Annotated in this window: 57 protein-coding genes (2 of these 57 running past the window's edge); 30 read left to right on the top strand and 27 right to left on the bottom strand. The window is 66.4% G+C overall.

What is annotated here, in order from left to right:
- The 4 genes from Q9Q95_RS05430 to Q9Q95_RS05415 all read left to right on the top strand — a co-directional run.
- Positions 1 to 1064 carry the 3' portion of an acyl-CoA dehydrogenase family protein gene (locus tag Q9Q95_RS05430; protein ID WP_306094662.1) on the top strand. The gene continues 97 nt to the left of window position 1, outside the view, so only the last 1064 of its 1161 coding nucleotides appear in the window; its start codon lies beyond the left edge, outside the window; the stop codon is at positions 1062 to 1064.
- Positions 1065 to 1180: 116 nt separating this feature from the next.
- Positions 1181 to 2287, top strand: a complete 1107-nt coding sequence (locus Q9Q95_RS05425) for an acyl-CoA dehydrogenase family protein (RefSeq protein WP_306094660.1) — start codon at positions 1181 to 1183, stop codon at positions 2285 to 2287.
- A 103-nt stretch (positions 2288 to 2390) separates the two neighbouring features.
- Complete coding sequence (locus Q9Q95_RS05420) at positions 2391 to 3287, top strand: acyl-CoA thioesterase II (RefSeq protein WP_306094658.1); 897 nt, start codon at positions 2391 to 2393, stop codon at positions 3285 to 3287.
- A gap of 17 nt (positions 3288 to 3304) precedes the next feature.
- Positions 3305 to 4198, top strand: coding sequence for a PhzF family phenazine biosynthesis protein (locus Q9Q95_RS05415; protein WP_306094657.1), 894 nt, complete (start codon positions 3305 to 3307; stop codon positions 4196 to 4198).
- Here Q9Q95_RS05415 and Q9Q95_RS05410 read toward each other — a convergent pair.
- The 5 genes from Q9Q95_RS05410 to Q9Q95_RS05390 form a co-directional block, all read right to left on the bottom strand.
- A complete protein-coding gene (locus Q9Q95_RS05410) occupies positions 4195 to 4992 on the bottom strand; it encodes an SDR family NAD(P)-dependent oxidoreductase (protein ID WP_306094655.1) in 798 nt (265 codons plus the stop codon). The two genes, Q9Q95_RS05415 and Q9Q95_RS05410, sit on opposite strands and share 4 nt — an antisense overlap.
- Before the next feature lie 43 nt (positions 4993 to 5035).
- Positions 5036 to 5803 carry an SDR family oxidoreductase gene (locus Q9Q95_RS05405; RefSeq protein ID WP_306094654.1) on the bottom strand — a complete coding sequence of 256 codons (768 nt, stop codon included), beginning with the start codon at positions 5801 to 5803 and terminating at the stop codon, positions 5036 to 5038.
- A 138-nt stretch (positions 5804 to 5941) separates the two neighbouring features.
- Complete coding sequence (locus Q9Q95_RS05400) at positions 5942 to 6958, bottom strand: phosphotransferase family protein (protein WP_306094652.1); 1017 nt, start codon at positions 6956 to 6958, stop codon at positions 5942 to 5944.
- Positions 6955 to 8040 carry a Zn-dependent alcohol dehydrogenase gene (locus tag Q9Q95_RS05395; protein ID WP_306094649.1) on the bottom strand — a complete coding sequence of 362 codons (1086 nt, stop codon included), beginning with the start codon at positions 8038 to 8040 and terminating at the stop codon, positions 6955 to 6957. The genes Q9Q95_RS05400 and Q9Q95_RS05395 overlap by 4 nt, the downstream gene beginning before the upstream one ends.
- A gap of 96 nt (positions 8041 to 8136) precedes the next feature.
- Positions 8137 to 9420, bottom strand: coding sequence for an acyl-CoA dehydrogenase family protein (locus Q9Q95_RS05390; RefSeq protein ID WP_306094647.1), 1284 nt, complete (start codon positions 9418 to 9420; stop codon positions 8137 to 8139).
- Between the two features lie 143 nt (positions 9421 to 9563).
- Here Q9Q95_RS05390 and Q9Q95_RS05385 point away from each other — a divergent pair, with 143 nt between their 5' ends.
- Both Q9Q95_RS05385 and Q9Q95_RS05380 read left to right on the top strand, forming a co-directional pair.
- Complete coding sequence (locus Q9Q95_RS05385; RefSeq protein WP_306094645.1) at positions 9564 to 10802, top strand: TetR/AcrR family transcriptional regulator; 1239 nt, start codon at positions 9564 to 9566, stop codon at positions 10800 to 10802.
- 122 nt (positions 10803 to 10924) lie between these two features.
- Positions 10925 to 12244 carry a methyl-accepting chemotaxis protein gene (locus tag Q9Q95_RS05380; protein WP_306094643.1) on the top strand — a complete coding sequence of 440 codons (1320 nt, stop codon included), beginning with the start codon at positions 10925 to 10927 and terminating at the stop codon, positions 12242 to 12244.
- Between the two features lie 4 nt (positions 12245 to 12248).
- On the opposite strand, the gene Q9Q95_RS05375 is transcribed toward Q9Q95_RS05380, so the two are convergent.
- The 4 genes from Q9Q95_RS05375 to Q9Q95_RS05360 form a co-directional block, all read right to left on the bottom strand.
- On the bottom strand, positions 12249 to 13532 hold the full coding sequence (locus Q9Q95_RS05375; RefSeq protein WP_306094641.1) for an MFS transporter: 1284 nt from the start codon (positions 13530 to 13532) through the stop codon (positions 12249 to 12251).
- Between the two features lie 53 nt (positions 13533 to 13585).
- Entirely contained in the window at positions 13586 to 16321 is a 2736-nt protein-coding gene (locus tag Q9Q95_RS05370; protein WP_306094699.1) for a TonB-dependent receptor, read from the bottom strand.
- A 227-nt stretch (positions 16322 to 16548) separates the two neighbouring features.
- A complete protein-coding gene (locus Q9Q95_RS05365) occupies positions 16549 to 17619 on the bottom strand; it encodes an acyl-CoA dehydrogenase family protein (protein ID WP_306094640.1) in 1071 nt (356 codons plus the stop codon).
- Between the two features lie 47 nt (positions 17620 to 17666).
- A complete protein-coding gene (locus Q9Q95_RS05360) occupies positions 17667 to 18884 on the bottom strand; it encodes an acyl-CoA dehydrogenase family protein (RefSeq protein ID WP_306094638.1) in 1218 nt (405 codons plus the stop codon).
- Between the two features lie 187 nt (positions 18885 to 19071).
- Between Q9Q95_RS05360 and Q9Q95_RS05355 the strand changes: the two genes are divergently transcribed.
- Complete coding sequence (locus Q9Q95_RS05355; RefSeq protein WP_306094636.1) at positions 19072 to 20286, top strand: MFS transporter; 1215 nt, start codon at positions 19072 to 19074, stop codon at positions 20284 to 20286.
- A gap of 45 nt (positions 20287 to 20331) precedes the next feature.
- A complete protein-coding gene (locus Q9Q95_RS05350) occupies positions 20332 to 21039 on the top strand; it encodes a glutathione binding-like protein (RefSeq protein ID WP_306094634.1) in 708 nt (235 codons plus the stop codon).
- A 1-nt stretch (position 21040) separates the two neighbouring features.
- Here Q9Q95_RS05350 and Q9Q95_RS05345 read toward each other — a convergent pair whose 3' ends face one another.
- A complete protein-coding gene (locus Q9Q95_RS05345; protein ID WP_306094632.1) occupies positions 21041 to 21373 on the bottom strand; it encodes a hypothetical protein in 333 nt (110 codons plus the stop codon).
- A gap of 12 nt (positions 21374 to 21385) precedes the next feature.
- Positions 21386 to 21874, bottom strand: coding sequence for a hypothetical protein (locus tag Q9Q95_RS05340; RefSeq protein WP_306094627.1), 489 nt, complete (start codon positions 21872 to 21874; stop codon positions 21386 to 21388).
- Positions 21875 to 22026: 152 nt separating this feature from the next.
- Between Q9Q95_RS05340 and Q9Q95_RS05335 the strand changes: the two genes are divergently transcribed.
- The 5 genes from Q9Q95_RS05335 to Q9Q95_RS05315 all read left to right on the top strand — a co-directional run bounded on the left by Q9Q95_RS05335 (position 22027) and on the right by Q9Q95_RS05315 (position 26987).
- Positions 22027 to 23505, top strand: a complete 1479-nt coding sequence (locus tag Q9Q95_RS05335) for a class I adenylate-forming enzyme family protein (protein WP_306094626.1) — start codon at positions 22027 to 22029, stop codon at positions 23503 to 23505.
- Entirely contained in the window at positions 23502 to 24275 is a 774-nt protein-coding gene (locus Q9Q95_RS05330; protein ID WP_306094624.1) for a thioesterase family protein, read from the top strand. Before Q9Q95_RS05335 ends, Q9Q95_RS05330 begins: the two co-directional genes overlap by 4 nt.
- Positions 24276 to 24396: 121 nt before the next feature.
- Positions 24397 to 24810, top strand: a complete 414-nt coding sequence (locus tag Q9Q95_RS05325; protein WP_306094621.1) for an EF-hand domain-containing protein — start codon at positions 24397 to 24399, stop codon at positions 24808 to 24810.
- Between the two features lie 76 nt (positions 24811 to 24886).
- Positions 24887 to 25606: a response regulator gene (locus Q9Q95_RS05320; protein ID WP_306094619.1), complete on the top strand. Its 720-nt coding sequence runs from the start codon at positions 24887 to 24889 to the stop codon at positions 25604 to 25606.
- Between the two features lie 100 nt (positions 25607 to 25706).
- Positions 25707 to 26987 carry an ATP-binding protein gene (locus Q9Q95_RS05315; RefSeq protein ID WP_306094617.1) on the top strand — a complete coding sequence of 427 codons (1281 nt, stop codon included), beginning with the start codon at positions 25707 to 25709 and terminating at the stop codon, positions 26985 to 26987.
- 6 nt (positions 26988 to 26993) lie between these two features.
- Here the strand turns inward: Q9Q95_RS05315 and Q9Q95_RS05310 are convergent, their stop codons facing one another.
- From Q9Q95_RS05310 to Q9Q95_RS05295, 4 genes are all read right to left on the bottom strand, one after another.
- On the bottom strand, positions 26994 to 27287 hold the full coding sequence (locus Q9Q95_RS05310) for a hypothetical protein (RefSeq protein ID WP_306094615.1): 294 nt from the start codon (positions 27285 to 27287) through the stop codon (positions 26994 to 26996).
- An 81-nt stretch (positions 27288 to 27368) separates the two neighbouring features.
- Complete coding sequence (gene ndk / locus Q9Q95_RS05305; RefSeq protein WP_306094613.1) at positions 27369 to 27791, bottom strand: nucleoside-diphosphate kinase; 423 nt, start codon at positions 27789 to 27791, stop codon at positions 27369 to 27371.
- 133 nt (positions 27792 to 27924) lie between these two features.
- On the bottom strand, positions 27925 to 28266 hold the full coding sequence (locus Q9Q95_RS05300) for a hypothetical protein (protein ID WP_306094612.1): 342 nt from the start codon (positions 28264 to 28266) through the stop codon (positions 27925 to 27927).
- Between the two features lie 72 nt (positions 28267 to 28338).
- Positions 28339 to 28779 (bottom strand): DNA polymerase III subunit chi, encoded by a 441-nt coding sequence (locus Q9Q95_RS05295; RefSeq protein WP_306094610.1) that lies wholly within the window; start codon positions 28777 to 28779, stop codon positions 28339 to 28341.
- Positions 28780 to 28887: 108 nt separating this feature from the next.
- On the opposite strand from Q9Q95_RS05295, the gene Q9Q95_RS05290 reads away from it, so the two are divergent.
- The 4 genes from Q9Q95_RS05290 to rsmA all read left to right on the top strand — a co-directional run bounded on the left by Q9Q95_RS05290 (position 28888) and on the right by rsmA (position 34505).
- Positions 28888 to 31212: an LPS-assembly protein LptD gene (locus Q9Q95_RS05290; RefSeq protein WP_306094608.1), complete on the top strand. Its 2325-nt coding sequence runs from the start codon at positions 28888 to 28890 to the stop codon at positions 31210 to 31212.
- 113 nt (positions 31213 to 31325) lie between these two features.
- The gene (locus tag Q9Q95_RS05285; RefSeq protein WP_306094697.1) at positions 31326 to 32675 is read left to right on the top strand and encodes a peptidylprolyl isomerase; all 1350 of its coding nucleotides are present in this window, start codon (positions 31326 to 31328) and stop codon (positions 32673 to 32675) included.
- A gap of 16 nt (positions 32676 to 32691) precedes the next feature.
- The gene (gene pdxA, locus Q9Q95_RS05280; protein WP_306094606.1) at positions 32692 to 33693 is read left to right on the top strand and encodes a 4-hydroxythreonine-4-phosphate dehydrogenase PdxA; all 1002 of its coding nucleotides are present in this window, start codon (positions 32692 to 32694) and stop codon (positions 33691 to 33693) included.
- Complete coding sequence (rsmA, locus tag Q9Q95_RS05275) at positions 33690 to 34505, top strand: 16S rRNA (adenine(1518)-N(6)/adenine(1519)-N(6))-dimethyltransferase RsmA (RefSeq protein WP_306094604.1); 816 nt, start codon at positions 33690 to 33692, stop codon at positions 34503 to 34505. The genes pdxA and rsmA overlap by 4 nt, the downstream gene beginning before the upstream one ends.
- On the opposite strand, the gene Q9Q95_RS05270 is transcribed toward rsmA, so the two are convergent.
- The 5 genes from Q9Q95_RS05270 to Q9Q95_RS05250 form a co-directional block, all read right to left on the bottom strand.
- Positions 34502 to 35008, bottom strand: coding sequence for a tetratricopeptide repeat protein (locus tag Q9Q95_RS05270; protein WP_306094602.1), 507 nt, complete (start codon positions 35006 to 35008; stop codon positions 34502 to 34504). The genes rsmA and Q9Q95_RS05270 overlap by 4 nt on opposite strands.
- Positions 35009 to 35037: 29 nt before the next feature.
- Positions 35038 to 36225, bottom strand: a complete 1188-nt coding sequence (locus Q9Q95_RS05265) for an RsmB/NOP family class I SAM-dependent RNA methyltransferase (protein WP_306094600.1) — start codon at positions 36223 to 36225, stop codon at positions 35038 to 35040.
- Between the two features lie 3 nt (positions 36226 to 36228).
- The gene (guaB, locus tag Q9Q95_RS05260) at positions 36229 to 37686 is read right to left on the bottom strand and encodes an IMP dehydrogenase (protein ID WP_306094598.1); all 1458 of its coding nucleotides are present in this window, start codon (positions 37684 to 37686) and stop codon (positions 36229 to 36231) included.
- A gap of 81 nt (positions 37687 to 37767) precedes the next feature.
- A complete protein-coding gene (locus tag Q9Q95_RS05255; RefSeq protein WP_306094596.1) occupies positions 37768 to 38166 on the bottom strand; it encodes a hypothetical protein in 399 nt (132 codons plus the stop codon).
- Between the two features lie 80 nt (positions 38167 to 38246).
- Positions 38247 to 39059 (bottom strand): CoA ester lyase, encoded by an 813-nt coding sequence (locus Q9Q95_RS05250; RefSeq protein ID WP_306094594.1) that lies wholly within the window; start codon positions 39057 to 39059, stop codon positions 38247 to 38249.
- 50 nt (positions 39060 to 39109) lie between these two features.
- Here Q9Q95_RS05250 and Q9Q95_RS05245 point away from each other — a divergent pair, with 50 nt between their 5' ends.
- The 4 genes from Q9Q95_RS05245 to Q9Q95_RS05230 are packed head-to-tail and all read left to right on the top strand — an operon-like array spanning position 39110 to position 42700.
- On the top strand, positions 39110 to 40096 hold the full coding sequence (locus Q9Q95_RS05245) for an SPFH domain-containing protein (RefSeq protein WP_306094592.1): 987 nt from the start codon (positions 39110 to 39112) through the stop codon (positions 40094 to 40096).
- 3 nt (positions 40097 to 40099) lie between these two features.
- Positions 40100 to 40549, top strand: a complete 450-nt coding sequence (locus Q9Q95_RS05240) for an NfeD family protein (RefSeq protein WP_306094590.1) — start codon at positions 40100 to 40102, stop codon at positions 40547 to 40549.
- A 16-nt stretch (positions 40550 to 40565) separates the two neighbouring features.
- On the top strand, positions 40566 to 42386 hold the full coding sequence (locus Q9Q95_RS05235; protein WP_306094588.1) for a DUF885 family protein: 1821 nt from the start codon (positions 40566 to 40568) through the stop codon (positions 42384 to 42386).
- Positions 42383 to 42700, top strand: coding sequence for a hypothetical protein (locus Q9Q95_RS05230; RefSeq protein ID WP_306094587.1), 318 nt, complete (start codon positions 42383 to 42385; stop codon positions 42698 to 42700). The genes Q9Q95_RS05235 and Q9Q95_RS05230 overlap by 4 nt, the downstream gene beginning before the upstream one ends.
- Positions 42701 to 42738: 38 nt before the next feature.
- On the opposite strand, the gene Q9Q95_RS05225 is transcribed toward Q9Q95_RS05230, so the two are convergent.
- From Q9Q95_RS05225 to Q9Q95_RS05210, 4 genes are all read right to left on the bottom strand, one after another.
- Positions 42739 to 42933 (bottom strand): hypothetical protein, encoded by a 195-nt coding sequence (locus tag Q9Q95_RS05225; protein WP_306094585.1) that lies wholly within the window; start codon positions 42931 to 42933, stop codon positions 42739 to 42741.
- Between the two features lie 91 nt (positions 42934 to 43024).
- Positions 43025 to 43336 (bottom strand): hypothetical protein, encoded by a 312-nt coding sequence (locus tag Q9Q95_RS05220; protein ID WP_306094583.1) that lies wholly within the window; start codon positions 43334 to 43336, stop codon positions 43025 to 43027.
- A 37-nt stretch (positions 43337 to 43373) separates the two neighbouring features.
- The gene (locus Q9Q95_RS05215) at positions 43374 to 43826 is read right to left on the bottom strand and encodes a hypothetical protein (RefSeq protein ID WP_306094581.1); all 453 of its coding nucleotides are present in this window, start codon (positions 43824 to 43826) and stop codon (positions 43374 to 43376) included.
- A gap of 116 nt (positions 43827 to 43942) precedes the next feature.
- Complete coding sequence (locus Q9Q95_RS05210) at positions 43943 to 45559, bottom strand: phosphoenolpyruvate carboxykinase (RefSeq protein ID WP_306094580.1); 1617 nt, start codon at positions 45557 to 45559, stop codon at positions 43943 to 43945.
- A gap of 178 nt (positions 45560 to 45737) precedes the next feature.
- On the opposite strand from Q9Q95_RS05210, the gene Q9Q95_RS05205 reads away from it, so the two are divergent.
- From Q9Q95_RS05205 to Q9Q95_RS05170, 8 genes are all read left to right on the top strand, one after another.
- Complete coding sequence (locus Q9Q95_RS05205; RefSeq protein ID WP_306094578.1) at positions 45738 to 46445, top strand: response regulator transcription factor; 708 nt, start codon at positions 45738 to 45740, stop codon at positions 46443 to 46445.
- Positions 46414 to 47988, top strand: a complete 1575-nt coding sequence (locus Q9Q95_RS05200; protein WP_306094576.1) for a stimulus-sensing domain-containing protein — start codon at positions 46414 to 46416, stop codon at positions 47986 to 47988. The genes Q9Q95_RS05205 and Q9Q95_RS05200 overlap by 32 nt, the downstream gene beginning before the upstream one ends.
- A complete protein-coding gene (locus Q9Q95_RS05195; RefSeq protein ID WP_306094574.1) occupies positions 47988 to 48431 on the top strand; it encodes an HPr kinase/phosphorylase in 444 nt (147 codons plus the stop codon). The genes Q9Q95_RS05200 and Q9Q95_RS05195 overlap by 1 nt, the downstream gene beginning before the upstream one ends.
- Positions 48428 to 49366 (top strand): RNase adapter RapZ, encoded by a 939-nt coding sequence (gene rapZ, locus Q9Q95_RS05190; RefSeq protein WP_306094572.1) that lies wholly within the window; start codon positions 48428 to 48430, stop codon positions 49364 to 49366. The genes Q9Q95_RS05195 and rapZ overlap by 4 nt, the downstream gene beginning before the upstream one ends.
- Position 49367: 1 nt before the next feature.
- Positions 49368 to 49775, top strand: a complete 408-nt coding sequence (locus Q9Q95_RS05185; RefSeq protein WP_306094570.1) for a PTS sugar transporter subunit IIA — start codon at positions 49368 to 49370, stop codon at positions 49773 to 49775.
- Positions 49772 to 50044 carry an HPr family phosphocarrier protein gene (locus Q9Q95_RS05180; RefSeq protein WP_306094569.1) on the top strand — a complete coding sequence of 91 codons (273 nt, stop codon included), beginning with the start codon at positions 49772 to 49774 and terminating at the stop codon, positions 50042 to 50044. The genes Q9Q95_RS05185 and Q9Q95_RS05180 overlap by 4 nt, the downstream gene beginning before the upstream one ends.
- Before the next feature lie 112 nt (positions 50045 to 50156).
- Positions 50157 to 50960 carry an RNA methyltransferase gene (locus Q9Q95_RS05175; protein WP_306094567.1) on the top strand — a complete coding sequence of 268 codons (804 nt, stop codon included), beginning with the start codon at positions 50157 to 50159 and terminating at the stop codon, positions 50958 to 50960.
- 217 nt (positions 50961 to 51177) lie between these two features.
- Positions 51178 to 51876 (top strand): META domain-containing protein, encoded by a 699-nt coding sequence (locus tag Q9Q95_RS05170; RefSeq protein ID WP_306094565.1) that lies wholly within the window; start codon positions 51178 to 51180, stop codon positions 51874 to 51876.
- Positions 51877 to 51950: 74 nt separating this feature from the next.
- Here Q9Q95_RS05170 and rmuC read toward each other — a convergent pair whose 3' ends face one another.
- From rmuC to recR, 3 genes are all read right to left on the bottom strand, one after another.
- Positions 51951 to 53348 carry a DNA recombination protein RmuC gene (rmuC, locus tag Q9Q95_RS05165; protein WP_306094563.1) on the bottom strand — a complete coding sequence of 466 codons (1398 nt, stop codon included), beginning with the start codon at positions 53346 to 53348 and terminating at the stop codon, positions 51951 to 51953.
- A 178-nt stretch (positions 53349 to 53526) separates the two neighbouring features.
- Entirely contained in the window at positions 53527 to 54054 is a 528-nt protein-coding gene (gene def, locus Q9Q95_RS05160; RefSeq protein ID WP_306094561.1) for a peptide deformylase, read from the bottom strand.
- Positions 54055 to 54306: 252 nt separating this feature from the next.
- Positions 54307 to 54903: a recombination mediator RecR gene (gene recR / locus Q9Q95_RS05155; protein WP_306094559.1), complete on the bottom strand. Its 597-nt coding sequence runs from the start codon at positions 54901 to 54903 to the stop codon at positions 54307 to 54309.
- A 136-nt stretch (positions 54904 to 55039) separates the two neighbouring features.
- Between recR and fmt the strand changes: the two genes are divergently transcribed.
- Positions 55040 to 55270: the 5' portion of a methionyl-tRNA formyltransferase gene (fmt, locus tag Q9Q95_RS05150; RefSeq protein WP_306094558.1), read on the top strand. Its footprint extends 672 nt past the window's final position; the window shows 231 of its 903 coding nt (coding positions 1–231); its start codon is at positions 55040 to 55042; its stop codon lies beyond the right edge, outside the window.

Here is a 55270-nt window from a genome sequence, read left to right as displayed (position 1 = left end):
AGGACGCGACCTGGGGCGGCCGCAACCCCGTCTACGCCCACCCCGACCAGAAGCTCTGGATGGACCGGATGGGCGCACGCGGCTGGACGGTGCCCGACTGGCCGAGCGAATATGGCGGCGGCGGGCTCGGCCCGGCCGAGACCAAGATCCTTCGCGAGGAAATGGCGCGGCTCAAATGCCGCAACCCGCTCAACAGCTTCGGCATCTCGATGCTCGGGCCGGCGCTGCTGAAATACGGCACCGAAGCGCAGAAACTCGAGCATCTGCCGAAGATCGCGCGCGGCGAGATCCGCTGGTGCCAAGGCTATAGCGAGCCCAATGCCGGCTCCGACCTTGCCGGGCTCGCCACCTCCGCCGACGATGCCGGCGACCATTATGTCGTCAACGGCCAGAAGGTGTGGACCAGCTATGCCGATCAGGCCGACTGGATCTTCTGCCTCGTCCGCACCGACAAGACCAGCAAGCAGGGCGGGATCAGCTTCGTTCTGTTCGACATGGCCAGCGAAGGCGTGTCGACCAGGCCGATCCTGCTGATCAGCGGATATTCGCCGTTCTGCGAGACGTTTTTCGACAATGTGAAAGTCCCCAAGGCCAATCGCGTTCATGACGAGAACAAGGGCTGGGACGTCGCCAAATATCTGCTCGGGCACGAGCGCGAGATGATCTCGGGAATGGGGCTCGCCAGCCGCGGCGAAGACCCCTTGATCGAAGCGGCGCGCAAGGGCGTCGACCCGATCCTGCGCGCGCAGATCGCGTTGTTCCAGGTCCGCTCGCAGGCGTTCAAGGCGATGTCCGAGCGGTTCATCGACGAGCTCAAGGCCGGCAAGGCGCACCCCGCCCAGCCCTCGATGATGAAATATTACGGTACCGAGCTGAACAAGGCGCGCCACGAATTGCAGATGGCCACGGGCGGCAGCGACGCGCTCGAATGGGAGAGCGAGGCCTCGAACCACGGCGCCGCGCCGCGCGCTTGGCTGCGCACCAAGGCCAATTCGATCGAAGGCGGCACCAGCGAGATCCAGCTCAACATCATCGCCAAGCGGATATTGGATTTGCCGAGCTAACTCCCTCTCCCCTTCAGGGAAGAGGGCCGAGGAGAGGGGCAAGTGCAGTGCCTTCTCGATAGCCCCCTCTCCCCGACCCTCTCCCCGCAAGCGGAGAGAGAGAAAGAAAGAAGCCCATGCCCCTCTACCTCACCGACGAACAGCAAATGCTCCGCGACACCGCGAAAGACTTCGTCGCCGAGCACGCGCCGGTCAGCCATATGCGGGCCTTGCGCGATGCGAACGACGCCACCGGCTTCAGCCGCGACCTGTGGAAGTCCTTCGCCGAGCTCGGCCTGACCGGGATCCTGATCCCGGAGAGCGAAAACGGCCTCGGGCTCGGCCAGGTCGAGGCGGGGGTGGTGCTCGAGGAGATCGGCCGCAACCTCTCGCCCTCGCCGTTCCTCATCACCGCCGTCGCCGCGGTCGAGGCGCTCAAGGGCACCCCGCATGCCGCGTGCTGGTTCCCCGGCATCCTCGCCGGCGACACCGTCGCCGCGATCGCGATCGACGAGCACGCCAAGCATGACGGCAAGATCGCGATGCAGGCCGAGCGTTCGGGCAATGGCTTCCGCCTCACCGGCGCCAAGCAGTTCGTCGCGCACGGCCATGTCGCCGACCTGCTCCTCGTCGCCGCGGCGACCGATCACGGCACCACCTTGTTCGCCGTCCCCACCGACGCCAAAGGGCTCACCGCCGATCCGCAGCGCCTCGCCGATGCCAGCCTCGCGGCGCGCCTGACCTTCGACGGCGTCGAGGTGGATGCCGACGCAGTGGTCGGTGAAGTCGATCAGGGCGATGGCCCCCTCGCCCGCTTGCTCTCGGCCGGCCGCACCGGCGCTTCGGCCGAATTGCTCGGGGTCGGCGGCGGCGCGATGGACAGGACCGTCGCCTATCTCAAGGAGCGCAAGCAGTTCGGCCAGCTTATCGGCAGCTTCCAGGCGCTCCAGCACCGCGCCGCGCACCTCTATAGCGAGATGGAAGTCGCCCGTGCCGCAGTGCTCAAGGCGCAGCAATTGCTCGACGCCGGCGAGGATGCTTCGAACGCAGTTTCGGTCGCCAAGGCGATGACCGGACTCGCCGCCACGCTGGCGGTGCAGGAGGGCATCCAGATGCACGGCGGCATCGGCATGACCGACGAATATGATATCGGCTTCTACATGAAGCGCGCACGAGTCCTCGCCGAATTGTTCGGCGACAGCAATTTTCACGCCGATGCGCTGGCGCAGGGGGCAGGATATTGATGCGCGCCGCGTCACCCCGGCGAACGCCGGGGCCTCAGGCCGTGCGCACCATGCCTGAGGCACGCGGTCCCGGCGTTCGCCGGGATGACGGAAGGTAGAATGCATGGCTGAACCCACGCCCACAGAGCTCGTCGCCCAGCTCACCACCTTGCTCGACGTCGAGGAGATCGATACCGATCTCTATCGCGGTCCCCGGCTTCCCGGCGGTGTCGGCCGCGTCTTCGGCGGGCAGGTCATCGCGCAGGCGCTCCAGGCCGCACAGCGCTCGGTGAGCGGCGCCGAGGGCGGCGACAAGATCGCGCACTCGCTCCACGCCTATTTCATGCGTCCCGGCGACGAGAACCACCCGATCATCTATCGCATCGTCCGCGATTTCGAGGGCCGCAGCTTCGCCACCCGCCGGATCATCGCGATGCAGAAGGGCCGGCCGATCCTCAACATGGCGGCCTCGTTCCAGCTGCCCGCCGAAGGGCTCCACCATCAGGACGCGATGCCCGACGTTCCCGATCCCGATGCGCTCCGTTCGGAGCGCGAATTGCGCGAGCAGATCCGCGATCAGGTTCCCGAGAAATTCCGCCGTTTCTTCCTGCGCGCCCGCCCGATCGAGATCCGCCCGGTCAATCCGCGCAACTGGTTCGCGCCCGACGAGATCGAACCCGTGCAGCACAGCTGGTTCCGCGTCGTCGCGCCGCTCCCCGACGATCTCGCGCTCCACCGCGCGATGCTCGCTTATGCCAGCGACATGACTCTGCTCGGCACCTGCCTGCTCCCCCATGGAGTCAGCTGGATGACCGGCGAGGTCCAGACCGCGAGCCTCGACCACGCAATCTGGCTGCACGAGCCGTTCCGCTTCGATGAATGGCTGCTCTACACCACCGACAGCCCGTGGGCCGGCCATGCGCGGGGCTTCAACCGCGGCAAGATCTATGCGCGCGACGGCCGGCTGGTGGCGAGCGTCGCGCAGGAAGGGCTGATCCGCTTGCGTAACGACCGCGAATAGCTGCTAAAGAGTGGCGCATGACGACGCGCCGCTTCCCCTATGTCACGCTCGATGTGTTCACCGACACCCGATTCGGCGGCAATCCGCTCGCGGTGTTCACCACCGCCGAAGGGCTGAGCGACGTCGAGATGCAGGCACTCGCCGCCGAGATGAATTACAGCGAGACGACCTTCGTCCTGCCGCCGGCCGACCCGGCCAACACCGCCCGCGTGCGCATCTTCCATCGCACCGCCGAGATGCCCTTCGCCGGGCATCCCAATGTCGGCACCGGCTATGTCCTCGCCGGCCTGCGCCCGGAGGCCGGCGACGTGCTCCGCTTCGAGGAGATTGCCGGCCTCGTCGAGATCCGCATCGAACGCGATACCGAGGGCCGTCCCACCGGCGCCGAGATCGACGCGCCACAGCCGCTCCAGATCCTCGGCACGTTGCCGGCCGAGGCGATCGCGTCGTGCATCGGCCTCGCCGCTGCCGACCTCGTGGCCAATTCGCACCTACCCACTCGCGCCAGCGTCGGCGTCGATTTCACGCTGGTCGAAGTCACCGCAGAGGCGCTGTCCCTCGCGCTCCCGGACATCGCCACGTATCGCAGCGTCGCCGAGGCGCATCTCGGCGCCGGCGACCGCCTCTCGATCTTCCTCTATGCCCGCGACGGCCGTCATATCCGTGCGCGCATGTTTTCGCCGCTGTCGGGCACATGGGAGGATCCGGCGACTGGCAGCGCCAATGCGGCCCTCGCCGCCCTGCTGCTGTCGATCCACGGCGGCGACGAAGCCCGTTTCGACGTCATCCAGGGCGTGGAGATGGGCCGACCCAGCAATTTGCACCTCCGCGCGTGGCGCACCGCGGAAGGCATCCGCGCCAGCGTCGGCGGACGATGCGTCCCCGTGCTGCGCGGCGAGGCTCTGCTCTAGAAAGCGGGCTTGCCGAATTCCTGCCGCGTCACCGGGTGGCTCGACGACAATCCGCCATCGACCACCCAGGCCTGGCCGTTGACATAGCTCGCCGCATCGCTGGCGAGGAACAGCGCCACGCGCGCGATTTCCTCGGGCACGCCGGCGCGGCGCAGCGGATTGAGCCGGCCGAGCTTGTCCTCCTTGCCGACCTCGCGGGCATATTCGAACGCGCGCGCGGTCATCCCGGTCTCGATCAGACCGGGGCAGATCGCATTGACTCGAACGTTCGAAGTCGCAAGTTGCTGCGCCGCGGTGTGGACGAGGTTGATCACCCCTGCCTTGCTCGCCGAATAAGCCGGCCCGCCCGCGCCCGAACGCAGCCCCGCCACGCTCGCGGTGCACAGTATCGCCCCGCCACCGGTCACCTTGGCCCGCTCGACGATCTTCGGGCCGGCATGCTTGATCGCCAGCGCCGGGCCGATCAGGTTCACCCGCAGCACTTCGGTCCAGAGCTCGACGGTCGAGTCGAAGATGCCCGAAGCGCCGCCCGAGATCCCGGCATTGGCGAAGAACACGTCCAGCCCGCCGAAGCGATCGCACGCCGTGGCGACCAGCCGCTCGACATCGCCTTCGTCGCCCGCGTCGACCTCCAAGGCGAGCGCGCCGCCCAGGCCGGCGACCGTGTCGTGCACCGCTTCGCTCAGATCGGCGGCGACGACCCGCGCGCCCTCTTCGGCGAACAGGCGCGCAGTGGCGCGGCCGATCCCCGATCCCGCCCCGGTGACGATGACGACCTTGTCGTTGAAGCGCATAAACCCTCTTTTTTCCGTGCCCCTCGCGCAAGCGGGAGGGGAATTAGATCGTCACGCCGCCGTCGATCACCAGCGCCTGCCCGGTCATGAACGCGCTCGCGTCGCTCGCCAGATAGACGACCGCGCCGGCGATGTCCTCCGGCTCGCCAATGCGGCGGAGCGGCGTGGTCGCATTGCTCGCCTTGATCCGCTCGGGATCCTCCCACAAGGCGCGGGCGAAGTCGGTCTTGATCAGCCCCGGCGCGATGCAATTGACCCGCACATTGTCCGGCCCGAACTCCACCGCATAGTTGCGCGCGAGCTGGAAGTCGGCGGCCTTGGAGACGTTGTACGCGCCGATCACCGGCGATCCGCGCAGGCCGCCAATCGACGAAACGATGACGATAGATCCGGCTTTGCGCGCCCGCATCTCGGGCGCGACCATCTGGATCAGCCAGTGATTGGAGAGAATGTTGTTGTCGAGGGTCTTACGGAACTGATCGTCGGCGATGCCTTCGAGCGGGCCGTAATAGGGATTCGACGCGGCGTTGCAGACGAGAATGTCGACCCGCCCGAACACGCGCCGCGTTTCGCTGACGAGATGCGCCAGCGCCGCCTTGTCCGAGATGCTTGCCGCCACCGCCAGCGCGGTGCCTTCGCCGAAGCGCGCGTCGATCTCCGCGGCGACTTCGTCGCAGGCGTCCTGCTTGCGGCTGGAGATCACCACCTTCGCGCCGTGGGCCGCGAGCGCCTCGGCTGATGCGCGGCCGATCCCGCGGGTCGATCCGGTGACGATCGCTATTTTGCCGGTCAGGTCGAACAATCCGCTCATCTCACCCACCAAATCATCACCCCGGCCTTGTGCCGGGGTCCACTATGCGCGCCAGCTGACCTCCAGCCTCTTGCTTCTTCTCTCGCCTCCCGGTGGCCCCCGGCACAAGGCCGGGGTGACGCAGGGAGACTGCGAAAGCTAGGCCCCCGCCTCGCGCGCGAAATGCCAGGCCGATGCCGCGAGCCCGGGCAGCCGCTCGACGGTCTTCGCCGCCTGGTCGCTCGACGCATTGCCGTCGATGATCCTTTTCTTGATCCCCTGAACGATCCCGGTGAGCCGGAAGAGATTATACGCGAAATACCAGTTGAGGTCGGGCACGCCATCGCGCCCGGTCGCCGCGCAATAGCGTTGCACCATCGCCTCCAGCGTCGGGATGCCGGTCTCGGGCCCGGTCAGCCCCTGCACCCCAGACCGCCCCTCGGGCGCGGTCACCCAGCTCATCAGGAAATAGGAGAAATCGGCCAGCGGATCGCCGAGCGTCGAGAGCTCCCAGTCCAGCACCGCCAGCACCCGGGGCTCGGCAGCTGCGAAGATCATGTTGTCGATGCGGAAATCGCCATGGACGATCGACGTGCGGGTCTGCGCCGGCACGGTGCGAGGCAGCCACTCGATCAGCCGCTCGACCTCGGGCATGTCGTCGGTCTGGCTCATCCGGTATTGCTTCGACCAGCGCGCCACCTGCCGCTCGAAATAATTGCCCGGTTTGCCATATTCGCCGAGCCCGACCGCTTCGTAATCGATCGAATGCAGCGCCGCGAGCGTATCGACGATCACCTCATAGATCACGGTGCGCTCGCCCGAGGCCATATCGGGCAGCGCGCCGTCCCAGAAGGTCCGCCCTTCGACCATTTCCATGATGTAGAAAGGCGCGCCGATCACTTGCGCGTCCTCGCAAAGGCCATAGGGCCGTGCGACCGGGAAGCCGGTGGGATGCAGCGCCGCAATCAGCTGATGCTCGCGCTCGACGGCATGTGCAGAGGGCAGGATCGGCCCGAATGGCTTGCGGCGCAGCACATAGGATCCGCTTGCCGCATCAATGCGATAGGTCGGGTTGCTCTGCCCGCCTGCGAACTTCTCGACCGCGAACGGCCCGGCGAAGCCCGCGACGTTTGCGTCCAGCCATGCGCCGAGGCGCGCTTCGTCGAGATCGCTCATGCGAACTCGATCACCGAGCGCACGCTGTGGCCGTCGCGCAGTTTTTCGAGCGCGTCGTTCACATCGCTCAGCTTGATCCGCTCGGCGACCATCGTGTCGAGATCGAGCAGTCCGTCGAGATACATCTGGACCAGCCGCGGCATGTCGATCGGGAAGCGCGTGCTGCCCAGCAGCGATCCCTGAATCTTCTTGCCGGTCAGAAAGGTCGGCCCGGCCAGGCTGACATTGCCCCCCGGCGCGATCATCCCGAGGATCGTCGCGGTGCCGCCGCGGCGGAGGATATTCCATGCGAGCTCGGCGGTATTGGGCCGGCCGACTGCCTCGATCGCATAATGGACGCCGCCATTGGTGCGCTTGAGCACGTCCTTGACGATCGTCTCCGAATTGGGATCGAGCGTGCCGGTGGCGCCGAGCTTCATCGCCAGTTCGCGCTTCTCGGGCATCGGATCGATCGCGAGGATCTGGCCCGCTCCGGCGATCCTCGCGGCGTTGATCGCGGCGAGCCCGATCCCGCCCGCGCCGATCACCGCGACGCTCTCGCCGGGGCGCACCCGGCTGTCGTTGAAGATCGCCCCCGCCCCGGTGATCACTGCGCAGCCCAGCAGCGCGGCACGATCGAGCGGCATCTCCTTGCTGATCGCGACGCAGGCGTTTTCGTGCACCAGCATCATCTCGGCAAAGGCGGAGAGGTTGAGGAACGGCGCCAGCGGCGTGCCGCCGGCAAGCTTCAGGCGCGGCTCGGCATCGGCGGGGCGCCGGGTCGAGGGATCGATGCACAGCGATGGTCGGCCGGAGACGCACATCTCGCACGAGCCGCAGAAGACGGTGAAAAAAGTGATGACGTGATCCCCGGGCCTCAGATGCGCGACGTCGCTGCCGACCGCCTCGATCACGCCGGCGGCTTCGTGCCCCGGCACCGTCGGCACCGGATGCGGAAAGGCGCCGTCGACGAAATGCAGGTCCGAGCGGCAGACGCCGCACGCCACGGTGCGGATCAGCACCTCGCGCGGACCGGGCTTCGAGACTGCGACGTCCTCGATCTGGAGCGGCTTCCCGGCTTCGAAAAGTACGGCTGCTTTCACTTCATCCCCTTCCCGTGTTCCTGCGAAAGCAGGAACCCAGAGTTACAAAGGCCGTCGCGCGATCATCCTGGGCTCCTGCTTTCGCAAGAGCACGGATCAACGGCTCACCCCCACCTCCCCCGACGAAACCCGATCGGCCTTGAAGTCCCCGTACTTCCCGAACTCGGCCCGCGCGATCGCGCGATTATGGACCTCGTCGGGGCCGTCGGCGAGCCGCAGGGTGCGGATCCCCGCCCAATCGTGCGCCAGCCCGAAATCGCCGGACACGCCTGCGCCGCCATGCGCCTGGATCGCATCGTCGATGATCTGCAACGCCATGGTCGGCGCCTGCACCTTGATCATCGCGATCTCGAGCTGGGCGGCCTTGTTGCCGGCCTTGTCCATCATGTCCGCCGCCTTGAGGCAGAGCAGGCGAGTCATCTCGATGTCGATTCGGGCGCGGGCGATGCGCTGCTCCCATACGCTATGATCGGACAGCCTTTTGCCGAACGCCACTCGGCTGACCAGCCGCTTCGCCATTGCCACGATCGCTTCCTCGGCGACACCGATCGTCCGCATGCAATGATGGATTCGCCCCGGCCCGAGCCGGCCCTGCGCAATCTCGAACCCGCGGCCTTCGCCGAGCAGGACATTCTCGACCGGCACGCGGACATTTTCGAGCACGACTTCGCCATGCCCGTGCGGCGCATGATCATACCCGAAAACCGAAAGCATCCGTTCGATCTTCACGCCGGGAGCATCGAGCGGCACCAGAATCTGGCTTTGCTGGGCGTGGCGCGAGGCCTCGGGACTGGTCTTGCCCATGACGATCGCGATCTTGCAGCGCGGATCGCCCACGCCCGAAGACCACCATTTCCGCCCGTTGATCACATAATGGTCGCCGTCCCGCTCCATCCGCGTCTCGATATTGGTGGCGTCGGACGAAGCGACCGCGGGCTCGGTCATCAGGAAGGCCGAGCGGATGTCGCCATGCATCAGCGGCTTGAGCCACGCGTCCTTCTGGTCGCGCGTGCCGTAGCGGTGGAGCACTTCCATATTGCCGGTGTCGGGCGCCGAACAATTGAAGCATTCCGAGGCCCAGCCGAGCCGCCCCATCTCCTCGGCGCACAGCGCATATTCGAGATTGCTGAGCTGGGTGCCCTCGAAGGCGAAGCTGTCGTCGACATGGCTCTGACCCGAATGCGGGGGCATGAAGAAGTTCCACAGCCCCGCCGCCCTGGCCTTCGCCTTCATCTCCTCGATCACCGGGAGCACCTTCCAGCGATCGCCCTCCTTTTGCTGCGCGCGATAGTCACCGTCGCGCGGGCGGATCTCCCCGTCGATGAACGCCTTCACCCGATCGCGAAACCAGGTTTCCCGCTCGCCCAGCGTGAAGTCCATCGCAGCACCCTCCAATTCGGTTATCCGTTCCTGCCTAGAGCGTACCGCATATTCGGTAAAGGGGCCGAGCGTAGAGAAAAATCAGGACACGGACCTTCAAAAAATGCTTTGGCTGCGCCGCGAAATCGCTAGACTGGATTGCAATGAATGCACCCGGAAACATCGAGAGCGGCGGCGGCACCAAGCGCTTCCAGGCGAAGCGCGACGCGATCCTCGCCGCGGCGGCCGACGCGATCAACGAACAAAGCGCGAAGGGCATGACCTTCGCGGACGTGGCGCGGCGCGTCGGGCTCAACACCACGTCGGTGACTTATTATTTCAAGCGCAAGGAGGATCTTGCCGCCGCCGCGTTCGAGCAGACGCTCGAGCGGCTCGACGCGATGCTCGATGCCGCGCTCGAGGAGCCCACGCCCGAGGCGCGGGTCGCGCGCTATCTCAACATCAACATGGAGCGGCTCGCGCGCATCCGTCGCGGCGAGGAGCGCGACTTCGCGATCCTGTCGGACCTGCGCGCGATGGAGGACCCCATGAAGGGCCAGCTCCTCGCCGGCTGGCGCAACATCTTCCGCAAGACCCGCAGCCTGTGGGGCGCCGGCGCGAGCCGCGCCGAGACCGACCTCCATGGCGCGCGCGCCCACGTGCTGCTGGAGAACACTTTCTGGCTCACCGCGTGGCTGCCGCGCTATGAAGTCGACGAATATCCCCGGGTCGAGGCGCGGCTGATGGACGTGTTCCGCTCCGGCATCGCCGCGCCGGGACAGGTCTGGGCACCCGAACTGCTCGATCTCGAGCATGACGAGCCCGAGCCGGGCCGCGAGGCCTTCCTGCTCGCGGCGACGCGACTGATCAACGAACTCGGCTATCGCGGCGCCTCGGTCCAACGCATCGCCTCCGAACTCAACGTCACCAAGGGCAGCTTCTACCACCATCTCGACGCCAAGGACGAGCTGGTGATCGCCTGCTACAAGCGCAGCTTCGACATTATCGCCGACGCCCAGCGCCTTGCCGAGAGCCATGAAGGCAGCCATTGGGAGCGGCTGGAGAGCACGGTCGCGACCTTGCTCGACTATCAATTCTCCGAGCGCGGCCCGCTGCTCCGCACCACTGCGCTATCGGGGCTTCCTCCGCGCGTGCGCACCACGATGATCGACCGCTCCAATCGCATCGCCCGTCGTTTCGCCGGCATGCTGTCGGACGGCATCGCCGAGGGTCCGATCCGCCCGATCGATCCGCTGGTCGCGTCGCAGGCGCTGATGGCGCTCCAGAATGCCGCCTTCGACATGCGAAAATGGGCAAGCACGATGCCGCGCGAAAAGGCCGTCGCTTTCTATGCCTCGACCTTGGCGTTCGGATTGTTCGACGATCGCGTGCTCAACGCCTGAAGCCGGCAACTTAACTTATGTATGGGTAATTTCCCTTACGTCAGGCACCGATAAGCTGCTGATATTCCGCTATATTGAGAATGGCGCGGATTGCCTGCGCCTGTTTCGCTGCGGGATCCTCCATGCTCTGGTTCATCAAAGACGCCCCCATCCGGCTCAAGCTGCTGATCGCCTTCGGGACGCTGTGCGGTCTGACGGCGCTCACCACGTTCGCCGCGCTGGTCGCGCCTGATTACGCATTGATCGTCGGAGCGTTCGCGACCCTCGCGGGGATCGTCTGCGCCGCCTGGTTTCGCAGCGCGATCGCCACGCCCTACGTCACCACCGTCGTCCGGATGGAGGAGCTCGCCGCCTGCGATCTGGAGAGCGCGATCCAGTTCACCGAATATAAGGATTGCGTCGGGCGGATGACCAAGGCGATGCTGAGCTTCCGCGACGCCGCGAAGAAGGAACTCACGCTCAACGCCGAGGCACGCCGGCACGCCAATATCGTGCGCGGGATGACCGCCAATCTCAGCCGCCTCGCCGATGGCGACCTGACCGCCGAGATCACCGAGGATTATCCCGGTGACTATGCCGAGCTGCGCACCAATTTCAACGCCGCGCTCGGCTCGCTCCGCGCGCTGATCGGCACCGTCAACGAAAGCGCCTCGACGATCCGTACCGGATCGGGCGAGATCGCCCAGGCCTCGGAAAATCTGGCGCGCCGCACCGAAGCCAATGCCGCCAGCCTCGAGCAGACCTCGGCCGCGGTCGCGCAGATGAACCAGCGCCTGAAGGCCACTGCCGAATCGGCCGGCCGGACGGTCGCGCGCGCCGACGGCGCCATCTCGACCGTGTCGGACGGCCGCACGATCACCGATGCTGCCGTCCAGGCGATGACTCGCGTTTCGGAGAGCGCCAAGGGCATCGACAGCGTGATCGAAGGTCTCGACAAGATCGCCTTCCAGACCCGCGTGCTCGCGATGAACGCGGCGGTCGAGGCGGGTCGCGCCGGCGAGGCCGGGCGTGGCTTTGCGGTGGTCGCCGATCTGGTCTCGGCGCTGGCGATGCGCGCCGAGGAAGAAGCCGGTCGCGCCCGCGACCAGCTCACCACCACCCAGACGGAAGTCGTCGCCGCGGTCGAGATGGTCCAGAAGGTCGACGGCGCGCTGATGAACATCTCGAGCGACGTCGCCGAAGTGCACCAGCTCCTCGGCCAGATGGCGTCGGACAATCAGGTCCAGTCGACGGCGATCTCGGAGATCAGCACCGCGATCATGACGATGGACCAGTCGACCCAGCAGAACGCCGCGATGGTCGAGGAAACCTCGGCCGCCGCGCGCAATCTCACCAACGAGGTCGCCGGGCTCGCCGAGCAGGCCGCTCGCTTCACGGTCTCCGCGGGTCAGCGGCGCCCGGCACCGGTTCGCGCGAGCAATTACGCCGCCGCGCTGCATTGATGGCTCAGCCCGGCGTCCGTCGCTTGAGCAGGACGCCGGCCCGCCAATAGTGGAAGATCGCCCAAGGCGTCACAGCGGCGAAGACGAACATTGCCCAGCGCAAGGATTGCGCGCCGAGCGATGGCTCGAGCAGGTCGCTGATCACCCCGACCAAGGTCGGCCCCAGCCCGAGCCCGATCAGATTGATCACCAGCAGGGTGATCGCCGCCCACAATGCCCGCAGCCGCACCGGCGCCAGTCCCTGGATCAGAGCGAAGGTCGGCCCGAGATAGCTGTTGGCGAGCAGCACATAGGCCAGATAGCTAGCGATCGCAGCGGCCGGGCTGCCGAGCAGGAAGAAGCCGAGCGTGAAGGGCAGCGCCAGGGTCTTGAGCAATGCGACCATCAGCGCCTGCGCATGCAGGCCGTGCGAGCGCGCCAGCCGGTCGGCCAGCCGCCCGCCGAACACCGCCGATGCCGCCCCCGCCGTTCCCGCCGGCAGCGCGACATAGAGCGAGATCTCGCGCACCGAGAAACCGAGCGAGCGCACCATGAAGCTCGGCCCCCAGGCGGTCAGCCCATAGCCGATCATCGAGGTCAGCGTGACCGCCATTACCAGATGCAGCGCCGGACCGTTCGCGAGGATCGACGCGAAGCCCTGTCCCAGCGACGGCATTGCCGCGTGCGTCGCCTGTGGCTGCGCCTCGGACAGCCCGCGCCGCGGCTCGACCACGACCAGCCAGACGATCACCGCCAGCACGATCCCCGGCAGACCGATCACCACCATCGCGGTGCGCCAGCCATAAGCGCTCGCCACCAGCCCGCCGATAAAAGTTCCCAGAGCCGCGCCGAGCACCACCCCGAGCGAATAGATTCCCATCGCGCCGGCACGTTTCTCGGGCGGGTAGAGATCGGCGATGATCGAATGGCTCGGCGGCGAAGATCCTGCCTCGCCCACGCCCACGCCGATCCGGGCGACCAGCAACTGGACGAAATTTTGCGCGAACCCGCCGGCTGCGGTCATCGCGCTCCAGATCGCGAGACTCACCGCGATGATCTTTTTGCGGTTGCCGCGATCGGCGAGCCGCGCGACCGGGATGCCGAGCGTCGCGTAAAAGATCGCGAACGCCAGTCCCGAGAGGAGGCCCAATTGCGTGTCGCTGAGCTGCAAGTCTTTCTTGATCAGCTCCTGCAGGATCGCGAGGATCTGCCGATCCATATAACTGAAGAAATAGGTCAGCGTCAGCAGCGCCAGAGTGAGCGTGCGGCGCCGGATCGCGAGCGCGTCGCCCGCGGCTGGATCAGCCATGCCGGCCCTCTTTGAAAAAAGGGGGAGCGGAGCAGGCCCGCTCCCCGTCAGGTTCAATAACGCGTGCGCAAGGTCACGCCATAAGTGCGCGGCTCGGCGAGATAGGCCGAGAAGAGCTGGCGGCCGCCCGGATATTGCGGGTCGGTGAAGGGCGCGCTCGCCGCGCCTTCCTGGAACGGCGAGTTGAACGCGACCTGGCTGTAATTCTCGTTGAAGATGTTCTGACCCCAAAATTCGATCGACCAGCGCTGATCGCGTCCGCGAATGCCGACGCGCGCGTTGAAGATCGCATAGCTGTCCTGCTCCTTTTGCGGGAACAGGTCGGAGCCGGTGTTGTAATCGTCGGTCAGGCGAGTGTCGAAATAGACCAGCCCGCTGAGACCCGAGCTGCCGATGTCCGGCGTCCATGCGAAGGAAGCGGTCGCGACGATTTCGGGCGCGTTGGACAGATTATCGCCCGGCAGCTTGCGCAGCGCCTGATCGAGCGGCGCGCCCGCGGAATTGCCGACCAGCTGGTCGCGATATTTGGTCTCGGTATAGGTCAGACCGAGCCCGACGCGGATGTCGCGATGCGGCACCAGCGACGCCTCGAGCTCGACGCCCTGCGAGAGCACGCCATAGGTTACATTGTCCGCCGCGCACGCTCCGGTAGTCGCCGCTGCCGGATTGTAGTTCGCGGTCGCCGCGGGGAATTTGCTCTGGTCGCGATCGCCGCCGTTGAGATTGGCGCTGCAGCCATTGACGTTCTGGACGAGGAAGACCGTGCCGTTGAAGGTGTTGAGCTGGAAGTTTTTGAACTCCTGGCGGAAGCCGGCGATGTTCAGGCTGAACGGGCCGGTCGAATATTTGAGGCCGATTTCGAAGGCGTTGACCGTTTCCGGATCGAACTGGAGGTTGCCGACCAGAGCCTGCGTCCCCGGCTGCCCGCCGAACGGCAGGATCGGCACCTTGAGCGCCGAGCGATCGAGGTTGAATCCGCCCGCCTTGTAGCCGCGCGAATAGCTGCCATAGACCATCAGGTCGTCGGTCGGCTTGTACGAGACGATCGCGGTGCCGGTGAACTCGTCTTCCTTGCGCTCGTCGTCGATCGACACGCCGTTGAGCTCGGCGGTCGAATTGCCTTGGCATGAGAGCCCGAGAATGCCGTCGACCACCGCGGTCAGCGAAGCCACGGCGCGCAGCGGCAGCAGCGACGCCTGGTTCTGCACGCAGGCGACATTGTCGTTGCCGAAGGTCGCGTCGAAGCGCTTGCGCTCGTTGGTGTAGCGGAGCCCGAGGGTGACATCGAGACCCTTGGCGACGTGCACGATATTGTGCGTGAAAAGCGCCCAGTTGCGGCTGTTCTGATTGTAGACGTCGAGCGTGCTGCCGCGATCGTTGATCCCGTCGAGCCGGTCGATCGCGGCGTAGATCAGCGGCGTCGCCGCACCGAACAATGCCGGTCGGGCCGCAAGGCACCCCGCCGAGGTCGGCGAATAGAGGCCCGCGAGCCCGCCGCCCGTGATCAGGCGGCAAGTTGCGAACCGGCCATATTGGTTGCCGAAGCGCAGATTGTCGGTGACCTCGAGATCCTCGTTGGCGTAATAGCCGCCGATCAGCCAGTCGAGCTTGTCGCCGAACGCCGTGCCCTGAAGCCGCAATTCCTGGCTGAAGGTCTTGAAGCTGCGTGCCGAATTGCCGTCGGCGGCGCGATAGAGGATGTCGACGCGGCTATAATCGGTGTCCGAGCCCTGATCGCTGGTATAATCGCGATAGCCGGTGATCGAGGTCAGCTTCGCACCGCCGAAATCCCAATCGACCTGCAGCGACGCTCCCCAATCCTCGGTCTCGCCATAATAGCTGCGCCCCGGAGACACATAGATGTCGCGGCTATAGCCCTCGGTGAACGCCGCAGCGGGCTGACCCAGCGCCTGCAGCACCCGGACGATGTTGTTCTGCGCGGGATCGTTGAGCCCGCCGATATACTCGTTCATGCCGCGGCTGACATAGGTCGCCGCGCAGCATTCCTCCTTGCGCTTGGTATAGTCGCCGATCAGCCGGACGGTAAGGTCGCTCGACGGCTCGAACAGCAATTGCCCGCGGACGAAATAGCGGTTGCGGTTGTTGATGTCGCGATCGTTGGTCAGGTCGTGATAGAAGCCGTCGCGCCGCGAGAACACGCTGTCGATGCGCGCGGCGAGGCTATCGCCGAGCGGCATATTGATGAAACCCGATGCGCGGATCTGATCGTAATTGCCATAGGTGAACTCGGCCCCCGCGCCATAGGTCGGCGACGGCGCCTTGCTGACGATGTTGATCATGCCGGCCGATGCGTTGCGCCCGCCGAGCGTGCCCTGCGGTCCGCGCAACACCTCGATGCGGTCGATCTCGCCGAGTTCGTTGAGGCCGATGCCCGAACGCGAGCGATAGACGCCGTCGATGAACACCGCGACCGAGCTTTCGAGGCCGGGATTGTCGCCGACCGTGCCGATGCCGCGGATACGCGCCGAGCCGTTGGCCTCGCTGCCGGTCGAGGAGACAAGGAGCGACGGCGCGACCTGGTTGAGCTGGCGAATGTCGTTCGCGCCCGATTGCTGGAGGGTCTCGGCACTGATCGCGGAGACTGCGAGCGGCACATCGGCGAGCACCTGTGCGCGGCCCTGCGCAGTCACGACGATGTCGTTGGGATCGTAGGAGTCCGTCTCCTGTGTGGCGGGCTCGGCCGGCGTCTCCTGCGCGTAAGCGGGCGCTGCGAGCGCCATGATCACCGCCGGAGCCGCACAGGCCGACAAAAGGCGTAACCGCATCATCATCTCTCTCCCACCACGGGCCGGAACGCTTTGCGGTTCCATACCCTACCCTCGAATAACAGCGTTTTCCCTAGGGGCCGTCAAGCATAGCAAAGGTTGCAAAGCGGGACTGTCCCTGAGGTGTTGCCCGATTGCACCAGTCAAAGAAGCGCGCAGGAAGCGCCGCAAACGTTCCCCTCCCGCAAGCGGGAGGGGAGCGAAGCTCGCAGAGCCCTCGGTCGTGAACCCTAATACCCGTTGAGCCGCGCGAAGCGCTCGCGGTGCCACGCGGCATTGCCCCACATCGCCTCGAGCACCCGTGCGCGCTTCAGATAGAGGCCGGCGTCATGCTCGTCGGTCATGCCGATCCCGCCGAACAGCTGGACCATCTCGCGGCTGACCAGATGGAGCGTCTCCCCGGCTACCGCCTTGGCGAGGCTGACCTCCTGGCTGACATTGGCACGGCCCGAATCGACTGCCTCGAGCGCGCCCTCGACCACCGATCGCATCAGCTCGAGCTCGGTGAACATCCTGGCCATGCGGTGCTGCAGCGCCTGGAACGAGGCGAGCACCTGCCCGAACTGGACGCGAGTCTTCAGATAATCATTAGTCTGGGCGAAGGCGGATTCGGCCATGCCGAGCATCTCGGCGCACAGTGCCGCCGCGGCGCGATCGGTCACCTGCGTCAGCAGATCGTCCCCGCTTTCGAGCCTGTCGGCGGGCGCGCTATCGAAGCGGACCTGCGCATGACTGCGCGAATCGGTCAGTTTCCGCGGCGACCGGGTCACGCCCTCGTCGCCCGACACCAGATAGAGCCCGTCGGCCGCGGCCACGACGAACAATTGCGCGCTGTCGCCCTCGGCGACGAATTCCTTGGTTCCGCTGAGCCGGCCACCCTCGGCCCGCGTCGCGATCCGATCCGGCGCAAAGCGCGGTCCTTCATCGACCGCGAGCGCCGCAACGACTTCGCCGGCGGCGATGCGCGGCAACCATGCGGCCTGCTGCGCTTCGGAGCCGCCGAGGATCAGCGCGCTCGCCGCCGCCGCGGTTCCGGCCAGCGGGGTCGCGGCGAGGTTGCGCCCCAATTGTTCGAGCACCAGCCCCAGCGAGAGATAGCCCATCCCGGCCCCGCCCTGCGCCTCGGGGATCAGGATCCCGGCCCAGCCCATCTCGGCCTGCGCCTGCCACGCCGCGGCATCGTAGAAACCCGCCGGAGCCCCATCGCGCACCTTCCGAAATGCGGTCACCGGCGATTCATTGTCCGCCCATTCGCGCGCCATATCGCGCAGCATCGTCTGCTCTTCGGTCAGGACTGCCATATCAACTCCCTTCTCCCTCGCCCGCTTGCGGGAGAGGGCTTTTCTAATCACTGATGATCGAGCATCCCGAGGATGCGCTTGGCGATCACATTGTTCTGGATCTCGCTCGACCCGCCATAGATCGACACCGCCTTGCCGAAGAGCCACGACCGCACGTCCTTGAGCGCGTCCGCCTCGAACCCCTCGCCTTCCCAGCCGAGCCCGGCGAGGCCGCGGATCTCGATCAGCAGCTCGGAGCGCTCCTGCATGATCCGCGCGCCGACATTCTTCATGATCGAAGTGGCTGCCGACGGCCCCTGATTGGATTTGGCCTCAAGCGAAGCCCGGCGCAGGGTCAGCATGAAGGCGCGCAGATCCATTTCGTGGCGGACGATCCGTGTCCGAAGATCGGCGTCGGCGATCCGGCCCGCCTCGTCGATCCCGACATATTTCTTCGCCAATTGCCCCAGCGGGGCTCCGGCGAACATCCGTCCGGCAGTCGATCCGCCGCCCGACAGGCTGCTGCGCTCGTGCTGGAGCAGGCGCTTGCCGATCGTCCAGCCCTGCCCCTCCTCGCCGACGCGGTTGGCCTTGGGCACTTTCACATCGGTGAAGAAGGTTTCGCAGAACGGCGAGGAGCCCGAGATCAGCCGGATCGGCTTCACCTCGACCCCCGGCGTGTCCATGTCGCAGAGCAGGAAGGTGATGCCTTCGTGCTTCTTCGTCTTGTCCGTACGGACGAGCATGAAGCATTTGTCCGCCCATTGCCCGCCGCTGGTCCAGGTCTTCTGGCCGTTGACCAGATAATGGTCGCCCTTGTCCTCGGCAAAGCACTGGAGCGAGGCGAGGTCCGATCCTGCGCCCGGTTCCGAATAGCCCTGGCACCAGCGCACCGTCCCTCTCGCGATTGCCGGGATATGCTCGCGTTTCTGCTCCTCGCTGCCATATTCGAGCAGGGTCGGGCCGAACATCATCACGCCCATCCCGCCGATCGGGTTCCATGCACCGATCCGCGCCATTTCCTCCTGCAACACCCGCGCCTCGGCACGGCTCAGCCCGCCGCCGCCATATTCCTTCGGCCAGGTCGGGACACCCCAGCCCTTCTCGCCCATCGCCTGCTGCCAGGCATCCTCCTCGGGCGAATTCTCGTGCGGTCCCTCGACCGCCGACATGGCATTGTCCTTGCCCTTCAGCGCGGGCGGGAAATGCGCCGCCAGCCATTCTCGGGCATGCGCGCGGAAACCCTCGAGCGGGTCCGTTGGCGCGTCGATTTCTGCGGTCGCCATCATCCTCTCCATGCCGTGTTCGGCCCGATTCGAAAATGCGGTATGGAGCGCTTGGCGTCAAGCATTCTCCCGTGATCCCGGCGAAAGCCGGGACCTCGCGCCGCGAGCGAACCGATGCGCAGCCTGAGATCCCCGCTTTCGCCGGGGTGACGCCCGGGCTAGAAGCTCGCCCGAAAAGGGGCCCGACATGCAATTCCACCACCGCGCGGTGCCGATCGTGCTGTCCGCGATCCTGATCGATTCGATCGGCTTCGGCATCGTCATGCCGGTGCTGCCGCGGCTGATCGTCGAGCTGGCGCATGTCAGCCTCGAGGATGCCGCACGGATCGGCGGCTATATGCTCGCAGCCTATGCGGTGACCCAATTCTTCGCCGGGCCGATCCTCGGCACCCTCGGCGACAGCTTCGGCCGCCGGCCGGTTTTGCTCTTCTCGATGTTCGCTTTCGCCGCGGACTACGCCTTCATGGCCGCCGCGCCGAGCATCGCCTGGCTGTTCGTCGGCCGGATGATCGCCGGGATCGCCGGCGCTTCCTACGGCCCGGCCAACGCCGTTCTCGCCGACGTCACTCCGCCCGAGAAGCGCGGCGCCACCTTCGGTCTGATGGGGGCCGCGTTCGGCATCGGCTTCATCCTCGGGCCGGCGATGGGCGGGCTGCTCGCCGGCTTCGGCACCCGCGCCCCGTTCATCGCCGCCGCCGTCCTCGCCGGGCTAAACGCGCTGTGGATCGTGATCGCGCTCCCCGAGACGATGCTCCCCGAGCGCCGCCGCGCCTTTCGCTGGGGCAACGCCCATGTCTTCGCCGCGTTCAAGCCCTTGCTCCATGCCGGCAATGCCGGCTGGCTGCTGATTGCCGCCTTTCTCTGGCAGTTCGCGCACATGGTCTATCCCGCGACCTGGGCGTTCTGGTCCGAGATCGCATTGGGCTGGGACGAAGAGGCGATCGGCTGGTCGCTCGCCGCGTCGGGCGTGGCGATGGCGCTGGTCCAGACGCTGGTCACCGGCCGCGCGATCAAGCGCTGGGGCGAGGAGCGCACCGTGGTGTTCGGCATCCTCGCCGGCGGCGCGGTATTCTTCGGCTACATCTTCGTGCGCGAAGGCTGGATGGTCTATGCGCTCATCCCGTTGAGCGCATTTCAGGCGCTCGCTTATCCGTCTATCAACGCCTTGCTCTCGCGGATGACCGACGAACGGCACCAGGGCGCGCTGCAAGGCGGCATGGCCAGCCTCAACAGCGTCGCCTTGATCCTCGCGCCCTTGATGCTCAGCCAGGCCCTGGCCTTCGGCGCCGAGCGCGGCTTCCCCGCCGGCAATTTCGTCTTCGCCGCCGGACTGGCGCTGGCGGCCTTGCTGATCGTGATTTTACGCGTGGTGCCGCGCGTGGCGAAGGCGCCGCTTGCGTAACGAAAACCGCGCACCATCTCCCGCGCTCAGGCACCGGAGACCAACATGATCGAGCTCTATTATTGGCCCACCCCGAACGGCCACAAGATCACCCTCTTCCTCGAGGAATCGGGGCTCGATTACGAGATCCACCCGGTCAATATCGGCAAGGGCGACCAGTTCGACCCCGAATTCCTCAAATTCAGCCCGAACAACCGCATGCCGGCGATCATCGACCGCGCCCCCGCCGATGGCGGCGAGCCGGTGACGGTGTTCGAGAGCGGCGCGATCCTGATCTACCTCGCGCTCAAATCGGGCAAATTCTACGGCGAGACCCCGCGCGAACGCACCGACATCCTCCAATGGCTGATGTGGCAGATGGGCGGGCTCGGCCCGATGGCCGGACAGAACGGCCATTTCAACGTCTATGCGCCCGAGCAGGTGCCCTATGCCATCAACCGCTACGTCGCCGAGACCAATCGCCTCTACGGCGTGCTCGACCGGCGGCTGGCCGGCCGCGAGTTCGTCGCCGGCAGCGGCTATTCGATCGCCGACATGGCGATCTATCCGTGGATCGTCCCCCACGAGGCGCACAAGCAGGACCTCAACGACTTCCCCAACGTCAAGGCGTGGTTCGAGCGCATCGCCGCGCGCCCCGCAACGATCCGCGCGTACGAGAAAGGCGGCGAGGTCCGTTCCTATGCCACCCCGATGACCGACGAAGAGCGTAAGGTGCTGTTCGGCCAGACGGCGACGAGCACCGCCAAGGCCTGAGCTATCGGACCAGCGGAAAGCCGAGCGCCGTGGTGACGGCGCCCTTGATCAGATCGAGGGCGCCGTTGATCGCCTGCTCGGCCGCGACCAATCCGATCCCTTCCACCGTCCGCAACACCGCGCGCGAATGTTGCATCTGGATGTCGAGATAGAGCGGCGCTTCCTCGGGCAGGATCTCGCCGTCGCGCACCATCTCGGCGATGTGCCGGATCGCCAGCGCGATCTTCTCGCCCTCGGTCCGGGCAAAGCCGCCGGCCGCCTTGCCGTGTCCGGCGAGCACGCTGACGATCCGATCGCCGATCTGCCCGCCCAGCGCCCCGAAATCCAGATCCATCCTCGTTCTCCGTCAGAGCGTGCGCTGCTTGACCATCTCGAGTTGCAGGATCGCCCGGATGATCCCTTCGAGCCCGCCGAAGCTGTTCTCCATCGCCTTGATTCCCATGCATTGGGTGTCGCCCGGCGGCTGGTTCTCGCGGTTGCGGTGGATCAGCTCGAGATCGCCCACCCCCTTTTCCAACGCCTCGACCTGATCGGCGGTCTGGGCGTTCTTCGCGATCGCCCCCACCCGCACGCGCAGATTGGCGATGTCGGCGTGGGTCGTCCGATAGAAGCCCATATGCTTCGAATAGACGCATGCCGGCGCCTTGCTGTCGTAGATCAGTTCCTGATGAAATGCCGAGAGCTCGCTCTGGATCTGGGTCACCATCTCCTCGGTGCGGCTGTCATAGGGCGCGATCAGCGACACCGAACAGGATGCGAGCAGCGGCGCCCATAATAATGGTAGCAGCGTCACCACGAAACGGCGCCGGCCCGAGCTTCGGCAACTTGTCGACATCGAACGCTTCCCTCGATCGTCCGGGTCGCATCATAGCGAACGCGCGGCATCACTGTCGATTGCAATCGCGGCGTCTCGACGCAGGGTTTTCGAAAAATGCGTATGGCGTTCGCCGCCGCGCTCGCTAAAGGTCGGCGCATGGGGGCAAGACCGTGACTGCCGAGGCGATGCTGGCTAGCGACTTCGCGACGCTGCCCGATCTCATCCGCGCGCATGCGCAGGAACGCAGCGACAAGCCTGCGATCGTCTTCGGCGATCGGACGATGACCTATGCCGAACTCGACCGCGCGATGGACCGCATCGCTTTCTCGCTCCAGCGCGGCGGCGCGAAGCAGGGCGACGCGATCGCGATCCTCGGCCCCTCGTCGCTCGATTACGCACTCGTCTTCCTCGGCGCGCTGCGCGCCGGCTGCGCCGCCGCGCCGCTCGCCCCTTCCGCTACGCCCGAACAACTCGCCGCGATGGTCGCGGATTGCGCCGCACCGATCCTGTTCCACGACGCCGCGCACGACATCGACGTGCCGGTGCGGAAGGTAGCGCTCGAAAATCTCGGCGACTGGCTCGGCGAGGGCATTCCCGCACCGGTCTCGGTCGCTTCCGACGATCCGTTCAACATCATCTATTCCTCGGGCACCACCGGCACGCCCAAGGGCATCGTCCAGCCACACGCGATGCGCTGGGTCCATATCGGCCGCGCCCCCGCCGGGTTCGGCGAGGCGGTGACGATGGTCGCGACCCCGCTTTACTCGAACACCACCCTCGTCAGCTTCCTGCCCACCCTCGGCTGGGGCGGCACGGTAGTGCTGATGGCCAAATTCGACGCGCGCGACTTTCTGGTCCTCGCCGAGAAACATCGCGGCAGCGTCACCATGCTCGTCCCGATTCAGTATCGGCGGATCATGGCCGATCCCGAATTCGATCGCTTCGATCTTTCGAGCTTCACCCTCAAGACCTGCACCAGCGCGCCCTTCCCCGCGGCGCTCAAGGCCGATGTGCTCGCGCGCTGGCCGGGACTGCTCGTCGAATATTACGGGATGACCGAAGGCGGCGGCACGACGATCCTCATCTGCAACGCCCATCCCGACAAGCTTCACACCGTCGGCAAGCCGATCGAGGGCCACGATATCCGGCTGATCGACGATCGCGGCAGCGAAGTCCCGCAGGGAGAGATGGGCGAAGTCGTCGGCCGCTCGAGCGCGATGATGACCGGCTATCACGGCCGCAGCGACGCTACCGACGACGCCACGTGGTACGATAAAGCCGGCAACCGCTTCATCCGCCACGGCGATGTCGGCCGGTTCGACGAAGACGGCTTCCTCACCCTGCTCGATCGCAAGAAGGATCTGATCATCTCGGGCGGCTTCAACGTCTACCCGACCGACCTCGAGGCAGTGCTCGTCCAGCATCCGCAAGTCACCGAGTGCAGCGTCGTCGGGGTGCCGTCCGATCGATGGGGCGAGACCCCGATCGGCTTTTATGTCGGCGCCGGCGACCCCGCCGAAATCCTTGCCTGGACCAATGCCAGGCTCGGCAAGACCCAGCGCCTCGCGGATCTCCGCCGCATCGACGAACTCCCGCGCAGCGCGATCGGCAAGGTGCTCAAGCGTGAGCTGCGCGAGCGCTACGCATGACTCCGATTGCCGATATCCTTGCCGCCGCGACGCGTGACGAAAGCGGCTTCAGCACCAAAATCCCCGCCAACTGGATGCAGGGCCGCACTGCGTTCGGCGGTCTCTCCGCCGCGCTGGCGTTGCAGGCCGCGCTCGATCTCGAACCCGATTTGCCGCCGCTGCGCTCGGCGCAGATCGCGTTCATCGGCCCGCTCGCCGGCGAGGTCACGGTCAGCGCCGCCAAACTCCGGCGGGGCCGCAACGCCGCCTTTCTCCAGTCTGACGTCGGTTCCGGGGCGGGTCTCGGTCTGCGCGCGACCTTCGTATTCATGGCTGAACTCGCCTCTACGGTCGAGCATGACCAGGCGCGCCGCGCGCCGATCGTGCCGCCCGCGCCCGACGCCGAGCTCTATACCGGCCCCGAGAGCTTCTTCACCGGCAACTTCAATTTCTGGGACTCGAAGCGCGATCTCGGCCCGACCGAATGGCTGCGCTGGGCGCGGCTGCGCGCGCGGGGCGGGCTCCACCCGATGGTCGAGCTGATGGCGATCGGCGACGCGCTGCCTCCGGGCGCGTTCAAGCTCGCCGCCGAGCGCCAGACCCCGCTCAGCTCGCTCAATTGGCAGATCAACCTCCTCACGCCCCAACCCGCCACCACCGACGGCTGGTGGCTGCTCCATGCCGAGGCCGACATCGCCCGTCACGGCTATAGCAGCCAGCGCATGACGGTGTGGAACGCCGCGGGGGAGCCGGTTGCCGAAGCGATGCAGGGCGTCGCCATTTTCGGATAGTTCGGCATCCCGGCGACAATTTGCGACAACTTCTCCCGGGCCTGACAAACCCTTGCGACAGCCGGCCGTCAAAACGCATCCCAGTCGCGGCACGCGCCGCCTTGATGCTGGAGTTCGTGCCATGAAGAAGACCCTTGCCGCCGCCTTGCTCGGCGCCACGCTCGTCGCGGGCAGTGCCGTTGCTGCGCCGCAGGATCGCGATCCCCTCGCCAGAGCCGATGCCGACAATGACGGCACGGTGACCAAGGCGGAATTTCTCGCCGATGTCGACGCGCGCTTCGCCAAGCTCGACGCCAACAAGGACGGCAAGATCAGCAAGGAAGAGCGCCCCGGCGACGGCGAACGCCGCGGCCGGATGATGAATCGCATCGACACCAACAATGACGGCGCGATCTCGCTCGACGAACAGCATGCGCAGGCCGATCGCCGCTTCGCGCGCCTCGACACCAACGGCGACGGCAAGATCGACAAGGTCGAAGGCGCCGCCGCGCGCGAGCGGATGCGCGGGGCTATGGAACGCCGCGACGCCAACTGACCTGCCTCGCCGGGCGGCTTCCCTCCTCTCGCTGCCCGGCACTTCTTTTCGTCCACGGAGTTGTTACGGTCGCAGCATGTCCGATCTCCCCCATCTCCTCCTCGTCGACGACGAGCGCTCGATCCGCGAGCCGCTTGCGCAATATCTCACCAAACAGGGATTCCGCGTCACCCAGGCCGGCGATGCCGAGGGCGCCCGCGCGCGGATGGCCGCCTATGCGATCGATCTCGTCATCCTCGACATCATGATGCCCGGCGAGGACGGGCTCAGCCTGTGCCGCCATATCCGCGAGACCAGCGACACGCCGGTGATCCTGCTCACGGCGCGCAGCGAGGAGACCGACCGCATCGTCGGGCTCGAAATGGGCGCCGACGATTATGTCGTGAAACCGTTCAGCCCGCGCGAACTCGCCGCGCGCATCAAGGTCGTGCTCCGCCGCATGGCCGCCGGAGGCGCCAAACAGCACGCGCCCGAGACCGGCAGCTTCGCCTTTGCCGGCTGGGTGCTCAAGACCGGCGAACGTGCACTCGTCGACCGCGAAGGCGTGTCGGTGCCGCTGTCGACCGGCGAATATAACCTGCTCCACGCTCTCGTCACGCGCCCGCGTCAGGTCCTCACCCGCGATCAGTTGCTCGATCTGACCCAGGGCCGCGAGGCGGCCGCGTTCGATCGCGCGATCGACAATCAGGTCAGCCGGCTGCGCAAGAAGATCGAACCCGACGCCAAGAACCCGTCGCTGATCAAGACCGTCTGGGGCGGCGGCTACACGCTCGCCGCCGAAGTGACCCGGCTGTGATGGGGGCCCTTCGCGCTCTCCTCCTGCTCGCAGGGAGGGGAGTTCGACCCCCTTCATGCCGATGACCAGACGCCTCCTCCCCCGCTCGCTCGCGGGACAAATGGCGCTGCTCATCGCCATCGCGCTCTTCGCTGCGCAGGCGCTCAATTTCGCCATCGCGATACGCGACCGCGCGCAATATCGCCTCGCCCAGGCGACTCGCCCGGCGATCACCCGTATCGTAGACGCGCTCGAACGCGAGCGTGCCGGCGGTCGTCCGCTCGCCCCCGATCGCGGACGGGTACGCCGCGTCGCCGTGAATCCGATCCCGCCCGGGCTCGAACGCCGCAACGAAGTCGCCGAGGAGCTGCGCGGGCAGCTCAACGAGCTCGGCATCCGTGTCGGCCGGATCGACACGGGCATCCGCGCGACCAGCGACGACGAGAATCGCGGCCGCCGCCGTCCCGGCAGCGTGCTGGTCATTGCAATCGAGCAGCCCGGAAATGGCTGGCTGACGATCAACGCTCCGTGGATCCGCGCCGATCGCAAGCTGGTCGCGGCGCTCGTCTTCCAAACTCTTATCCTCTACGTCGTCATCCTGTTGCCGGTGATGTGGATCGTCCGGCGCATCTCGAAGCCGCTGCGCTCGCTCGCCGGCGCCGCCCGGGATTTCCAGCCGGGCGACGGCGCCACGCCGCTCGAGGAACGCGGCCCCAGCGACGTCCGCGCGGTGATCGCCGCATACAACGCGCTCAGCCTGCGCGTGAATGCGATGCTCGACGAAAAGGACCGCATGCTAGGGGCGATCGGCCATGATCTGCGCACCCCGCTGGCCGCGCTCCGGGTTCGGATAGAATCGGTCGAGGAGGACGACGACCGCAATCGCATGGCCGACACGATCGACGAGATGAACCGTACCCTCGACGACATCCTTTCGCTCGCCCGGCTTGGCCGTCCCAGCGAACCGCCGACCGATGTCGACCTGTCGGCGTTGATCGATGCGGTGGTCGACGATTTCCGCGAGCTCGATCACGAAGTCGATTTCGAGGAAGCCCCGCGCCTCAAGATGCATCTGCGGCCGTCACTGATGCGCCGCGCGATCCGCAATCTGCTCGAGAACGCCGTCAAATATGGCGGCGGGGCGCAGGTCCGCTTGCTTCCCGGCGAGCGGACCGTGGCGATCGAGGTCGCCGATCGCGGCCCCGGCATCCCGTCCGATAAGCTCGCTGCAGTGTTCGCGCCGTTCACGCGCCTCGAAACCTCGCGCAACCGCGAGACCGGCGGGATCGGCCTCGGCCTCGCGCTGGCCCGCGCGATCGTCAACGACGCCGGCGGCGACATCGCCCTCGCGAATCGCGAAGGCGGCGGCCTCACGGCGACGATCAGCCTGCCGCGCGGCTAAGACGGTTCAAAAGATCTGGCGCGCGACGTCGGCCAGCATGATCCGCGCCACCGGCCGTCGCCGCTCGTCCTCGACGTCGAGGCTGCCATGCACGTCCAGCGGGATGCGATGCGGCCGCGTATGGAGCATCGACCGGGCGGCGGCGTTGGCTGCGGCCAAGGCCGTGCGCAAATCGGGGAAGTCGCCGCTACGCTCGGTGTGCGGGGTCGCATTGCGGGTTTTCAGGCTGAAGAAATAATGCGGCATAGGAGGTTGAAATGCGCTGCATTTCAGTTGGTTGCGGCACTCAATCCAGATCAATACGATTCCTGTTCCGCGAACGAAAAAGCGCCGACAGGACAGGGTCCTGCCGGCGCTTGTCTCTCAGCGATCGATCGACGATCAGCCGACGATTTCTTCCGGCTTGAAGAAATAGGCGATCTCGATCGCTGCATTCTCGTCCGAATCCGAACCGTGCACCGAGTTCGCCTCGATCGATTCGGCCAGTTCTTTGCGGATCGTGCCGGCATCGGCGTTCGCCGGATTGGTCGCACCCATGATGTCGCGGTTGCGCTGCATCGCGTTCTCGCCTTCGAGCACCTGCACGACCACCGGGCCCGAGATCATGAACTCGACCAGATCGTTGAAGAAGGGACGCTCCTTGTGCACCGCGTAGAAGCCTTCGGCCTGCTCGCGGGTCATCTGGATGCGCTTCGAAGCGACGACGCGCAGGCCGCCATCCTCGAGCATCTTGGTGACTGCGCCGGTCAGGTTGCGGCGGGTGGCATCGGGCTTGATGATCGAAAAGGTCCGGGTCGCGGCCATGGCCGTGCGGCTCCTGTTATTGTGTTGTGGAAAGTCGCGGCTCCCTAGTCCCGGGGCGCCGTGGATGCAAGCGCGGCTGGTCGCGCGAGGCATCGAACGGCCATCCACGGACGCAGACACGATTGAGTGCGGTTCAGCCGCGCCTGTATACGACGACGCGATTTACGACCGTGTCGCAGCTCGTGATGCTGGAGGTGTCGTATGCCGCGTCGATCACATAGCCGGACGTGAATGCCGTCATGATCGAACTGACGATCGCATCGTAATTCTGGGCCGAAAGGGGAAGGATCATGCGATTGTCCTCGCAGGGACTGCCGACATTCACGCGCGCGCCGCTCAGCACGAAAGTGAATCCATTGGCGTGGGGATAGAGCGAGACCACCTTCCGCTCTTGCGCCCAGCCCTCTTGTGCATTGGCTATGCCCGGCGTCGCGATCGCAAGCGCCAGGCCCGTCAGCATCGTATGCAGTTTCATTCTCGACCCTCTTCCCTTCGAGAAAGCGCTGAGCGATCTGCGAGCGCGGTCAATGGCCGAACCTTCTGCAGGTCAGGCCGCTTTCTCCCAGCGACCGGCGTCGTTCTGTTTCCAATAGTTGCGGATGATGCCTTCGCGATCGGCGAGGCCTTTCCACGCCGCTCGCGCCGCACCGATCGCGTCCTCATCGAAGAAATGAAACGCCCGATCGAACCCCAAAGCCTCGTCGCGCCAGACGCCGTCGACCAGCGCGATGTGCCGGGCGCCGTTCGCCGCATCGGGCGTCGCGGCGATCAGGACCGGCTGGCGCGCATCGTCCTCGCCACCGGCCTGGCCATGGGGCAGGAAGCTCTCGGGCGCCCAGCTCCAGAGCAATTGGTCGAGCTTGGCCCGCTGCGCCGCGTCGTTCGCGACGATCACCAGCCGCCCGCCGGTGACGAGCACCTTGTCGGCGATCTGCGGCAATGCGCGTTCGAGCGGGACTTGCGTGAGATGATAGAAGTCGACTTGCATGGCTCCTGTTAGCGGTTCCGTGCGTTCGGGCCAACGCACGTGACGTTGCGATGCCGCAACCGCTGCGATAGGGCGGACGGTGCCGCGTGCCCGGGAGTGAAGTCAAAGGTGGGAATCGTCGTTACGCGCAAGGTGTTGCTGCTGTCGGCCGCGCTCGGCCTGTGCCTCGCGGCGCAGGCGCGGGCGCAGGAGACTGCCGATCCGCGCGAGGCGCCGACGCGCCAGCCGGACTTGTCCCGGCCGGTGCAGGTGCCGAGCGCTGAGCTGCAGGATCGCGTCGGCACGCCTCCGCCGCCGCCTTCGATCGAAGCGGCATCAGCCGATCCCGACGAGGTTCAGTTCACCGCCGACCAGCTCGACTACGACTATGAGAACGACGTTGTCACCGCGGCCGGCGACGTGCGCCTCAACCGGCGCAGCGATCGCCTGCGCGCCGACCGGATCGTCTGGAACCGCACCACCGGCAAGGTCGTGGCGGAAGGCAATATCGTCATCGTCAATCCCGAGGGCGACGCCGCCTATGGCGATCGCATCGAACTGACCGATACGCTGAAGGACGGCGCGGTCGAGAACATGCTCGTCGTGCTCGAAGCCGGCGGGCGAATCGCCGCCCAGCGCGGCCGCCGCGACGACGGCGTCATCACGGTCGAGAACGCCGCCTACACGCCGTGCGCGGTCACCGGTTCGGACGGCTGTCCGAAAGAGCCGTCGTGGAAGATCACCGCGCGGCGCGTGGTCTATGATCCGAACAAGAAGCGCATCCGCTATACCGGCGCGCGGATCTCGGTGTTCGGCTTCGCCTCGATTCCGCTGCCCGCTTTCTCGCATCCCGCGGGCAACACCAGCGACGACGGCTTCCTCACCCCCGATCTGCGTTACGACCGCACCAACGGCTTCCAGATCGCCTTGCCCTATTTCTTCAGCTTCGCGCCGAACCGCGACCTGACTGTCACGCCGCGGGTGTTCACCGATACTCTGCCGATGCTGCAGGGCGAGTATCGTGCTCTCGAGAGCTTCGGCGCCTATCGCGTCACAGCCTATGGCACCTATAGCCGCCGCGCCGACGATCTGACCGTGCCGGTCACTCCGGCGACCTCGAGCAACGATTTCCGCGGCTATCTCGACGCCGTCGGCCGCTTCCAGCTCTCGCCCGAATGGAGCGCGAGCGCCTCGTTCCGGCTCGCCACCGACCGCACTTTCCTGCGCCGTTACGACATCTCGCGAGACGATCGGCTGCGCAACAATCTCCGGGTCGAGCGGATCGACGCGGACAGCTATTTCTCGATCAATGCCTGGGCAGTGCAGACCTTGCGCGCAGGCGAGCGCCAGGGCCTGCAGCCCTTCGTGCTTCCCGAGCTCGATTATCGCCGGCGGATGGACGACGGCCTGCTCGGCGGGCGCTTCGAGCTCCAGCTCAACACGCTCGCGCTCGGCCGCTCGACCGGACAGGATTCGCAGCGCGCCTTCGCCAGCGCGCGCTGGGATCTGCGCAAGCTGACCAATTGGGGCCAGGAAGTCACCTTCACGGCTTATGGCCGGGCGGATGCCTACAATACCGACGACACGCTCTCCACCAGCGTCGTCAGCTATCGCGGCGACGAGGGCTTCCAGTTCCGCGGCATCGCTGCGGCGGCGGTCGACGTCAAATGGCCGCTGGTCGGCGAATTGTTCGGCGGCTCGCAGCGGATCACGCCGCGCGTCCAGATCGTCGCCGCGCCCAAGCTCGAGAACCTCGCCGTTCCCAACGAGGACGCCCGCGCCGTCGACCTCGAGGATTCGAACCTGTTCGCGCTGAATCGCTTCCCCGGCTATGATCGTTTCGAGGATTCCACCCGCTTCACCTGGGGCGTCGACTATTCGCTGTATTTGCCGGGCTTCAGCATCGACGCCAATGTCGGCCAGAGCTATCGCCTGACCTCGCGGCCGACGATCTTTCCGGACGGCACCGGCCTCACCGACCGGGTTTCCGACATCGTCGGCCGCACCGTGGTCCGTTTCCGCGACTTCGTCAGCTTCACCCACCGCTACCGCCTCGACAAAGACGGCCTCGCCTTCCGCCGCAACGAGATCGACGCGACCGTCGGATCGCGCAGCACCTATGTGCAGCTCGGCTATCTCCGCCTCAACCGCAACATCGGCCCCTCGCTCGAGGATCTGCAGGATCGCGAGGAGGCGCGGATCGGCGCCCGCGTGCAGATCGCGCGCTTCTGGTCGGTCTCGGGCGCGACGCTCGTCGATCTGACCAACCGCGACGAGGACGTGCTGTCGCTGTCCGACGGATTCGAGCCGGTCCGCCACCGACTGGGCGTGACCTATGAGGACGATTGCCTGCGGCTCGGCCTCACCTGGAAGCGTTATTACGAGACCACAGGCGACGCGCGGCGCGGCAACTCGTATCTTTTGTCGCTGGCGTTCAAGAATCTGGGGCGCTAGCGTAGCCTCTGGCGGGGCGTAACCGAATCCCGTCAAGCCTTGGTTCAGGCACAATTGGCGAGTATGCGCCACGATCTCCCCCGGGATGGATGAGGGTACGGCTCCACGTGAACATGGGTGTTGCAAAGGCGGCTCGCTTCGGCCGCAAGACTATTCTGGCGTTCGGCCTTGCCGGCGTCGCGTCGATCGCGCTCGCGCAGACGGTACCCGATCAGCAGCAGGTGCCGAACACCGGCCTTGATCTCCCCGCCAACTTTCAGCTCTTCGGCAAGGGCGATCCCAACATCCGCAAGCCTACCGCTATCGTCAACGACACGGTGATCACCGGAACCGATGTCGATCAGCGCGTCGCCATGGTCGTCGCGATCAGCAAGCTCAACCTCAAGCCCGAAGAGCGGGATCAGCTGAAGGTGCAGATGCTGCGCCAGCTGATCGACGAGGCGCTCCAGATTCAGGAGGCCAAGGCCAACGAGATCACCGTCGACCCCAAGGAAATCGAGCAGAGCTTCGCGCGTGTCTCGAAGAACTTCCAGCGGACGCCCGATCAGATGCGCGGCTGGCTGAAGGAAGTCGGCGCTTCCGAGCGCACGATCCGTCGACAGATCGAGGCGGACATTGCATGGAGCCGCCTGCTGCGCCGCCGCGTCAACATCAATGTGGGCGAGGCCGAAGTGAAGGCGATGATCGATCGCATGAAGGCCGCCAAGGGCAGCGACGAATATCACGTCTACGAAATCTACATGAACGCGACTCCCGATCGCGCGCAGGAAGTCAATGCCGGCATGCAGCGCATGATCCAGCAGATGCGCGAAGGCGCGCCGTTCGACTATCTCGCCAAGACCTATTCGGAAGCCTCGACCAAATCGGTCGGCGGCGATCTCGGCTGGGTCCGTCCGTCGATGCTGCCCGATCCGCTCGCGCAGGCCGCGCAGGAGATGCAGCCCGGGCAGGTCGCCGGCCCGATCCAGCTGCCGACCGGCTTCTCGATCCTGTACCTCGCCGAGAAGCGCAAGGTGCTGACCGCCGACCCGCGCGACGCCAAATTGAGCCTGCGCCAGGTCGCGATCAGCTTCGCCAAGGGCACCACCGAAGCGCAGGCGAGCGCCCGCGCCGGCGAATTCGCCTCGGCCACCCGCGCGATCAAGGGCTGCGGCGACGTCGCCAACGTGGCGCAGGCGCAAAGCGCCCAGGTCGTCGATCGTGACGGAATCACGATCAAGGAGCTCCCGCCCGCGCTCCAGAACATGATCCTGCCGCTTCAGGTGGGTCAGGTGACTCAGCCGTTCGGTTCGGTCGAGGACGGCGTCCGCGTGCTCGTATTGTGCGGCCGCGACGATCCCAAGGAGGCGTACGAGCCTTCGGTCGAGCAGGTTCAGGAAAAGCTCGAGGAGGAGCGCACCAATCTGCGCGCCCAACGCATGCTGCGCGATCTGCGCCGCGACGCGCTGGTCGAATATCGCTGAGGTGCGCGGCGAGCGGATGTCGACGCCGCTCGCCATCGCGATGGGCGACCCTGCCGGGATCGGGCCCGAGATCGCCGCCAAGGCATGGGCCGCGCGCGTGCTGCATTCGCTGGCGCCCTTCTTCGCGGTCGGCGATCCCCGCGCAGTCGAGAAGGTATGGGACGGTCCGGTCGCTCGGATAAGCGATCCGGCCGAGACGCCTGGCGTCTTCGCCGATGCGCTTCCGGTGATCACGGTGGGCGACAATGCCGAAATCGTGCCCGGCGCGCCCGACGTGGAGAGCGCGCGCTGCGCCTTGCAATCGCTCGAGCTGGCGGCGGGGCTGACCCGTTCGGGCGCGGCCGCCGCGCTCGTCACCGGCCCGGTCTCCAAGGCGCAACTCTATCGCATCGGCTTCAATTATCCGGGACAGACCGAGTTCGTCGCCGAACGCTGCGGCGTGGCCAGCGAGAACACCGTGATGATGCTCGCGGGGCCGACGCTGCGGGTGGTGCCGATCACGGTGCATGTCGCGCTCGCCCAGGTTCCCGCCCTGATCACGCAGGAACTGATCGTCGCCAAGGCACGGGTCACGGCGCGCGGCCTCTATCGCAATTTCGGGATCGGGAAGCCGCGCCTCGCCTTTGCCGGCCTCAATCCACATGCCGGCGAGAGCGGCGCGATCGGGCGGGAGGAAATCGATATTCTCGCCCCCGCGATCGAGCAGCTTCGCGCCGAGGGCGTGGACGCGGTGGGACCGTTCGCGGCGGACACCATGTTCCACGCGCGTGCCCGCGCCGGCTATGACGCGGCATTGTGCCTCTATCACGATCAGGCGCTGATCCCGATCAAGACGCTGCACTTCGACGACGGCGTCAATACCACGCTCGGGCTGCCGATCGTCCGCACTTCGCCCGATCACGGCACTGCGTTCGGCATCGCCGGTCGCGACGAGGCCAATCCCGGCGCGATGATCGCGGCGATCCGCATGGCGGCGGCGCAGGCCGAGCGGCGGGCAGAGGTCGCGCTCGCCCAGTGACTGCGCTTCCGCCGCTCCGCGAGATCATCAAGAAATACGGGCTCAGCGCGAGCAAGGCGCTGGGGCAGAATTTCCTGTTCGACCAGCAGCTCCTTGCCCGGATCGCCCGGGTCCCCGGCACGCTCGACGGCGCCGAGGTGTTCGAAGTCGGCCCCGGCCCGGGCGGGCTGACCCGGGCACTACTCGAGGCTGGCGCCAAAGTGACCGCCGTCGAGCGCGACCGGCGCTGCATCCCTGCGCTTGAAGAGCTAGGTGGCCATTTCCCCGACCGGCTCCGGGTGATCGAGGGCGACGCGCTCGAAATCGACGCGCCGGCACTGTTCGCAGGCAAGCCGCATGTCGTCGCCAATCTGCCCTACAATGTCGGCACGGCCTTGCTGGTGGGCTGGCTTTCCGCGCACTGGGAGCCGTGGTGGGCGAGCCTGACCTTGATGTTCCAGAAGGAAGTCGCCGAGCGCATCGTCGCGCCGGCGGGGTCCGACGCCTATGGCCGGCTGGCGGTGCTGGCGCAATGGCGCTCGACCCCGCGGATCGCGATGACGGTCCATCGCTCGGCCTTTACCCCGCCGCCCAAGGTGATGTCCGCCGTGGTGCACATCGTCGCCGCGTCGGAGCCCGAGGGCGTGCAGCTCAAGACGCTCGAAAAGCTGACTGCCGCGGCGTTCGGGCAGCGCCGCAAGATGCTCCGCCAGAGCCTCAAGGCCGTTCCCGGCGCGATCGAGGCGATGGACGCTCTGGCGATCGATTCGAGCCGCCGCGCCGAGACGGTGACGGTAGCGGAATATGTCGCGCTGGCCCGCGCGCTCAGCTAGGGCTTGGCGGGCGCCGGCTTGGCCGGTTCGATCTGCGCGGTCGCCGTCACCGGCGGGCCCTTGGCGATCGACGCGGCGAGCAAGGTCGCGTCGTTGCACTCGCCGCCGCACGCAGTCTTGATCTTGGCGAGATTCTCCTTGGCCTTGGCGGTCGCGCCCTTGGCGACCAGCGCCTCGCCCTGCCCGCGCAACGCCGTCAGGTCGTTCGGCTCGAGCGCCAGCGCCTCGGAATAAAAGCGGATCGCCTTGCCCGGCAGCCCGCGGACGCGGGCGATGTCGGCGAGAACGAGGAAAGCCTCGCGATTGCGCGGATCGACCGCCAGCGCGCTCTCCAGCGCATCCTGCGCCCCGTCGAGATTGCCGGCAGCCCTGGCCGTGCGGCCTTCCTGCAGCAAGGCGAGCGACTTCGGGTCGATCTGGTCGTCGGGGCGCTGCGCCATCAGCGAGGTCGAAACCGAAAGCACCATCAGCGCCGCGGCAGCCGAAATCGCAGTGATCCGCATGAAAGTCTCCGAAACTGAGGCGCGTAGCGCTACCATGGCCGCACCATCTTCGCGACAAAAAAGCCATCGGTCGAATCCGCCAGCGGGGTGAGCCGAAGTCCGGCGCCGCGCGGCCTGCCCGCACCCGGCGCCAAGGTCTCGGCGGTCCAGCCGGGAAAGGCCTGGAGGAAGGCGCCGACCTGCCCCGCCCCTTCGTCGTCGAGCACCGAGCAGACGACATAGACCAACGCCCCGCCAGGCCGCACCAGATCGGCGGCGAGCCCCATGATGTGGCGCTGGGTCGCAACCAATTTGTCGAGCCGCTGATGCGTCAGCCGCCAGCGCGCCTCGGGATTGCGCCGCCATGTCCCGGTCCCCGAGCAAGGCGCGTCGACGAAGACCAGGTCGGCGCGCGCCTCCTGATCGCCCAATTGCTCGGCCTCGCGATTGGGGTTGAGCAGCCGCGTCCCGGCGATCGTCACGCCCGCGCGCTCCGCGCGCTCGGGAAGCCGCTGAAGCCGGCCGCGATCGACGTCGCATGCGAGGATGCTGCCCTGATTTGCCATCACCGCGGCCAGCGCCAGCGTCTTGCCGCCGCCGCCCGCACAGAGATCGACGACATGTTGTCCGGGTCGGGCACCTGCGGCGAGGGTGACGAGCTGACTGCCGGCGTCCTGCACTTCGAGCTGCCCGGCGGCATAAGCCGGAAGCCGATCGACTCTCGTGTCGGGCGGCAGGCGCAGCGCATCGGGTGCGAAGGCCAGCGGCTCGGCCCCCGGCAGATCAGCCGCGACCTGTTCCGGGGTCGCCTTGAGCCGGTTGACACGGATGTCGAGCGGCGCGCGGCCGAGCAAAGCCGCCTGTTCCTCAATGCCCACATCCGATGCCCGGAGCCGCTTGATCAACCAACCCGGGGCATGCCCCGCAATCGCGGCTGGTTCCTCGGGGACGATCGGCGCGGGGCCGTACGACGATCCATCGAACGTCTCTGCGATTTCAGGCCGTTGCTTGACCAGCGCCAACATCGCCGAACGCCCGCTGTCCGGGCGCTCGCCGCATAGACGGATGGCGTCATAGACCAGTTCGCGTACCGCGCGCCGGTCTTTCGAACCGGCATAGCGACGTTCGGCGAACCAGCGGGCGATCAGCGTGTCGGCCGCGGCGCCCTGATCGCGCGCCGCTTCGATGATCCGGTCGAGCAGGTCGATCGCCGCCTGCGTGCGGGCAGCGGGATTCATGGCTCAACGTGTCGGATAATTGGGTGCCTCTCGGGTGATCGTCACGTCATGGACGTGGCTTTCCTTGAGGCCCGCGCCGGTGATCCGGACGAACCGGGCCTTTTTCTGGAATTCGGGGATGGTCGGCGCGCCGACATAGCCCATTGCCGCCTTCACCCCGCCGACCAATTGATGGACGACGTCGCGCGCGGTGCCCTTGTACGGCACCTGCCCTTCGATGCCTTCGGGAACCAGCTTGAGCTGATCCTTGATGTCCTGCTGGAAATAGCGATCGGCCGAGCCGCGCGCCATCGCGCCGACCGAGCCCATGCCGCGATAGGATTTGTAGGCGCGCCCCTGGTAGAGGAAGGTCTCCCCGGGCGCTTCCTCGGTGCCGGCGAGCAGCGAGCCGACCATGCAGGTCGAGGCGCCGGCGGCGAGCGCCTTGGCGAGATCGCCCGAAGTGCGCAGGCCGCCATCGGCGATCACCGGCACGCCCGATTTCGCGGCCTCGCCTGCCGCGTCCATGATCGCGGTCAGCTGGGGTACGCCGACGCCCGCGACGACGCGGGTGGTGCAGATCGAGCCCGGGCCGATGCCGACCTTGAGGCCGTCCGCGCCGGCATCGATCAGCGCTTTGGCCGCCTCGGCGGTAGCGATGTTGCCCGCGATGACCTGCACGCGGTTGGAGAGCTTCTTCACCCGCTCGACCGCGCGGGCGACATCCTTGTTGTGCCCGTGCGCGGTATCGATGACGACGAGATCGACTTCTGCGTCGACCAAGGCCTCGGTGCGGGAAAAACCCTTGTCGCCGACCGTGGTCGCCGCGGCGACACAGAGGCGGCCGCTCGGATCCTTGGTGGCGTTGGGGAAATTGACGGCTTTCTCGATGTCCTTGACCGTGATCAGCCCGACGCAGCGATAGTCGTTGTCGACCACGAGCAATTTCTCGATGCGGCGCTGGTGGAGCAGCCGGCGGGCCTCGTCCTTGCCGACGCCGGCGGCGACGGTGGCGAGATTGTCGCGGGTCATCAATTCGGAGACGGGCTGGTTCGGATTCTCGGCGAAACGGACGTCGCGATTGGTGAGGATGCCGACCAGTTTGCCGCCCGCCTCGACCACCGGGATGCCACTGATCCGGTGCCGTTCCATCAGCGCGCGCGCTTCGGCAAGCGTGCCGTCGGGAGCCATAGTGATCGGATTGACCACCATCCCGCTCTCATAGCGCTTGACCGCGCGCACCGCCTCGACCTGCTCCTCCACGTCGAGATTGCGATGGAGGACACCGATTCCGCCCAATTGCGCCATGACGATCGCCATGTCGGCCTCGGTGACGGTGTCCATCGCCGAGGATAGAATCGGAATGTTGAGCGCGAGGCCGCGCGTCACATGGGTGCGGGTGTCGGCCATGCTCGGCAGGACTTCGGACTCGCCCGGATACAGGAGGACGTCGTCGAAGGTTAGGCCGAGGGGGATATCCATGGGGTGCGCCAATGTCCTGAGTCGGAGGTTGGCGGCCCATGTAACCGCGCTCAGCGCAAACCGCTAGTGCCCGGGCGTACGTTAGCTGCCGTCCTGCAGATGCGAATATAGCGCTGCCTTCTCGGCTTCGATTTGCGCGCGCATCGAACGGCGCAGTGCCTGAGATGCCTGGCAATAGCCCGGCCAGTTCTTCACCACCTCGCGCAGGCTCCAGGTGCTGATATGCTCGGACGATGCCGTCATGGCGGCAGTGTTGCTGTCGTGCAGCGCGTCGAGCGCGGCGGCGTCACTACCCGCAAGCGTCGGCTTGAGTTCGCTGCAGATGAGGTCGACGTGCTTGCGCCGCGCGCTGCTGGTACGCGTCAGACGATAGCGCAGGCTCGCCAGCTCCGCCTCGTCGGGCGCCGGTTGTGCAGTCAGTTCCTCGAGTTCGTTCAGCATCTGCAGCAGCTGCGCATGCAGATCGTGGAGTTCGGACATGGTCTCACCCTGCAGAGCCGTGTTGGCGGCGGCGCATAGCCGCGGCGGCAGCCGGCGACATCGCAGGGAAACTCCGGAGCTTAGCGGCGGTTGCGCTCGATCAGCGCGCGCGCCTGCGCGACATGCATCGCCTCGATCATCCGGTCGCCGAAACGCTCCGCGCCGCCGGTCGCGGCCTCGATCAATGCCTGCGCGTCGGCGAGTTCCCGGTCGCTCGGTCCGAACGCGCGCGCGGCGGGTTCGATCTGGTTCGGATGGATCAGCGACTTGCCGTCGAAACCTAGCGCGCGGCCATGGCGGCACTCGGCCGCCAGTCCTTCGATGTCGTCGAGCGCGTTGAACACGCCGTCGATCGCCCAGACCGCGCTCGCCCGCGCCGCCAGCACGATCGTCTGGAGCGACAGCGAAAGCCCCTCGCGACCGGCACCGGCGGCAATCCCGAGCGTTGCACGCAGATCGTTCACCCCGGCGATGAGGCCACCGACCCCTGACACCGCGGCGATATCGGCGGCGGAAAGCACGCCGAGCGGAGTCTCGATCATCGCGAGCAATGGCTTGGCCGTGGCGTCGGCGATGACGGCTGCATCCGCAACGGTCTCGACCTTGGGCACCACGACGAAGTCGCAGATCGATGCTGCCACCGCGTCGAGATCGGCGGCGTGCTCGCCCGACTCCACGCCGTTGATGCGGATCGCGCACAGGCGATGCCCGAATCCTTCGGCAACCGCCGCCACTGCCGCCGCCCGCGCTTCGGCCTTGGCGTCGTCGCGCACCGCGTCCTCGAGGTCGAGGATCACCATATCGGCGTCGAGCCCGCGCGCTTTGGCGATCGCGCGCGGATTGGAGGCGGGAAGGAACAACGCGGTGCGGGGCGCCAGTCGGGCTGTGGTCATGGCCCGACTCTATGCTAGCAAGGCGGGAGAAATGCGAGGGGAGTCGGGGAATGGACGTGCTGAACGTATTTCTGGTGGTGGTGGTGGCAGTGGTGCTGCTCTACCTCTTTTCCAGTGTGAAAATCGTCACCCAAGGCTATCAATATACGATAGAATATTTCGGGCGCTTCACTGCGGTCGCCTCCCCGGGCCTCAATTTCTACCCTGCATTCTTCTATCGCGTCGGCCGCAAGGTGAACATGATGGAGCAGGTGATCGACATTCCGGGGCAGGAAATCATCACCAAGGACAATGCGATGATCTCGACCGACGGGGTCGTGTTCTTCCAGGTCCTCGACGCCGCCAAGGCCGCCTATGAGGTGTCCGACCTTTATGTCGCGCTGCTCCAGCTGACCACGACCAATCTGCGCACCGTGATGGGATCGATGGATCTCGACGAGACCCTGTCGAAGCGCGACGAGATCAACGCGCGGCTGCTGTCGGTGGTCGATCATGCGACCACGCCATGGGGAGTCAAGATCACCCGCGTCGAGATCAAGGACATCCGCCCGCCTGCCGACATCGTCAACGCCATGGGCCGCCAGATGAAGGCCGAGCGCGAGAAGCGCGCCAACATCCTCGAAGCCGAAGGCACGCGGGCTTCGGAGATCCTCCGCGCCGAGGGCCAGAAGCAGTCGAAGATCCTCGAAGCCGAAGGCCGGCGCGAGGCGGCGTTCCGCGATGCCGAGGCGCGCGAACGCTCGGCCGAGGCCGAGGCCAAGGCGACCGAACTCGTCTCCGACGCGATCGCCAAGGGATCGAGCCAGGCGATCAACTATTTCGTCGCGCAGAAATATGTCGAGGCAGTGAGCAAGTTCGCGACCTCGCCCAACGCCAAGACGATCCTGTTTCCCGTCGAGGCGACCCAGCTGATCGGCACCTTGGGCGGGATCGGCGAGCTCGCCAAGGAAGCGCTCGGCCGCGGACCGCAGCCGCCGGCGCCCCCTGCCCCGCCGACGCGCGCACGGCCGACGCCGTTCGGTTCGCAGGAGGGCTGAGGCATGAGTGCGCTGCTCGCCACGCCCGGGCTCTCTTGGCTGATCCTCGCGGCATTGCTCGCGATCACCGAGTTGCTGGTACCGGGCATCTTCCTGGTCTTCGTCGCGGCGGGCGCGGCGGTGACCGGCGTGGTGACCCTGATCATCCCCGGTTTCGCTCTGCCGTTTCAGGTTATGGTGTTCATCGTTGCGTCGTCAGCGGCGGTGGCGCTCGGGCGGCGCTGGTATCTTGCCAATCCGGTGCCGAGCGCCGATCCGTTGCTCAACGACCGCGTCGCTCGGCTGATCGGCGAAGTGGTGACGGTGGTCGAGCCGATCGCCGCGGGCAAGGGCAAGGTCCGCGTAGGCGACGGCGAATGGCTCGCCTGCGGCCCGGACACGCCGGTCGGCGCCCATGTCCGGATCACCGGGGCGACGGGAACCGCGCTCAATGTCGAACCCGTGACTGCCTGATTTTCGAGGAATGACCATGCGTACCACTCGCCGCCAGCTGTTGCTCGGCACCGCCGGAACCCTTGCGACCGTAGCGCTGCCGCGTCAGGCGAGCGCGCTGTTCGCCGATAAGGACGCGCCTGCCGAGGCGCTGCTCGCGCGCACCGCCGAGACTTTCCTCACGCTCTATCCCGAGACTGCGACGTCGCTCGGCATCGACAAGGACAAGCGCGCTCAGCTCAAGCATCAGCTCGCCGATCGCACCCCGGGAGGGGTGGCCAAGATCGCCGCGCATCTGCGCCAGACGCTCGCCGAGATCGGCAAGCTCGACGCCGCGGCGCTCAGCCCGGTGATGCGGACCAATGTCGAGGTGGTGCAGGCGTCGTACGGCAATGCGCTCGAGGGCTTTGCTTTCCCCTATGGCGACGTCGCGGTCGGCAGCTGGCGCAACACGCCCTATGCGGTGGCGCAGAATGTCGGCGCGTGGATCGACGTGCCGCGGATGCTCGACACCGATCATCAGGTGAAGACCCGCGAGGATGCCGAGGCCTATCTCGACCGGCTCGAATCCTATGCCGAGCAGCTCGACGGCGAGACCGAGCGGCTCAAGGCCGCCGCCGCGAACGGGGTGATCGCGCCGGACTTCCTGCTCGACAAGAATCTGAAGGCGATCAGGCTGGCACGCAGCGGCAACACCGCCGGCTGGGGGCTGGTCACCTCGCTCGCCAATCGCACGGCGGGGATGGAAGGCGATTTCGGCCAGCGCGCCTGGATGCTGGCGAACGACCGGATCGCCCCGGCGCTGGACCGCCAGATCGCCGAGCTCGAACGCCACCGCAAGCATGCCACCGCCGACGCCGGCGTGTGGAAGTTCAAGGACGGTGAGGCCTATTACGCCTGGGCGCTGCGAGCCGGGACCACGACGACCATGACTCCCGAGGAGGTCCACCAGATGGGCCTCGACCAGCTTCGCGCGATCCAGGCCGAGATGGACACGATTCTGAAAAAGGAAGGCTATAGCCAGGGTAGCGTCGGCGCGCGGATGGAGGCTTTGGCCAAGGATCCGCGTTTCACTTTCCCCGAAGGCGATCCCGGCCGCGCCGAAATCCTCAAGTTCCTCAATGCCCGCATCACCGACATCCGCGGACGCATGCCGCAGGCGTTCAACACGCTGGTCAAGGGCAATGTCGAGGTTCGCCGCCTGCCGCCCGAAGAGGAACCCGGTGCCCCCGGCGCCTATGGCGGGCCCGGCTCGATCGACGGAACGATCCCCGGCAAGTTCTGGATCAATCTGCGCAGCACCAGCCTGCACACGCGCTTCAGCCTGCCCGACCTCGCCTATCACGAAGCGATCCCCGGCCATGTCTGGCAGGGCGAATATACCTTCAAGTTGCCGCTGATCCGCAGCCTGCTCCAGTTCAACGCCTATTCGGAAGGCTGGGCGCTCTATGCCGAGCAGCTCGCCGAGGAATTGGGAGTCTATGCTGACAATCCGGCGGAGAAACTCGGCTATCTCCAGTCGCTCGGCTTCCGCGCCTGCCGGCTCGTGGTCGACACCGGACTCCACGCCAAGCGCTGGACGCGCAAGCAGGCGATCGACTGGTTCGTCACCGCCAACGGCTCGTCGGAAGAGGAAGTCGCCGGCGAAGTCGACCGTTATTGCGCATGGCCGGGACAGGCATGCGGCTACAAGGTCGGCCATAGCGAGATCAACCGGCTGCGCGACCGTGCCAAAGCGGCGCTCGGTCCGCGCTACGATTTCAAGGCGTTCAACGACGCATTGGTGCTCGGCGGCAACGTGCCGATGACGGTGCTCGGCCACGTCGTCGATCGTCACGTCGCGGCGCGGAAAACATGATCCTCCGGCGCTGGCGCGGCGTGATCCGCACGGATGCGCGAGACGCCTATCGCGACTATATCGCCGCCACCGGCGGCACCGACTACGGGTCGACGCCGGGCAATCTTGGCTTCCAGATGCTGTTCCGCGATCTGGGCGACGGGACTACCGAAGTCACGACCCTGAGCTGGTGGGAGAACCTCGACGCGATACGCGGTTTCGCTGGCGCCGATATCGCCCTTGCGCGCTATTATCCCGAAGACGACGACTATCTGCTCGAGCGGCCGATGCACGTCGAGCATCACGCGGTGGTCGCCGGCGGGAAGGCACCTTAGGCCGAGAGTTCCTTCCTTGCAGGAAGAGAGTCAGGGGCTCAGGCTTCGGTGGCGGCGGTGATCGCTTCGGTGACTTCGGCGACGGTCGAGCCGACCACGACTTCGTGCGTCTTGTCGAAGCCGATCACGCCCATCTCGACCCCGGCGAGGTCGATCGACGATACGGTGCGGACGGCGGTGACGTTGACGAGGATCGGCTCGCCATTGATCGCCTTCAAGGAAATGAACTTCACTAACGTTCCTCGCGGTGATGGTCCTTGCCTTATAGGCCGAACCCACCCGCGCGGGCGCCGATCGTTGCGATAATGTGCCGCGCGGCGCGGTTCAGCTCTTGCCGAACAACCCGGACGCGAGCCCGCCCAATTTGCCGAGCGCGCCTTCGCCCTCGAGCAGTTGCGCGAAATGGCCGAGCGAGCCTTCTCCGCCGATATGACCGATGATCTCGCGGATCTTGTCGACCGGAAGCCCCGTCGCAGACGCGGCGCCTTCGGCGGTGTCGCCTTCCATCGGATGGAATTTGGCCAGCGCCTGCACCGCCGATTCGACATGCTCGGGCGACAGGCCGACCTTGTTGGCGAGATTGGCGATGTCCACGTTCTGAGTGACTCGACCGAGAATGCCGTCGAGAATGCTCATAATCGCCTCCAACGCGTTGTCGAACTGTCCGTGAAGGCTAGCACGCTTCGGGCAGCGGCGCACGGTCGGGAGGCACGAAACCGCGCCGCGCGGGTACCGAGAACAGCAGTTCGCGGCTGTAGAAACCCAGCGGCCAATCGCGCCGGCCCATCGGCGAGAGCAAAAGCGCATTGACCCGTTCGGCAAGCCCGCCTTTGAGCTGCACGCCGAGGAACAGTCGCACGCCGGCGATATAGGCACGAGTGATGGTATCGTGATAGCCGCTCGCGTCGTCGTTCACGCCGCCGACGCTTTCGTTGAAGCGCGAGATGATCCCGGCGATCTCGGCGTCCACATTTATGTCGGGGCGTTCGCTCAGCAGATAGAGGCAGGCGGCGAGATGCGCCTCGTGCGTCCAGACTTCCTTACGCAGATTGCACGCGAGCAGGCCCTCGCCGAGACGGATGATCTCGGCGTCGGCGGTGAACAAGCGCGGTGGATGGTCTGTCATCGATATGGTCGTATCGTTCTCATGATCCTGCGCGAGCAGGAGCCCAGAGTCGTTGGCGATTCCCTCGCGGCCCTGGGCTCCTGCTTTCGCGGGAGCACAGCGAAGTTCCTGAGCCTCTAGGCGGGTTGCGCGGCGCGGGGCGCCGATTGTCGCACCCCTTCCTCGACATGGTCGGCGAACTGGGCGAAATTCGCATTGAACAGGTCTACGAGTTTCGCGGCGGTGGCGTCATATTGCACCTTGTTCGCCCAGCAGGCCCGTGGATCGAGCACCGACGGATCCACCCCGGCGACCTGCACCGGAACCTTGAACCCGAAATTGGGATCGACGCGGAATTCGGCGTGCTTAAGGCTGCCGTCGAGCGCGGCGCCCAGCAGCGCGCGGGTCAGCTTGATCGGCATCCGCTTGATACCGGGATCGGTGGCCATGCCCCCTGCCCAGCCGGTATTGACCAGCCAGCAATCGACGCCCCCTTTCGCGATCCGCGCCTTGAGCAGATTGCCGTATTCGGAAGGGTGGCGCGGCATGAAGGCGGCGCCGAAGCAGGTCGAGAAGGTCGCCTCCGGCTCGGTGACGCCGATCTCGGTGCCCGCCACCTTGGCGGTATAGCCCGAGAGGAAATGATACATCGCCTGTTCGGGGGTGAGCTTCGCGATCGGCGGCATGATCCCGAAGGCATCGGCGGTGAGGAAGATGATGTTCTTCGGCACCGGGCCGAGATTGTGCGCCGAGGCATTGGGAATGAAGTCGATCGGATAGGCCCCGCGGCTATTTTCGGCGAGGCTGGCATCGTCGAGATCGAGCGCGCGCGTCCCGGGCTCCATCACGACATTCTCGAGCACCGTGCCAAAGCGCTTCGTCGTCGCGAAGATCTCGGGCTCGGCTTCCGCCGAGAGCCGGATCATCTTGGCGTAGCAACCGCCTTCGAAGTTGAAGACCGCAGTATCCGACCAGCCGTGCTCGTCGTCGCCGATCAACGTGCGGCTGGCATCGGCCGAGAGTGTGGTCTTGCCGGTACCCGACAGGCCGAAGAACACCGCGGTGTCGCCATCGGGGCCGATATTGGCCGAGCAGTGCATCGGCATCACGCCTTTGGGCGGAAGCAGATAGTTGAGCAGGCCGAATACGCTCTTCTTCATTTCGCCGGCATAAGCGGTGCCGCCGATCAGGATCAGCTTCTCCGAAAGGCTCACGGCGATCACCGTTTCGCTGCGCGTGCCGTGGCGCGCGGGATCGGCGCGAAAGCTCGGCAAATCGATGATCGTATATTCGGGGACGAAGCCGGCGAGTTCTTCCGCTGCGGGGCGGACCAGCATCGTGCGGATGAACAGACTGTGCCATGCGAGCTCGTTGATCACCCGCACGTTGACGCGGTGCTCGGGCTGCGAGCCGCCATGCAGGTCCTGGACGAACAAACTATCGCGCTGCGCCAGCTCGGCGAGGAAATCGGCCTTGAGCGCGACGAAATGGTCGGGGCTCATCGCCTTGTTGGACTTGCCCCACCACACACTCGCCTCGGTCCCGGCGTCGCGCACGATGAACTTGTCGTTGGCCGATCGGCCTGTATGCTTGCCGGTGGTCACCACCAGCGGCCCATCCTTGGCCAGCCTGCCTTCGCCACGGCGCAGCGCGTGCTCCACCAGCGGCGCGGTTTCGAGATTCCAGAATAGCTCGGCCATGGTCTCGATGCCCTGCGCATCGAGACCATGGCGCGCGATGCGCATGGTCGACATCCAAACCTCCAAGGTCGCAAAGCCCCTTCCCGAAAGCGGGGCCGCGTTATCAATGACATGGCCTTAGGCAGCGCGCGCGAAGGGCGTCAATGCGGGTAAGCGTTGTCAACCGATTGAGCCGGCCGCGACTTTGCTTTAACCCGTGACTGATGCTTCAAAGCCACGCACGCTGCCCGGCATGACCGCGACGATCGCGCTGGTCGATGACGACCGCAACATCCTGACCTCGGTTTCGATCGCGCTTCAGACCGAGGGATTCCTCACCCGCGTCTATTCGGACGGCGAGAGCGCGTTGAAGGCGCTGATCGAGAACCCGCCCGACCTTGCGGTGCTCGACATCAAGATGCCCAAGATGGACGGGCTCGAATTGCTCCGGCGGTTGCGCGAGAAGAGCGCGATTCCCGTCATCTTCCTCACCAGCAAGGATGACGAGCTCGACGAGGCGCTGGGGCTCGCCATGGGCGCCGACGATTATATCGCCAAGCCGTTCAGCCAGCGGCTGCTGATCGCGCGGATCCGGGCGATCCTGCGGCGCACCGAAGCGGCCCAGCCGAGCGCCGACGGCGGCGTGCAGGAGCCGGCGGAAATCCTCGAGCGCGGGCGGCTGACGATGGACCCGGCGCGGCACCGCGTCACCTGGGGCGGCACCAACGTCACGCTGACGGTCACCGAGTTCCTGATCCTCGAGACGCTGGCGCAGCGCCCGGGGATCGTGAAGACCCGCAACCAGCTGATGGACGCCGCCTATCAGGACGACATCTATGTCGACGACCGGACGATAGACAGCCACATCAAGCGCGTGCGGCGCAAATTCCGCCAGGTCGATCCCGAGTTCGATGCTATCGAAACGCTCTATGGCGCCGGTTATCGCTTCTCGGACGAATAGCGAGCGCGAACTCGCGCTCAAATGGTCGAACCGCGTCAGCCTCACGCCGAGGATTCTCGCGGTCAACATCTTTGCGCTGGCCTTGCTCGGCAGCGGCTTCTTCTATCTCGATTCCTATCGCAGCCGGATCGTCGACAGCCGGGTGGCGCAGGCGCGCGGCGAAGTACGGCTGATCGCGCAGGCAGTCGCCTCCGCCACGCCCGAGCGGCGCGACCTGCTCGTGCTCAGCCTCGCCCGCGACACCGGCACCCGCATCCGGCTCTACGACGAGACCGGCAAGCTGATCACCGACAGCCACGATCTCGGATTGCGCAATCTCCTGCTGCGCGATCCCGACAAGGACCCGTTCAACCAATCCACCGCCCGCTTCCTCGACGCGGTCATCGACACCGTCGCCGGAGCCGACCGCGCACCGCTCTATCGCGAGCGCCGGCGCGACCGCGGCCTCGACTGGCCCGACGTGCGGATCGCACGCGAGACGCATGGCACACCCGCGACCGTGTGGCGCGCGCCCGATCGTACCCCGGTGATCACCGCCGCGGCGCCGATCACCCAGCTCGGCGTGGTGATGACCACGGTCAATGCGCGCGACATCACCCAGACGGTGCGCATCGAGCGCTTCCGCCTGAGCGTGGTGCTGGCGATCGTCAGCTTGCTGTCGATCCTGCTCTCTTTGTTCCTCGCGCGGACGATCGTGCGGCCGCTGCGCCGGCTCGCCCGCGCGGCGGTGCGGGTCCGGCTGGGGCGTGCGCGCGAAGTCGTCGTTCCCCGGCTGCCCGAGCGCAGCGACGAGATCGGCATGCTCGCGCGGGCGATCTCGGATATGAGTCAGGCGTTGCGCGCGCGGATCGACGCAACCGAGAGCTTCGCCGCCGATGTGACGCACGAGCTCAAGAACCCGCTCGCTTCGCTGCGTTCGGCGGTGGAGGGCTTGTCCAAGGTCAAGGATTCGCAGCTCCAGGAGCAGTTGCTCGCGATCGTGCGCGACGACGTCCATCGGCTCGACCGGCTGATCACCGACATCTCGGACGCGTCGCGGCTCGATGCGCAGCTCAGCCGCGCGACGTTCGAACCGGTCGATGTCGGGATGATGATCGCCGCCTTGCTCGATCAGCGCGCGACCCGCGGGCTGCCGAACGGCATCCGCATCCTGTTCGATCGTCGCCCGGATCAGCCGCTCACGGTGCTCGGCGAAGGCGCACGGCTGGAGCGGGTGTTCGAAAATCTGATCGAGAACGCGCTGTCCTTCTCCCCGGAAGGCGGGCTCATCACGATCTCCGCGGTGCGCGACAGGGAAATGCTGATCGTCCGGGTCGAGGATGAGGGACCTGGCGTTCCCGAGGCGGCACGCGACGCGATCTTCCGCCGATTCCATTCGGTGCGTCCCGAAAGTGAAGCCTTTGGTCAGCATTCGGGACTAGGCCTTGCCATCGCACGCACCATCGTCGAAGGCCATCAGGGGAGCATTTCAGTGGAAACACGCGAGGATCGATTGCGCGGAGCCCGGTTCGTGGTGCGGCTGCCCCTGGCGGAGCAGAACTGATGCCCGAAATCCGGCTTCCAGAGGTCTCCTCGGAGACGGTGCATGGCGCCTGCGTCGCGATCGGCGGCCGGGCGGTGCTGATCGAGGGCCGCTCGGGCGAGGGCAAATCCGATCTCGCGCTGCGGCTGATCGATCGCGGCGCGGCGCTCGTCGCCGACGGCCAGGTGATCTGCCAGCGGCAGGACGGCGCGCTGATCGCCTGCGCACCCGCGCATCTTGCCGGACGGATCGAAGTACGCGGGCTGGGCATTGTCGAGATGCCCAGCGTGGAGCGCGTTCCGGTGGACCTGCTGATCGTCATTCTCGATACCCCGCCCCGCTTTCCCGAGGATCCCCGCGCCCGGCGGATCGCCGGGGTGGACGTGCCGGTGCTCGCGCTGGCCGCGCTGGAGCCGTCGGCGCCGATCAAGGTCGAACTCGCGCTCAAACGGGCGATGCAGTGAGCCGGAGGCGCCCCAAACAGATATTGCTGGTGACCGGCATGTCGGGCGCCGGCAAGTCGACGGCGCTGCGGACGCTCGAGGATCTCGGCTGGGAGACCGTCGACAATTTGCCTTTGCTCCTGCTCCACCGGCTGCTCGATACGCCTCCGGGCGAGGGCGCGGACGGCGACGACGATCGGCCGCTGGCGCTCGGGATCGGCACCCAGACCCGCGGGTTCGACGCCGAGAGCATCGTCCAGCGCGTCAAGAAACTGGGTGAGCAGGAAGGCCACCAGGTCGGCACCCTGTTTCTCGAATGCGCCGGGGCGGAACTCGAACGCCGTTATTCGGAGACCCGGCGGCGCCATCCGCTGGCGCAGGACCGGCCGGCGAGCGACGGGATCGCCCGCGAGCGCGAACTGCTGATGCCGCTGCGGCGCTGGTCCAACCGACTCATCGACACGACCAACCTCGCCTCGAACGAATTGCAGCAGCAGATCCGCGCGAGCTTTTCGGGCGAGGGGCTCGGCCGGACCGTGTTGACGATCACCTCGTTCGGCTTTGCGCGCGGATTGCCGCGCGATGCCGATCTGGTGTTCGACATGCGCTTCCTCCGCAATCCGCATTGGGTGGAAGCGCTGCGTCCCGGGACGGGGCAGGACGCCGAGGTGTCGGATTATATCGCCGACGATCCCGCTTATGCCGCGGCGATGGCGCAGATCGAGGCGCTGCTGCTCCTCCTCCTGCCGCGTTATCAGGCCGAAGGAAAGGCATATGTCACCGCCGCATTCGGGTGTACGGGGGGCCGCCACCGCTCGGTCCACGTTGCCGAACGGATGGCCCGGCGGTTGCGTGAAGAGGGATTTTCGCCCACGGTGACGCACCGCGATTTGCAGACCGCGCCGCAGGACTCGCTGGAGGGGGCCCCGGTGACCATATCAGGGGGCGGAGTTTGAAATGATTGGTTTGGTACTCGTGACGCACGGGCGACTCGCCGAAGAGTTCGTCGTCGCGATGGAGCATGTGGTGGGTCAGCAGGAGCGGATCGAATCGATCTGCATCGGCCCCGACGACGATATGGAGAGCCGCCGCGCCGACATCGCCGAGGCGATCAAGAATGTCGACGAAGGCCGCGGCGTGATCGTGCTGAGCGACCTGTTCGGCGGCACGCCCTCGAACCTCGCTATCTCGCTGATGGAAGCGGGGCGGATCGAAGTCATCGCCGGGATCAACCTGCCGATGCTGATCCGGCTGGGCAGCGCGCGCAAGACGATGAAGGTGACCGAGGCGGTCGCCGCCGCCCGCGACGCCGGACGCAAATACATCACCGTCGCATCCGAAGTATTGGGAGAGGCCGCCGCGTGAGTCGGACGACGCGTACCGTCCAGATCGAGAACCGCCGGGGCCTGCACGCACGCGCGAGCATGGCGTTCGTCACCCTTGCGACCAACCAGCCGGTCGAGCTCACCGTCGAGAAGGACGGGGCGAGCGCCTCGGGCACGTCGATCCTCGACCTGATGATGCTCGGCGCCGCCAAGGGCGACAGCATCACGATCAGCGCCGAGGGCGACGGCGCCCATGCCGCGGTCGAGGCGCTGGCGGCGTTGGTCGAGGCGCGGTTCGGCGAGGATTAGACTCGTTGCGCCGGTGCTCCTGCGAAAGCAGGAGCCCCGAGCCACAAGCGAAGTCCGCCGTCACCCTGGGCTCCTGCTTTCGCAGCAGCACGGAAGCGGCTAGGCACCCGATATGCCGCGCGAAATCACCGCTTTCTCGAACCCGCTGATCAAGCGGGTCCGCAACCTGCGCGACAAGCGCCATCGGCGCGAGGAAGGGCTGTTCCTCGCCGAGGGGCTGCGCATCCTGACCGAAGCGCGCGAGGCCGGGCGGCTGCCCGAATATCTGTTCTTCGCGCGGGACATGGCGGGCCATCCCCTCGTCCGCGCGCTGGTCGACGCCACCGAAGCGGCCGGCGGCGAAGCGATCGAGACCAATGCCGACATCCTCTCCAAGCTTTCGGGCAAAGACAATCCCGGCGCCGTTGTCGGGGTCTATCCCGAATTCGCACTGACCCTCGACCAGCTCGACCGCAGCCAGGCGTCGATCTGGCTGGTCGCCGAGCGGCTGCGCGACCCGGGCAATCTCGGCACCATATTGCGCACCGGCGACGCGGTCGGCGCGGGCGGGCTGATCCTGATCGACGATTGCGTCGATCCCTTCTCGCTCGAAGCCGTGCGGGCGAGCATGGGCGCCTTGTTCACCGTTCCGGTGGCCAGAGCCGGCTGGGACGCCTTCCTCCCCTGGCTCCGCGCGGGCCCCGGGCAATTGGTCGGTCTCAGCCTCGACACCGAGCACGATTACAAAGCGGCGCTGTATACGGCCCCGGTCTTTCTGCTCACCGGCAACGAAGCGCAGGGCATGCCCGATTTCATGGCCGAGCAATGCGACTTGCTGGTCAAGATCCCGATGCTCGGCAAGGCCGACAGCCTCAACGCGGCAGTGGCGACGGCGGTGATGGCCTATGAGGTGCTGAATAGGGTTCGGGGCGGCTAATTTCACGGTTTTCACGCCAATTCGGCAATTCTGTTGCGTCAAAACGCAAGATTATGTCGCAATTGCTTGCCGATCGAACCACGATGTCAAAGAGCCTGAGCAAGGCTGGCACGCGAAATCCTATTTTGCCAGCATCCTGAACGGCGGCCGATCGTTACGGCCATGCGCGGTTCAGCCGCGGCGCGGCAACCAACCGTGACAAAGGAGACCCGTTGTGATGAAGCTTGCCGCCGCCGGCGCCCTGATGCTGATCGCCCTGCCCGCTTTCGCCCAGTCGAATGCCGAGCCTTATCGCGCACTCGGGACCGAGCCGTTCTGGTCGCTGACCATCGACGGCCGCACGATCCGTTACGAACCCGCCGGCGGTCGCGTGACGAGCGTCGCCAGACCGCGACCGATCGTCGGTTTCAACGGCGAACGCTATCAGGCGCGCGGCATGACGGTGGACATCACCCATGTCGAATGCAGCGACGGGATGAGCGACCGCACCTTTCACGACACGGTTACGGTGACGCTACGCGGACGCACGCTGCGCGGCTGCGGCGGCGCCGTGCTTTCCGAAACGCCGGAACAGACGTCGCTGCTCGAAGGCGATTGGCGGATCGAATCGATCAACCGCCGGCTGGTGGCGCCGCGCACGACTCCGCGGGTGACGTTCAACGGGCAGCGGATCAGCGGCAATGCCAGCTGCAACAATTTCAACGGCAGCTTCCGCTTCCAGCGCGGCCGGCTGACCGCGGGCCCGCTCCGCTCGACCAAGATGGCGTGCGGCGCGCGCGCGCAGAATGTCCAGGAGAGCAATGTGCTGCGCATCCTCGCCAAGCCGCTGAGCGTGAGCCGTAACCCGAACGGCAAGCTGGTGCTGACCAGCGCGCAAAGCGAGCGGCTGGTACTGGCGCCTGTCCGGCAGCGCTGAGTTCGTCCACGAGCGTTCCACAGAATGCCGCGTGCGTCGTCCCGGCGAGAGCCGGGATGACGGGTCGCTGACCGCTACTCCGCCGCCTTCGCTTCAGAGTCCTCGTTCGACGGCAGCAATTCGACGGCCGGCGCCTTGGCCACCACGTCGACGCTGTCGATGCTGTCGAGCGTCGCATTGCCGGTATCGACGTTGAGCGCCTGAAAGCGCCGCGCCGAGACCATGACCCGGCCTTCGAAGCTCGCGACGAACTTGTTGTAATTGTCGACCGCGCTGTTGAGCCCGCCGCCGACCCGCTTGAGATGCGTCGCGGCAGTGGCGAGGCGTTCGTACATCTCCTTGCCGAGCTTGCCGACTTCGCGTGCGTCCTCTGTGAGCCTCTGCTGCCGCCACATCGATGCGACGGTGCGCGCGAGCGGCAGGAAAGCCGAAGGTCCGGCGATGATCACCCGGTTGCGCGCGGCGCGCTCCCACAGTTCCATGTCGATCTCCAGCGCGCTCGACAGGAAATTGTCGCCGGGAATGTACATGATGACGAAGTCGGGCGCCTTTTCGAATTGCGCCCAATAGGCCTTTCGCGACAGCGCATCCGCATGGTTGCGCACCGCCCGGGCATGCGACGCCAAGGCTGCTTGCCGCTCTTCCGGGGAGGTGGCTTCCGCTGCAGTCAGATAGGCATCGAGCACACACTTCACATCCACTATGAGCTGCTGATCGCCCGGCAGGCGGATGATGAAGTCGGGGCGTAGCGCGCCGTCCTCGGTGGCGACCGAGACTTCGGCGGCGAAGTCGACATGACCCGACAGACCCGCGATCTCGATCAGATTGCGGAATTGCTGCTCGCCCCAGCGACCGCGGGTCTTGGGCGCGGCGCGGAGCGCGTTGACCAGTTTGGCGGTCTCGGTGCGGGTCTCGCCGAGTTGCGCCTTCACTTCGGTGATCGCCTCGCGCAGCACGCCATAGCTGTCGTTGCGCTCCTTCTCGACGCGTTGCAGCCCTTCCTCGTAGCGCTTGAGCGTCGACTCGACCGGCTGGAGCAAGGCCTTCATCTTCGCTTCATTCGCCTCGCCGGACTGGGTGAAGCGGGCCTCGGCGCGTTCGAGAAAGGCCTTTTGCGTCTCGCCCAGCATCGTCCCCGCGAGCTCGCGGAACTGCCCCGCCATCGCCTCGCGCGCGCCCTTGAACTCGGCGAGGCGTTCCTCGAAGGCTTCGGCCCGCGCGCGGAGCTCGGTGAGCTGGAGGCGCGCATCGTCGCGGTCGTCGCGCATTGCCGCGAGTTCGTCGCGGAGCGCAGGGACATGGCCCGCGCGTTCCTCGGCGACGACGAGATCGGCGATTGCCGCCTTGAAGTCAGCCTCGCGCCGCGCGAGATCGGCGCGTGCCTGCGCCGCCGGGCGACCGCCGAGGAACCAGCCGATGCCGAAACCGCCGAGCAATGCCGCGACGACCAGAATGAGAGCGAGCGAGTCCAAGTGCGCCTCCGGGAACAGAAGGCGAACCTAGCGGTTGGGGGGAGCTGTAGCAACCACATACGAGTCATCCCGGACTTGTTCCGGGATCCACCGCGCCGCGACGCACAGGAAGGAGGCTCGATGGATTGGCCAAGCCGCTTGTCGGACCCCGGCACGAGGCCGGAGCACGGTTCAGCGCTTACGCCGCAGCTTTCCGCGCCTTGGACAGCTTTTTGAGGATCATGTCGCGCTTGAGGCGCGAGAGGTGATCGATGAACACCACGCCCTCGAGATGGTCCATCTCGTGCTGGATGCAGGTGGCGAGCAGGCCTTCGAATATCTCGTCATGCGCGGCGCCCTGTTCGTCGAGCCACTTGACCCGGCACCGCGCGGGGCGCTCGACATCGGCGAACTGATCGGGGATCGACAGGCAGCCTTCGGTATAGACCGAATGCTCGTCGGCGGGATCGAGGATCTCGGGGTTGACGAAGACGCGGGGTGCGCGGATCGGCTTGCCCTCCTCGTCTTCCTCTTCCTGCAGATCCATGACGATGACGCGCTTGGGCACGCCGACCTGAATCGCGGCGAGGCCGATGCCGGGGGCATCGTACATCGTGTCGAACATGTCGCCGATCAGGTCGCGCAATTCGTCATTCACCTCCGCGACGGGGGTGGAGATCAAACGGAGACGCGGATCCGGGACTTCGACGATGGGTAGAATGGCCATGGGTGTAAAATAGTCCGGTGGCGCTTTTGTCGCAAGCGTCGGGGACGATTTGGTTTTCACGCGAAGGCACGGAGACGCGAAGACGAAGAACGTAGCGCGCATAGGCGCAGAGGACGCGGAGATGTTGCGCGCCGCGGCGCGCTATCGATTCAATCGCGGGCGGTTTGAGCAGTTGCGCACGCAGCCGAATCCAACAGTCTCTGCGTCCTCCGCGCCTCTGCACGAACAAATCTGCGGCTTCGCGTGAAAAAATCAGGCGACCGGGCGGCGGGCACGCAGGGCCTGGGCGAGCGTGCCTTCGTCGAGATAATCGAGCTCGCCGCCGACGGGGAGGCCATGGGCAAGCTGGGTGATGCGGATCGGATAGGATTCGAGGCGCTCCGCGAGGTAGTGCGCAGTGGTCTGGCCATCGAGCGTGGCGTTCATCGCGAGCACGACTTCGTCAACGCCGCCCGCGGCGACGCGGCGGACGAGGCTGTCGACTCGCAGATCCTCAGGCCGCACGCCCTCGAGCGCGGAGAGGCGGCCGCCGAGGACGTGGAACTTGCCGGGGAACAGCCGCGACCGATCGAGCGCCCAGAGATCGGCGACTTCCTCGACGACGCACAGCGACCGCGCATCGCGGCGCGGATCGGCGCAGACCGCGCACGGATCGCTGGTGTCGACATTGCCGCAGATCCCGCAGGTGCTGAGCCGCCGGCTGACCGCGGCAAGCGCCGAGAGCAAGGGATCGAGCGCAGTCTCGCGCTTCTTGAGCAAATGGAGCACCGCGCGCCGCGCCGAGCGCGGGCCGAGTCCGGGCAGACGGGAGAGCGCCTGGGTGAGTGCTTCGATTTCGGGGGACGCCATGAGGGAGAGATAGCCGCGCTGCCCCTGAAAGCAATCATCGTCATCCGGCGAACGCCGGGACCTCGTGCCGCAGGCGGACGCGATCGCCTGAGATCCCGGCTTTCGCCGGGACGGCGGTTGGGGCTAAAGGCCCGCCATGCGGATCATCTTCATGGGAACCCCCGAATTCGCCGTTCCGACACTCGATGCGCTGGTCGATGCCGGTCATGACGTCGTGGCGGCGTACAGCCAGCCGCCGCGGCGCGGCAACCGGGGCAAGGTGGCCCCCTCGCCCGTCCATGCGCGGGCCGAAATGCTGGGGATCGCGGTGCGGACCCCGCTTTCCTTCCGCAAGGAGCCCGGGGCGGTCGAGGCATTCGCCGCGCTC

This window comes from Sphingomonas sp. DG1-23 (assembly GCF_030730875.1).
In the GTDB taxonomy this organism is placed as follows: domain Bacteria; phylum Pseudomonadota; class Alphaproteobacteria; order Sphingomonadales; family Sphingomonadaceae; genus Sphingomonas.
The sequence above is the reverse complement of the archived record's forward strand: the minus strand, read 5'-3'. Positions and strand labels throughout refer to the sequence as shown.

Bases quoted from the DNA above. Each gene is read 5' to 3' on its own strand.
- Q9Q95_RS05425 (WP_306094660.1), top strand. From the start codon at position 1,181: ATGCCCCTCTACCTCACCGACGAACAGCAAATGCTCCGCGACACCGCG.
- Q9Q95_RS05420 (WP_306094658.1), top strand. From the start codon at position 2,391: ATGGCTGAACCCACGCCCACAGAGCTCGTCGCCCAGCTCACCACCTTG.
- Q9Q95_RS05415 (WP_306094657.1), top strand. From the start codon at position 3,305: ATGACGACGCGCCGCTTCCCCTATGTCACGCTCGATGTGTTCACCGAC.
- Q9Q95_RS05410 (WP_306094655.1), bottom strand. From the start codon at position 4,992: ATGCGCTTCAACGACAAGGTCGTCATCGTCACCGGGGCGGGATCGGGG.
- Q9Q95_RS05405 (WP_306094654.1), bottom strand. From the start codon at position 5,803: ATGAGCGGATTGTTCGACCTGACCGGCAAAATAGCGATCGTCACCGGA.
- Q9Q95_RS05400 (WP_306094652.1), bottom strand. From the start codon at position 6,958: ATGAGCGATCTCGACGAAGCGCGCCTCGGCGCATGGCTGGACGCAAAC.
- Q9Q95_RS05390 (WP_306094647.1), bottom strand. From the start codon at position 9,420: ATGGACTTCACGCTGGGCGAGCGGGAAACCTGGTTTCGCGATCGGGTG.
- Q9Q95_RS05385 (WP_306094645.1), top strand. From the start codon at position 9,564: ATGAATGCACCCGGAAACATCGAGAGCGGCGGCGGCACCAAGCGCTTC.
- Q9Q95_RS05380 (WP_306094643.1), top strand. From the start codon at position 10,925: ATGCTCTGGTTCATCAAAGACGCCCCCATCCGGCTCAAGCTGCTGATC.
- Q9Q95_RS05375 (WP_306094641.1), bottom strand. From the start codon at position 13,532: ATGGCTGATCCAGCCGCGGGCGACGCGCTCGCGATCCGGCGCCGCACG.
- Q9Q95_RS05370 (WP_306094699.1), bottom strand. From the start codon at position 16,321: ATGATGCGGTTACGCCTTTTGTCGGCCTGTGCGGCTCCGGCGGTGATC.
- Q9Q95_RS05365 (WP_306094640.1), bottom strand. From the start codon at position 17,619: ATGGCAGTCCTGACCGAAGAGCAGACGATGCTGCGCGATATGGCGCGC.
- Q9Q95_RS05360 (WP_306094638.1), bottom strand. From the start codon at position 18,884: ATGGCGACCGCAGAAATCGACGCGCCAACGGACCCGCTCGAGGGTTTC.
- Q9Q95_RS05355 (WP_306094636.1), top strand. From the start codon at position 19,072: ATGCAATTCCACCACCGCGCGGTGCCGATCGTGCTGTCCGCGATCCTG.
- Q9Q95_RS05350 (WP_306094634.1), top strand. From the start codon at position 20,332: ATGATCGAGCTCTATTATTGGCCCACCCCGAACGGCCACAAGATCACC.
- Q9Q95_RS05345 (WP_306094632.1), bottom strand. From the start codon at position 21,373: ATGGATCTGGATTTCGGGGCGCTGGGCGGGCAGATCGGCGATCGGATC.
- Q9Q95_RS05340 (WP_306094627.1), bottom strand. From the start codon at position 21,874: ATGTCGACAAGTTGCCGAAGCTCGGGCCGGCGCCGTTTCGTGGTGACG.
- Q9Q95_RS05330 (WP_306094624.1), top strand. From the start codon at position 23,502: ATGACTCCGATTGCCGATATCCTTGCCGCCGCGACGCGTGACGAAAGC.
- Q9Q95_RS05325 (WP_306094621.1), top strand. From the start codon at position 24,397: ATGAAGAAGACCCTTGCCGCCGCCTTGCTCGGCGCCACGCTCGTCGCG.
- Q9Q95_RS05320 (WP_306094619.1), top strand. From the start codon at position 24,887: ATGTCCGATCTCCCCCATCTCCTCCTCGTCGACGACGAGCGCTCGATC.
- Q9Q95_RS05315 (WP_306094617.1), top strand. From the start codon at position 25,707: ATGGCGCTGCTCATCGCCATCGCGCTCTTCGCTGCGCAGGCGCTCAAT.
- ndk (WP_306094613.1), bottom strand. From the start codon at position 27,791: ATGGCCGCGACCCGGACCTTTTCGATCATCAAGCCCGATGCCACCCGC.
- Q9Q95_RS05300 (WP_306094612.1), bottom strand. From the start codon at position 28,266: ATGAAACTGCATACGATGCTGACGGGCCTGGCGCTTGCGATCGCGACG.
- Q9Q95_RS05295 (WP_306094610.1), bottom strand. From the start codon at position 28,779: ATGCAAGTCGACTTCTATCATCTCACGCAAGTCCCGCTCGAACGCGCA.
- Q9Q95_RS05285 (WP_306094697.1), top strand. From the start codon at position 31,326: ATGGGTGTTGCAAAGGCGGCTCGCTTCGGCCGCAAGACTATTCTGGCG.
- pdxA (WP_306094606.1), top strand. From the start codon at position 32,692: ATGTCGACGCCGCTCGCCATCGCGATGGGCGACCCTGCCGGGATCGGG.
- Q9Q95_RS05270 (WP_306094602.1), bottom strand. From the start codon at position 35,008: ATGCGGATCACTGCGATTTCGGCTGCCGCGGCGCTGATGGTGCTTTCG.
- Q9Q95_RS05265 (WP_306094600.1), bottom strand. From the start codon at position 36,225: ATGAATCCCGCTGCCCGCACGCAGGCGGCGATCGACCTGCTCGACCGG.
- guaB (WP_306094598.1), bottom strand. From the start codon at position 37,686: ATGGATATCCCCCTCGGCCTAACCTTCGACGACGTCCTCCTGTATCCG.
- Q9Q95_RS05255 (WP_306094596.1), bottom strand. From the start codon at position 38,166: ATGTCCGAACTCCACGATCTGCATGCGCAGCTGCTGCAGATGCTGAAC.
- Q9Q95_RS05250 (WP_306094594.1), bottom strand. From the start codon at position 39,059: ATGACCACAGCCCGACTGGCGCCCCGCACCGCGTTGTTCCTTCCCGCC.
- Q9Q95_RS05245 (WP_306094592.1), top strand. From the start codon at position 39,110: ATGGACGTGCTGAACGTATTTCTGGTGGTGGTGGTGGCAGTGGTGCTG.
- Q9Q95_RS05240 (WP_306094590.1), top strand. From the start codon at position 40,100: ATGAGTGCGCTGCTCGCCACGCCCGGGCTCTCTTGGCTGATCCTCGCG.
- Q9Q95_RS05235 (WP_306094588.1), top strand. From the start codon at position 40,566: ATGCGTACCACTCGCCGCCAGCTGTTGCTCGGCACCGCCGGAACCCTT.
- Q9Q95_RS05230 (WP_306094587.1), top strand. From the start codon at position 42,383: ATGATCCTCCGGCGCTGGCGCGGCGTGATCCGCACGGATGCGCGAGAC.
- Q9Q95_RS05220 (WP_306094583.1), bottom strand. From the start codon at position 43,336: ATGAGCATTCTCGACGGCATTCTCGGTCGAGTCACTCAGAACGTGGAC.
- Q9Q95_RS05215 (WP_306094581.1), bottom strand. From the start codon at position 43,826: ATGACAGACCATCCACCGCGCTTGTTCACCGCCGACGCCGAGATCATC.
- Q9Q95_RS05210 (WP_306094580.1), bottom strand. From the start codon at position 45,559: ATGTCGACCATGCGCATCGCGCGCCATGGTCTCGATGCGCAGGGCATC.
- Q9Q95_RS05205 (WP_306094578.1), top strand. From the start codon at position 45,738: ATGACCGCGACGATCGCGCTGGTCGATGACGACCGCAACATCCTGACC.
- Q9Q95_RS05200 (WP_306094576.1), top strand. From the start codon at position 46,414: ATGGCGCCGGTTATCGCTTCTCGGACGAATAGCGAGCGCGAACTCGCG.
- Q9Q95_RS05195 (WP_306094574.1), top strand. From the start codon at position 47,988: ATGCCCGAAATCCGGCTTCCAGAGGTCTCCTCGGAGACGGTGCATGGC.
- Q9Q95_RS05185 (WP_306094570.1), top strand. From the start codon at position 49,368: ATGATTGGTTTGGTACTCGTGACGCACGGGCGACTCGCCGAAGAGTTC.
- Q9Q95_RS05175 (WP_306094567.1), top strand. From the start codon at position 50,157: ATGCCGCGCGAAATCACCGCTTTCTCGAACCCGCTGATCAAGCGGGTC.
- Q9Q95_RS05170 (WP_306094565.1), top strand. From the start codon at position 51,178: ATGAAGCTTGCCGCCGCCGGCGCCCTGATGCTGATCGCCCTGCCCGCT.
- def (WP_306094561.1), bottom strand. From the start codon at position 54,054: ATGGCCATTCTACCCATCGTCGAAGTCCCGGATCCGCGTCTCCGTTTG.
- recR (WP_306094559.1), bottom strand. From the start codon at position 54,903: ATGGCGTCCCCCGAAATCGAAGCACTCACCCAGGCGCTCTCCCGTCTG.